Here is a 54,946-nt window from a genome sequence, read left to right as displayed (position 1 = left end):
CCCCGGCGGGTCGAAACCCGGCCGGGGCCCGGTGGCTCGGGGAGCCGTGTGTCAGAGGTTCACGCCGAAGTCGCGGGCGATGCCCTCCAGGCCGGAGGCGTAGCCCTGGCCGACGGCGCGGAACTTCCACTCGGCGCCGTTGCGGTACAGCTCGCCGAAGACCATGGCGGTCTCGGTGGCGGCGTCCTCGGAGAGGTCGTAGCGGGCGATCTCGGCGCCGCCGGCCTGGTTCACGATGCGGATGTACGCGTTGCGCACCTGGCCGAAGTTCTGCGAGCGGGAGACCGCGTCGTAGATGGAGACCGGGAAGACGATCTTGTCGACGGTCGCCGGGAGGCCCGCGAGGTTGACGTTGATCTGCTCGTCGTCGCCACCGCCCTCACCCGTGCGGTTGTCACCCGTGTGGACGATGGTCTGGTCCGGGGTGGACTTGTTGTTGAAGAAGACGAAGTGGGCGTCCGAGGCCACCTTGCCGGCGGGGTCGACGCCGATGGCGGAGGCGTCGAGGTCGAAGTCGGTGCCGGTCGTCGTGCGGACGTCCCAGCCGAGGCCCACGGTGACGGCGGTCAGACCCGGCGCCTCCTTGGTGAGGGAGACGTTGCCGCCCTTGGTGAGGCTGACTGCCATGGAAGTCCCTTTCATCGTGGTTCACACGCTGTCTTCGTCCGGAGAAACGCTGTGAGGCCTTCCACGGTTCCCGCCGGCGAAAACAGGATGACGGTCCGTGCCCGTCCCGGGGAACATGGGAGGCATGTCAGGTCCGTATCAGATCCGCGGCTCCGTCTCGCTGCCCGAGGCCGAGCTCCAGTGGCGTTTCTCGCGCTCCTCGGGTCCCGGCGGCCAGCACGTCAACACGTCCGACTCGCGCGTCGAGCTGCTCTTCGACCTCGCCGCGACGCAGGCTCTGCCCGAGGTGTGGAAGGCCCGCGCCCTGGAACGGCTCGCCACCCGGCTCGTGGACGGCGTGCTGACCGTACGGGCCTCGGAGCACCGCTCCCAGTGGCGCAACCGCGAGACGGCGGCCGTCCGGCTCGCCGCGCTCCTCGCCGAGGCGACCGCCCCGCCGCCGAAGCCGCGCCGCGCGACGAAGATCCCCCGGGGCATCAACGAGCGCCGGCTGCGGGAGAAGAAGCAGCGCGCCGAGACGAAGCGCGGCCGGCAGGGCCGCGGCTGGGGCTGACGGGCCCGGCCGGGCGCCGATGGCCCGGCCGTCCGCCCGGGCGCTCAGCCCAGGTGGCGGTAGCGGCCCCGGAAGTAGGTGAGGGGCTCGCCGTCCGGCGCGGGCAGGCCGACCGAGAGGACGCGGCCGACGACGAGGGTGTGGTCGCCCGCGACCACCCGGCTCTCCGTGCGGCACTCCAGGGTGGCGAGCGCCCCGTCGAGCAGCGGCGCCCCGCTCTCCGCGCCGCGTGTGGACGGCAGGTCGGCGAAGAGCAGCCGGTCCGAGACGCGGCCCTTCATCGAGAAGCGGCCGGCGACCTGCCGCTGGTCCTCGGCGAGGACCGACACCGCCCAGACCGGGACCTCCTCCAGGAGGTCGTCCATCCGGGAGCCGTTGCGCAGGCTCACCAGGACGAGCGGCGGGTCCAGCGAGACGGAGAGGAAGGCGGTGGCGGTCATGCCGACGTCCTCGCCGCGCGGGCCGTCGTCGGGGTCGTGCGCGGTCACCAGGACCACTCCGGCCGCGAGGCGGGACATGGCCGCCCGGAACTCGTCGTCGCTCACCCCCTCAGCATGAGGGATGGCGAGGTCGGTGACGGGCGGCGAGGGCGGGGTCTTCTGCAGCACACCGGCACGCTATGGCGGGGCGTGCGCCGACCGCATCGGGCCGGGGGACCAGAGCGGCGCCCGGCAAGGGTCCTAGGACCCCGGCAGGTGCCAGACCCCGGAGGCATCTGTGACTTGAGTCACAGAGGGCAGTATTTGCTGACCCTGTGTACCGGGTGCGCAGCTCGCTGTGATTCAGTGGCGGGGACAGTACAGCACGAAGCCGATGAGAACCCTGGAGTTGCTGTCGAGGTCTCGGGGAGAGCGAGCGATGGAGACCGAGTCGGAGCCTTACGTCCGTCTCTCGACCCTGCGGCAGCTGCATCAGGTCGTGGCGGACCTGAACACCGCCCGCAGCCTCGCGGACACCCTGCAGACCGTCGCCGACGGCGTCGTCGCCGGCCTCAACTACCAGCTGGCCTGCGTGAACCTGGTCCGGCCCGACGGTGACCTGGTCGTCGCCGCCTTCGCCGGAGACCCCGCCGCCGAGGCCCTCATCACCGGCCGCGTCGGCTCCCGCGAAGCCTGGGAGCGCCGGCTCGCCATGTCCGTCCCCTGGGGCGACCTGCGGTTCATCCCGCACACCGAGGGCTGGGTCCTGATGGACGACGACGTGCCGCAGTGGCACACCGACGGCCCCGCGCCCCGCTTCGAGGACGAGTGGCACCCCCACGACCGGCTGTACGCCCCCATGTACGCGCCCGGAGCCCGCTCCGCCCAGCCGGGGGGACCCGCGGGCGCCGGCCGGGAACTGCTCGGCGTCATATCCGTCGACCGCCCGCGCAACGGCCGGCACCCCGGACCCTGGGGGCAGGAAGCCCTCCAGATGTACGCCTCCCAGTCCGCCATCGCGATCAGCAACGCCCGGCTCCGCTCCAACATGCAGCGCGCCCTCATCCGGCTGGAGCGCGAGCAGCAGGCCCTGCGCGCCAGCGAGGAGTCCTTCCGGCAGGCCTTCGAGTACGCCCCCTCCGGCATGGCCATCGCCGAGCTCGGCGGCGACCAGCACGGCCGGCTGCTGCGCACCAACGACGCGCTCTGCCGGCTCCTCGGCCGCCCCGCCTCCGTGATGCGCCGCTACTCCTTCGCCGACCTCGTCCACCCCGAGGACATCGGCACCCTGCTCCGCACCTCCGCCGAGGGCGGCCGCGCCGAACTGCGGCTCGGCCGGCGCGACGGCACCTACGTCTGGGTCTCGCTGCGGAACTCGGTGGTCGCCGACACCGCCGACGGGCCCCGCTTCCTCCTCACCCACGTCGAGGACATCGAGGAGCGCAAGCGGCACGAGCTCCAGCTCGCCCACCGGGCCTCCCACGACGCCCTCACCGGCCTGCCCAACAGCGCCGAGCTGCGCTCCCGGCTCTCCGCCCGGCTCTGCGAGCGCCCCGCGCACGCCGACGCCTACCAGGGCCCCGGCCCCGACCCGCTGCCCGTCGCCTACGAGGGCGGCGGCCACGAGGCGTACGAGGGCGGGTACGAAGGGGGCTACGACGGCGGGTACGAGTACGGCCACGAGCACGAGCACGGCTTCGGCTTCGAACCGGCCGGCGGCGGGGCGTACGACCACCACGTGCACATGGTCGCGCCGACCGGCGGCGACGTCGACGACGGCACCAAGGGGCTCGCCGTCCTCTTCTGCGACCTCGACGGCTTCAAGTCGATCAACGACCGCTTCGGGCACCACACCGGCGACGCCGTCCTCATCGAGGTGGCGCGCCGGCTCACCACCGGCGTCAGGGACGGTGACACGGTCGCCCGTCTGGGCGGTGACGAGTTCGTCGTCCTCGCCGACGGACTCGGCTCGGTCGACGCCGCCGACCTCGCCGTCCGGCTGCGGAACGCGATCATCCCGCCCATCCGGGTGGACGGCCGGGCGGTGCGGGTCGGGGCCAGTTTCGGCATCGGCTGGGCCGAATGCGGGATGACCGTCGAAGAGGTCCTGAACTCCGCCGACCAGCGGATGTACGTGGAGAAACGGTCCCGTGCCAAGGTGCACCGCCGGGCCGGATGATCGTTCCCGGCACGGGGACTTCATTCGTTCGGGGTAGGCTCGCCGGGTCGGCGACGGCTGGCGAGCATGGAGAGGATGACCCGGATGGCTGCCGGTAACGACGGCGCGAACAAGCCCGAGGACGACGATCCGTTCGGCTATCTGTACGCCGACGGGCAGGCGGCGGGACGCGCCCCGCAGGGCGGCGGTTACGGCTACCCGGGTCCCGCACCCGCGCAGCCCGGTGTGCCGCGCACCTCGTACAACCAGGTCAGGACGGTCGGCGAGCGCCAGTACGGCCAGCCGCCGGCCCAGCCCTACGTGCCGCCGCAGCAGCAGGCGCCGTACGGCCAGCCGCATCCGCAGTACGCGGCGCCGGAGACGTATCCCGGCAACGAGCGGACCCGCCAGGCCCCGATGCCGCCCCAGCGGGGCCGCGGCCCCAACACCAAGGGCCTGCTGATCGGCGCGGTCGCGGTCGTCGCGGTCGTGATCGCCGGCATCAGCGCGGCGATCATCGGCAACCTGGGCGACGAGACGGACCCGACGGCCGGCGGCACCCCGACGGCCTCGGCCCCGGTCACGCCCAGCGAGGAGCCCAGCTCCTCCACCGAGCCGACCACCGAGCCGACGAAGGCCGCCCTGCCCAAGCAGGACGCGGCGACGCTCACGCTCGGCGGCAGCGCCATCCTCGCGAAGGACGTCAAGGGCGCCGAGGGCGCCGACGGCGCCTACGTGGCCGGCTTCAACGCCCCGGGGTCCTCGGTCACCTGGAAGGCGAACATGCCCGAGGGCGGCAACTACTCGCTCACGGTCCGGTACGCGATCCCCGCGGTCGACGCCAACGCCACGCTGACGATCAACGGCAAGCCGAACACGCAGCCCATCGGCCTGAAGAACTTCATCCACTCCACGGACCCGAACCTGGAGAAGAACTGGCAGACCACCTGGGCGCCGGTCGAGCTCCAGAAGGGCGACAACGAGATCAAGATCTCGTGCGAGGCCGGCAACCAGTGCGACGTGCTGCTCGACTGGCTGGAGGTCACCCCGCCGAAGCCGTCGTGACGCCGATCTTCGGCAGCAGGTCGGTGTAGACCTCCGGGTCGTACTCGCCGGCCACCGGGGCGGCGACCGTGGCCGCCGCGAGGGCGGTCGCGTGGGCCAGGCGGTCGGGCCAGGGGGCGTCGGTGACCAGGCCGGCCAGGAGGGCGGCGACCACCGAGTCGCCGGCTCCCGTCGGGTTGCCGTGGACCGGGGCCGGGGGCGTCGCCTGCCAGAGGCCGTCCGGGGTGGCGGCGAGGAGGCCGTCGGGGCCGAGCGAGGTGACGACGGCGTGGGCGCCCCTGCGGCGGGCGTCCTGGGTGGCGCGGCGCGGGTCGCGGGAGCCGGTGAGGCCGGCGAGCTCGTCGGCGTTGGGCTTCACCAGGTCGGGGCGGGCGGCGATGCCGCGGCGCAGCGGTTCCCCCGAGGTGTCCAGGAGGACCGGGACGCCGGCCGCGCGGGCCGTGCGGATCAGTTCGGCGTAGGCGCCGACGTGGACGCCGGGCGGGAGGCTGCCGCAGAGGGCGACGGCCGCGGCGCCGGGCAGCAGCTCCGCGTACCGGGCGCGGAAGGCGGTCCACTCCTCGGCGGTGACGGCGGCGCCGGCCTCGTTGAACTGGGTGGTGTCCCCGGCGGCGGCGTCGACGACGGCGAGGGTGCGGCGGGTCGTCGCCGCGACGGTCACCAGGGCGTCGGTGAGGCGGGGGACGGGCGCGAGCAGTGCGCGCAGCCGGTCCCCGGTGGGGCCGCCGGCGAAGCCGGTGACGACCGTCTCGTGGCCGAGCGCGGCCAGCACCCGGGCCACGTTGACGCCCTTGCCGCCGGGCCGTTCGGCGTGGTCCGTGACCCGGTGGCTGGTGTGCGGGACGAGGGCCGGGACGCGGTAGGTGACGTCCAGCGCCGTGTTGAGGGTGACCGTGAGGATCACCTGTCCACCCCCCGTACTTCCGGTAAGACCTGCGGAGACAGCCGCGATCATGCCAAAGGGACGGCGATCGGCCCAGCCCCTGGGCCGGTTACCGTCCCCTTTCGGCCTGATCAGGTGGTCTGTCGGGGGGCTTGCCGGGTGGTCTGTCAGGTGTCCGTCAGGCCCGCTGCGGCACGCGGGTGGGGATGCCCTGCGGCGCGACGATCCACTCGCCCTTGCGCATGACGCCCTTCACGTCGAACGCGGCGTCGAGGACGACCATGTCGGCGTCCTTGCCCGGCTCCAGGGAACCGACCCGGTCGTAGACGCCGAGGAGGCGGGCCGGGTTGGCGGAGATGGCCTGGACGACGGACTCGACGGGGAGCCGGTCGACGGTGGCGGCGCGCTTGAAGGCGCGGTCCAGGGTGAGGGTGGAGCCGGCGATGGAGCCGCCCTCGACGAGGCGGGCCACGCTGTCCTTCACCTCGACCTCCAGCGGGCCGAGCATGTAGCGGCCGTCGCCGAAGCCCGCCGCGTCCATGGCGTCGGTGATGAAGGCGACGCGCTCGGGGCCCGCGTGGTGGAAGGCGAGCTCCAGGGCGGCCGGGTGGAGGTGGGTGCCGTCGTTGATGAGCTCGACGGTGATCCGCTCGTCCTCCAGGAGCGCGGCGATCGGGCCGGGCGCGCGGTGACCGAGGCCGGGCATCGCGTTGTACAGGTGGGTGGCGACGGTGGCGCCGGCGTCGATGGCCTGGACGGTCTGCTCGTAGCTGGCGTCGGTGTGGCCGATGGCCGCGATGACGCCGTGCTCGGCGAGGAGGCGTACGGAGTCGAGGCCGCCGGGCAGCTCGGTGGCGAGGGTGACCATCTTGGCCTGGCCGCGGGCGGCGTCGATCAGCTTGAGGACCTCGGCCGGGTGCGGGTCGCGCAGCAGGGTCTCGTCGTGGGCGCCCTTGCGGCAGGGGGAGATGAACGGGCCCTCGAAGTGGAGGCCGGCGATCTCGCCCTGCTCGGCGAGCTCGGAGAGCAGTCCGGCCCGGGCGGTGAGGAAGTCCATGTCGCCGGTGACGAAGGAGGCGACGACGGTGGTGGTGCCGTGCAGCCGGTGGGTGTGGACGCCCTTGAGGACCTCGTCGACGGTGCCGGAGGTGAAGGAGGCGCCGCCGCCGCCGTGGTTGTGCATGTCGACGAAGCCGGGCACCAGCCAGTGGCCGCCGAGGTCGAGGACCTCGGCGTCCTCGGGTGCCGCGCCCGCGATGCGGCCGCCGTCGACGATCACGCGCCCGTTCTCGACGATCCCGGTGGGCAGCACGACGCGTGCGCCGGCGAGAACCTTGTGATCGGACTGATCGGACATCAGGCGGAAACCTCCGGGTCGGTGGTGCGCTGGTCGGCGAGCAGGTCCCAGGCGAGGAGCCCCGCGCCCAGGCATCCGGCGGTGTCCCCGAGGGCCGCCGGGACGATGACGGGCAGCTTCTGGAAGGTCACGCGCTCCTCCACGGCGGCCCGAAGGGGTGTGAACAAGGTTTCCCCGGCCTCGGCGAGACCGCCACCGATGATGAGCGTGCGGGGGTCCAGCAGGGTGAGGGCGGTCACCAGCCCGTCGGCGAGGGCGTCGACGGCCTCCTGCCAGACGCGTACGGCGACGGGGTCGCCGGACTCGACCGCCTTGGCGCAGTCGGCGGCGTCCGCCCGGGGGTCGCCGGAGGCCGCGGCCCAGGCGAGGGAGACGGCGGAGGCGGAGGCGTACCGCTCCAGGCAGCCGCGCTGGCCGCAGCCGCAGTCGGTGCCGCCGGGGCGGACGACGATGTGGCCGATCTCGCCGGCGTAGCCGTGGGCGCCGGCCTCGATGCGGTCGCCGATGCCGATGGCGCCGGCGATGCCGGTGCCGAGGGGCACGAAGAGGAAGCGGTCGGCGCCGTGGCCGGCGCCGATGCGGCCCTCGGCGAGGCCGCCGGTGCGCACGTCGTGGCCGAGGGCGACGGGGAGGCCGCCGAGGCGTTCGCTGAGGAGGGCGCGCAGGGGCACGTCGCGCCAGCCGAGGTTGGCGGCGTAGACGGCGATGCCGCGGTCGGCGTCGACGATGCCGGGGACGGCGACTCCGGCGGCCGCGGCGGGCTCCCCGTACCGCTCCTCGCCGAGGGCGCGGAGGTCCTCGGCGAAGGCGAGGATCGTCTCGACGACGGCTTCCGCGCCGCGGTCGCGCCCGGTGGCGCGGCGGGCCTCGTGGAGCAGGGTGCCGTCCGCCCCGACGAGGGCGGCCTTCATGCCGGTGCCGCCCACATCGAGGGCGATGACGTGTCTCACGGGGACAGTCTCGCGCGAGACCGCCCTAAAGGTCTAGTCCACTGCCGAGGATTGTTGCGCTCGGATACAAATTCGGGCCGGTGGTGTGGGGGGTTTGTGGCGAAGGTCCCTCCGGAGTTGCGGAAGTGATACCCGACTGGTGTAGACCTCTAGTTCGAGACTGGGGGAGACTTTCGCCCCCCAACCCTGTGAATGTGCAGCTCACTGCTGCTCAATGACGAGCAAAAGGTGGATGAAGCCGTGGAGCGGCGACGATTCCTTGGACTGACCGCGGCCGCCGCCGCCCTGGGCCTGACCGCCACGGTCGCCGGCTGCGGCACCCTCGGCGGGGACGGCGGCGATGTGACCCTGCGCCTGGTCGCCGCCGACTACGACCTCACCGGCGGCAACACCACCCGGAAGTACTGGGACGACCTCGTCGCCGCCTTCCAGGCGAGCCACCCCGGGATCAAGGTCCAGGTGCAGGTCGAGTCCTGGGACGACGTCGACCGCAAGGTCGCCGAGATGGTGAAGGCCGGGCAGGCCCCCGACGTCGCCCAGATCGGCGCCTACGCCGACTACGCGGCCGCCGGGCAGCTCTACTCGGCCGACGACCTCCTCACCATCCCCGTGCAGGCCAACTTCGTCCCGGCGCTCGCCGAGGCCGGCGAGAACGACCGCACCCAGTACGGCCTGCCGTTCGTCGCCTCCACCCGCCCGCTCTTCTACAACGCCGACCTCTTCGAGAAGGCCGGCGTCGAGCCCCCCACCACCTGGGCCGAGCTCGCCGCCGCCGCGAAGAAGCTCAAGAAGGAGGGCGTCCGCACCCCCTTCGCCCTCCCCCTCGGCCCGGAGGAGGCGCAGGCCGAGTCCCTGATGTGGCTGTTCGCCGGCGGGGGCGGCTGGACCGACGACTCCGACCGGTACGCCATCGCCTCCGAGGCGAACATCGCCACCTTCACCTGGCTCAAGGACGAGCTGGTCGGCCAGGGCCTCACCGGCCCCGTCGCCCCCGGCAAGCTCAACCGCAAGGCCGCCTTCGCCGCCTTCGCGCAGGGCGAGGTCGGCATGCTCAACGGCCACCCCTCCCTCCTCCAGGAGGCCGCCAAACAGGGCGTCAAGGTCGGCCAGATCCCGCTGCCTGGCGTCGACGGCCCCGCCAAGGTCTCCATGGGCGTCGCCGACTGGATCATGGGCTTCAAGCAGAACGGTCACCGCAAGGAGATCGGCGCCTTCCTCGACTTCGTCTTCAGCGACGAGAACGTCCTGAAGTTCGCCGGCGACAACGACCTGCTGCCCGTCACCGTCAGCGCCTCCACCCGCATGGAGTCCGGGACCGAGCACGCGGGCCTCCGCGAGTTCCTGAAGGCCCTGCCCACCGCCCAGCTGCCGCCCGTCGGCAAGACCTCCTGGGCCAAGGTCAGCGAGACCATCAAGCAGGACATCGGCCGGGCCGTCACCCCCGCCGGCCGCCCCGCCGACGTCCTCGGCGCCATCGCCCGCACGGCGACGACCGCGGAGGCGGCGGAGTGACCGGCCCGTCGTCGGTCGTCCGCCGTATATAGGTTGGTCCTATGACCGAAGAGCACGTGCCCGACACCGATCCCGCCGAGCTGGGGGAGCGGGAGCGGGCCGTGCTCGCCGTCGAGCGGCGGTCCTGGCCCGGGCCCGGCGCCAAGGAGCGGGCGGTGCGTGAGGGGCTCGGCCTCTCGCCGACCCGCTACTACCAGCTCCTCAACGCCCTCCTCGACGACCCGCGCGCCCTCGCCCACGACCCGGTCACGGTCAACCGGCTGCGCCGGGTCCGGGAGGAGAAGCAGCGGCGGCGCTGAGGCGTCGGCGGTGGGGCGTCGGCGCCGAGGCGGCGGGGGTGAACCTCCGGCGGTGGGGCGGCGGGGGTAAACCCGTCCGGGGAGGTGAGTCCGGCCACGCTGACGCCGGGCGGAGGCGTCGGTAGGGTCGGCCGTATGGTCAGCAGCCTTCCGCACCCGGCCACACCCTCCGGCCGCGACGGCCTGGACGCGCTCCTCGCGCGTCCCTCCGAGGCCGTCGTCGCCCTCGACTTCGACGGGACGCTCGCCGAGATCGTCCCCGACCCCGAGCGGGCCCGCGCCCACCCCGGCACCGTCCCCGCCCTCGCCGCCCTCGCCCCGCACCTGGCCGCCGTCGTCATCGTCACCGGCCGCCCGGCGGGCGTCGCCGTCCGCCACGGCGGCCTCGCCGGAGTGCCGGGCCTGGAGCACCTCACCGTCCTCGGCCACTACGGCGCCGAACGCTGGGACGCCGCCACCGGCACCGTCACGGCCGCCGCCCCGCACCCCGGCGTCGCCACCGTCCGCGCCGAGCTCCCCGGCTTCCTCGACCGGCACGGCGCCTGGCTGGGCGTCTGGATCGAGGAGAAGGGCCGCGCGGTCGCCGTCCACACCCGCCGCGCCCGGGACCCCGAAGGCGCCTTCGCGGCGCTGAAGGGCCCGCTCGGCGGGCTGGCCGCCGCGCACGGCCTGGTCCTGGAGCCGGGCCGGCTCGTCCTGGAGCTGCGGCCCCCCGGCATGGACAAGGGCGTGGCGCTCGCGGAGTTCGTACGCGAGAAGGGCGCGGGTTCCGTCCTGTACGCGGGCGACGACCTGGGCGACCTGCCGGCCTTCGCCGCCGTGGAGAAGCTCCGCGGCGACGGCCTGCCGGGCCTTCTCGTCTGCTCCGGTTCCACCGAGGTCCCGGAGCTCGCCGACCGCGCGGACCTGTCCGTCGACGGCCCGTCGGGCGTCGTCGCGTTCCTCGGGGAACTGGCGAGGGCGGTGCGGCGGGACTGAGCGTCCCGCCGCACCGCCCCCGGGGGACGTGCGGGTCGGTCAGTGCGCGGCCGGGTTGGCCACGGTGATCGTCAGGTCGTCGCCGGCGTCGCCGGTGACGGTGACCTTCACACCGTGTCCGGCGACCTTGACGCTGGCCTGCGGCGCCGAGGTGTCGTAGTAGGCGTTCGGGTCGGTGTCGTCGAAGACCGGGATGCCCGGGACCGACGGCGCGCAGGCGGCGAGGGTCTCGACGGTCTGCTGCTTGCCCTTGCCGGCCAGGACCTCGGTGTGGAGGCAGGTGGCGTCGGTGGCCTCCAGGCCGAAGGTGGCGTCGAAGGGCTGGCGGCGGTTGCTGGGCGCGGCGCCGTTGGCGTACCTGAACGGCGTCGGGCGGGCGTCGACGGCCATGGCGGAGCCGCCGCCGGGGTGGTTGCTGACGTTGTTGTCGTCGAAGGACCGGTCGACGTACCAGACGAGCATGCCGTTCTGGTAGCGGAAGTACTCGACCCAGTCGGGGGCGGTCAGCGGCTTGCTGAACTGGTACGGGCCCTCGGCGAGGAGCGCGTCGGCGCCGACGTACTCGCGGTTCTCCACCAGGTAGTACTGCGCGTAGGTGGCGGACTCGGTGCCGGTGGAGACCTTCCAGCGGCCCTGTGCGGTCCAGCCGTTCGCGCCCTGCTCGACGTCGTCCGTCACCAGGGCCGTACCGCCGCTGGACAGGCTGATGTCGTCCAGGAAGGCGCCGGCGAGGTGCACGCCGCCGTCGGTCTGGTAGCGGAAGCGGAAGAGCGAGGGCTGCCCGGCGGCGTCGTAGGAGAACCGCAGGGTCGTCCACTTGCCGGCCGAGGAGCCGTCGACGGCCTCGCCGGCGCGGGCCCAGGTGGCGCCGCCGTCGAGGGAGTACTCGGCGAAGAGGTAGTCGAAGTCCGCCTCGATCTCGTACCAGGCGCTCGCCTTCACGGTGACGCGCGGGGCGGCCGGGACGGAGCGGGTGAGGGCCTGGTTGAGGCCGTCCGCCGAGCCGGTCCACCAGGCGTGCGCGCCGGAGGACGGGGTGGCGTAGGTGGTGGAGGCGGCCTTGTCGGGAAGCGCGACGCGGACGGCCTGCGCCTTGCCCGCCTCCTGGAGGGCGGCCGGGCTCAGCGTGTAGGCGCCGTCGGAGCCGAGCGGCGCGTCGACGTGGTCGAGCCAGCCGAGGAAGAGCTTCTCCTCGGCGCCCATCAGACCCGGGTGGGTGCCGATGCCGGCGTTCGCGGCGTCGCCGTGGCCGAGCCAGGAGCCGGAGCTCATCAGGGTCCAGAAGGCGGTGGAGTTCTCGCCGCCGTCGGTGTCGTAGTAGTCCGGCAGTCCGAGGTCGTGGCCGAACTCGTGGCAGAAGACGCCGAGTCCGCCGTTCTCGCCCTCGGTGGTGTAGTCGCCGAGCCAGTACTTGGACTGCCCGATGCGGGCGCCGCCGGCCTTGTTCTGCGTACCGGCGACGTCGGGCCCGGTGAGCCCGTAGTCGTCGCCGTTGACGTACCACCGGTGGGACCAGATGGCGTCCTCGCCCTGGGCGCCGCCGCCGGCGTCCTCGCCCATGCCGGCGTGGACGGCCTGGAAGTGGTCGATGTAGCCGTCGGCCTCGTCGAAGTTCCCGTCGTGGTCCCAGTCGTTGCGGTCCCAGACGTCGAACTGGGCGAGGTACGCGTCGATCTCGGCGGGCGTCTTGCCGGCCGCGAGCTGCGCGTCCCACCAGGCGTTGCCGGTGTCCTGGATGAACGCCCACGAACCGCCTTTGTCCTCCACGGAGTTGTCTCCGTAGGTGGAGGCGTTGCCGGGGACCCTGACCCAGTCCTCGACGACGTTGGAGACGGAGTAAGCGCCGTTCGACAGCTTCTCGTAGTACGTCTTCATCGACTCGCCCGGGCCGTTGAAGAGGTTCTCGTAGTAGGCCTTGTCGAAGTCGGCCGTCCAGGCGTTGGAGTTGTCCGTCGCCCGGTCCGGCCGGGCTATCTGGTTGTGCAGCGGCCCGGGGGTGGTGCCGAGCTTCCCGGACCCCTGGTCGCCGAACTCGGAGAGGATCGTGAGGATCTTCTCCTGCCGTACGGCGGTGGTGGTCTCGGTCTCGGCGAACTTCCCCGGCGCGACCTCGACGACGCCCCGGGCGTTCGCCTTGGCCTTGCCCTTGGCGACCAGGTCGATCGCCTTCTCGCGCAGCTCGGTGCGCTGCTTGGTGAGCGGTCCGGGCCGGTTGTCGGCCCGCTGGGCCTTCGCGCCGGCCTGCACCGTGTCCCGGGCCTCCTGCGCGGCGGCGGGGGTGAGCCCCGCGGCGAGGAGTGCGGTGAGCGCCGACCCGAGGGTCATGCCCACGACAATCTTCTTCACGTTTCTTGCGATCCTTCCGCTTGCCTCTGGGGGAAAACGGATCGCCTGGGGGAACGATCGCCGCGAGTGTGCCACGGGACACCCCTCCCCGAGGAGGGGTCGTCACCGATTAACGGAACCGAAATACCGGAGGGACGTCGCGTCACGGCCTCTTGCCGCCGTCGCCCCGGGCCGCTTCGACCTCAGCCCAAGACAAGCGACCACGGAGGCGGGAGAGCCGACCGGTCGTCCGACACGTGGCCCCCGGCAACCCCCCGGACTCCTGCCGACGGCGGTATCCGCACACGGACGACTGCCGCGCGTACGTGGCCTCCGGCCGTCGCGTGCGATGTGTCGGGATCCGACTGGCGCCCGGTGAGGGCTGCATCGCTCCCACCGAGTACCTCCCCCACGGCGGCTCGACCGAGGGGCGGCGTGGGCCGTCCGCCATGGCCTTCCGGCTCGGGGACTGGGAACGCAGCGTGCTGCCGTCGCTCGTCCGACCCCGGGGATCCGGGTCACCGCAGGAGCAGGTCCACCGTGCCCGTCAGGTCCTCCTCGCCGGTGCTGGTGGCGAGGAGGCGGCGCATCAGGGCGAACTGCGGCTGGATCAGTTCCGCGCTGACGCCCTGCTCCTCGGCGGTGGCGAGCAGGGTCTTCGTGCCGGCCACCTGCATCGCCAGGTTGGAGACCACGTCCGTGGTGAGGTCGCCGCTCACCAGCTGGCGGGCGGTCTGCTCGACCGACGGGTCGACCATCGCCTGGATCCAGTTCACGAGCAGCGGGGCGAACGCGACCGGGTCGATGTTCTCCCGCCGGATCAGGGCGAAGGCGTGCGTGACCCCGGCGAACATCCCGTACATGGCGCTGAGCAGGGCCACGTCGTGCAGGGCCGCGAAGCCCGCGTCCTCGCCGACGTAGGTGGTGCCGACCGGCACGGCCAGGGACTCGCGGTGGAGCTCGAACAGCTCCCGCGAGCCGCTGTAGAAGACGTAGCCGCCGGCCTCCGGGATCCCGATCATCGGCGGGACGGCCATGATGCCGCCGTCCAGGTAGCGCGCGCCGCGCTCCTCGGCCCACGCGGCGCGGGCCCGGGCCTCGGCGGGAGTCGTGGTGGTGAGGTTGACCAGGTCCTTGCCGGTCAGGTCGATGCCGTCGAGGGCGGCCGCCACCGAGGCGTCGTCGAGGAGGCAGACGATGACGAGGGTGCTCGCCGCCACCGCCTCGGCCGCGCCGTCCGCGACCTTCGCGCCCTCGGCCACCAGGGGTTCGGCCCGGGCGGCGGTGCGGTTCCAGACGGTGAGCGGGTGGCCGGCGGCGAGCCAGGTGCGGGCGAGGGCGGTGCCCATGGCGCCGAGGCCGAGGAGGGTGACGGGGGTTTCGGCGGATGCGTTCGCTGTCATGCCCTCAAGGCTGCGGCAGGGCTCTGACCTGCTCAAGTACCCACTTCGGAGTGGGTGGTTACCCTGAGGTGAGCGAGCAGGTCAGGAGGATGCGGCATGACGACGGTGAATCGGCCTGTGGACGACGACGGGCATGTGTGCGGGATCGACACCACCATGGAGGTGATCGGCGGGAAGTGGAAGGTGCTGATCCTCTGGGCGCTCCGCGAGGGGCCCGAGCGGCGGTTCGGGGAGCTGCGGCGGATGGTGCCGGGGATCACCGAGAAGGTGCTCTCCTCCCACCTGCGGGAGATGGAGGCGGACGGGATCGTGCGCCGCGTCTCGTACGACGAGGTGCCGCCGCGGGTCGAGTACGGGCTCACCAAGGACGGTCTCCGGCTGAACGACGCGCTGGAGCCGCTCGCCGCGTGGGGGCGGGAGCGGCGGGAGGGCACCTCCGCACGCTGAGCGTCAGCCGCCCAGTTCCACGGCCAGGGCGTCCGCCTCGCTCCTGGTGAAGCCGCCGGAGATCTGGATCTCGTTGCCGGGGATGGGCGCGGAGACCGAGGGGGCGCTGATCAGGCGGTCGCCCAGGAGGATCGCGATCTGGTTCCTCGGGGCCTCGCGCTTCGAGGCCAGTTCGGTGAGGGCCGTGAAGCGTGTGCCGTCGGCGTCCTGGAAGGTCACGTCGACCATGGGGCTGCCCGTCGACGGGTCCAGGACGGACTCCGCCTTGCGGAGTTGTTTCACGCTCATGCGTTCCGCGTCCCGGGTCGAGACGCGGAAGCACGTCTTCGTCTTCTCGTCGTAGAACGTCGGCGGCGCCATCGCGTCCGTGCACTCCCCGGCCGCCGTCTCCTCCACCAGGGCCAGCCGCAGGTCCTGGCGTACGGGGGAGAGTCCGGGGTCGTCGGGAAGCAGGGCGTAGACGGTGGCGGCGGCGCCGGCGGCCAGCGCGACGGCGAGCGTGGTCGTGACCGGGGTGAGGCGGCGGGCGCGGGCGGGCGCGGGGCGGGGGAGGCGGCGGGTGCGGTTCGGGGCGGGCCGGGGGGCCCGCGCGGTGCCGGCGTCGGTGGCGTACCGGCGGCCCGCCGCGCCGGCCTCCTGGGTGCGGCGGACCCGGTGGCGTTCGATGGCGCGGGACCAGTCGTCGGGCAGCCAGTCGGCGGCGCCGTGCGCCTGCGGCCGGGCGGCGAGGACCGGTTCGACGAGGTCGAGCAGGGCGCCGGGGGCCGGACGGTCGGCGGGGGCGACGGCGAGGCAGGGGAGGACGAGCCCGGCCGCGTCGGCCGGCAGTCCGCGCAGGTCGAGGTCGGCCTCGGCGGCCCGGACCAGCTGTTCCATCGCCGTGCCGTGGCCCATGCCCCGGTAGGGGCTGCGCCCGGTGAGCAGGAAGAAGAAGGTGGCGCCGAGCGAGAAGACGTCGGACGCGGGGGTGGTCGGCTCGCCGCGCGCCTGCTCGGGGGCGGCGAAGGGGATGGTGCCCAGGGCGTTGCCGGTACGGGTGAGGTCGGCGGCCTGCGAGATGCCGAAGTCGATCACCCGGGGGCCCTCCTCGGGCAGCAGGATGTTCGACGGCTTCACGTCCCGGTGGACGAGCCCGGCGGCGTGGATGTCGGTGAGCGCCTCGGCCGTGCCGGCGGCGATCCACGCCAGTGACTCCGGCGGCAACGGGCCCTGGCCCGCGACGAGTTCGTGCAGCGACGGGGCCGGGATGTACTCGGTGGCCATCCAGGGGACCTCGGCGTCGGCGTCCGCGCCGACGATCCCGGCGGTGAAGGGGCCGTGCACCCGCTGGGCGAGCGCCGCCTCGCGGGCGAAGCGGCGCCGGTCCTCGGGGGCGATGGTCCCGCCGTCGGCGGCGCCGAGCAGGGTCTTCACGGCCACCGTCCGCCCGCCGGGCGACCGGGCCACGTACACCCGGCCCATCCCGCCGCCGGCCAGTTCGGTGAGGACGGTGTACGGGCCGATCCGGTCGCCCGGCCGCACCCCGCCCGCTCGCTGCTCCGCCACCGCGCCTCCCCCTTCGTGCGGATCCGCCTCGTGGTGATCCCGCCTCGCCCCGGGAGCAGGCTAGGGGGAGGGGGTGCGCCGGGTCCACAACGGCCGGGAGGCGGAAGGGAGTTGGAAGGGAGTTGGAAGGGAGAGGGAAGGGGGTTGGGAGGGAGCGGGAAGGGGGTCGGATTCAGTCCGAGGTGGTCCGCAGGGCCTCCAGCTGGTCGAGGAACCAGCGCTGCGGGGGGAGGGCGGTGGCGGCCTCGGCGAGGCGCCCGGTGCGCGCGGCGCGCTCCTCGGCCGGCATGGTGAGGGCCGCGTGGAGCGCGTCGGCGGTGGCGGAGACGTCGAAGGGGTCGACGGTGAGGGCGTCGTTCCCCAGCTCGCGGTGGGCGCCGGCGCCGGTCGACAGGACCAGGGCGCAGCCCGCGTCCGAGACCACGGGTATCTCCTTCGCCACCAGGTTCATGCCGTCCCGGACCGGGTTGACCAGGGCCACGTCGGCGAGCCGGTACGCGGCGAGGGAGCGGGTGAAGTCGTCCTCGACGGAGACCAGGACCGGCTGCCAGCCGTCCGTGCCGAACTCGGCGTTGATCTCCTCGGCGAGGGCGACGACGGACGCCGTGTAGGCGCGGTACGACTCCAGGTCCTGCCGGGAGGGGTAGGCGGAGGCCAGGTGGACGACCCTGTCGTGCCACTCGGGGTGCTCGGTCAGCAGCTCCCGGTAGGCCATCAGGCCGCGCAGGATGTTCTTCGACAGTTCGGTGCGGTCGACGCGGACGATGGTCTTCCGGTCCCCGATCTCCTCGCGGAGCCTGGCCAGGCGTTCGTCGACCTGGGGGCGGTGGGCGAGGGCCCGCAGCTCGTCGCCGTCGACGCCGAGCGCGTACACCCGGACGCGGGTCCGGCCCTTCCCGGTGCCGTACCGGCGCCACTCCACGCCGTACCAGGGGTCGCCGCTCGGCCACACGCCCTGGGCGTAGCCGGTCCCGTCCTCGCGCTGCTGGAAGCAGCCGATGAAGGAGGACGCCCATCCCCAGGTGTGGAAACCGAGCTCGTCCGCGCCGAGCATGCCCCACAGCAGCTCCTCGACGATGTCGTCCGGCACCATCCGCAGGTACTCCGGCGACACCCACGGCGTGTGCGTGAAGTGACCGATCCTGAGGTCGGGGCGGAGCTCGCGCAGCATCCCGGGGACGAGCGCCAGGTGGTAGTCCTGCACCAGGACCGCCGCGCCCTCGGCCGCCTCGGCGGCCAGCGCCTCGGCGAAGGCGCGGTTGTAGGCGCGGTAGGAGTCCCAGCGGCGGCGGAAGGCGGCGTCGAAGACGGGCTCGCGGGGGATGTCGTACAGGTGGTGGTGGAGGAACCACAGCACCGAGTTCGCGATGCCGTTGTAGGCGTCGGCGTACACCTCCGGGTCGATGTCCAGCATCCGCACCCCGGGCTCGGCGACGCCGCGCCGGACGGCCTCGCGGTCGCCGTCGCCGAGCGCCGCGCACACCCACAGGCCGTCCTGGGAGTCCACGGCGCTCAGGCCGGAGACGAGGCCGCCGCCGCCCCTGCGGGAGGAGAGCGTGCCGTCGTCACCGAGCGTGTACGAGACGGGGCCTCGGTTGGATGCCACGAGTACGGAAGCCATGTGGCGAACCTAGCCCGTCCCGTAAACGCTCAAACGTACGTATACAAGACGGGCTGATCCGGCCACGCTGCGTCGCCGCAGGTCAGCCGCGTCGGCCGCGTCAGCCGCGCCGGCCTCGCAAGGCCGCCTTCGCCACCAGGCCCGTGCCGGCGAGCACCACGGCCAGTGCGCCGAGCAGCCACAGCCGCTCGCCGTGGGCACCGGTCTCGGCCATGGAGCCGCCGCCGTGCGGGGGGCCGGGAGCCGGGGGCGGGGCGAGCGCGGTGGGGGTGGTCACGGAGGGCGAGGGGGACGGGGCGGTCGGGCCGGTGGTGGGCTCCGTCGGCCCGTCCGTCGGGCCGGTGGGCCCGGACGCCGACGGTTCCGGTGTCGACGGGGACGGGCTCGGGTCCGGCTTCTCCAGCTCCGCGGTCACCGCGCACGCCGGGTCCTCGCCGCCCTCGCCGCCCTCGCCGCAGTGGGAGCGCGGGGAGCTCACCACGACCGCGTTGCGGAGCTTTCCGTCGCCCGTCGCCGGGTCCTTCACCTTCACCGAGTACGTGACGGTGGCCGTCTTCCCGGCCGGGAGGTCGCCGGTCCAGCCGATCCTCGGCTTCCCGTACGCGACCTCGCCCAGGTCCGCCCTCGCGTCGCCCGCGTAGTCGGCGTCGTCGAGGGTCCCGGTGAGGTCGTCGGCGAAGGAGGCGTCCGGGTGGTCGAGCCCGCTGACGTTCTTCGCGGTGATCGTGTACGTGAGGGTGTCCCCGGGCTTCACCGTGCGCGGGTGCGCGGTCCTGGTGACCTCCAGGTCCGGCACGGGCACGGAGAAGGCGAGGCCGGAGGGCACGTAGGTGTCGCCGTCGGTGGAGAAGGCCAGCTCGGCGGAGGTCGCGCCGACCGGGACCGCGCCGTCGGGGACGTCGAACTCCTTCGCGTCGACGGACAGGTTGTCGACGAGGTCCGGGGAGACCGCGCCGTCGCCGTCTCCGACGAAGAAGTCGCCGGTGTCGCCGGTGTCGCCGGTGTGCGCCTCGGTGACGTTCTTCCCGTCGACGAGGAACCTGTCGCCGGGGGTGTTCCCGTCGCCCTCGTACGCCGTCACGCTCGCCCGCGCCCTCCCCGGGGAGCGGTGGAAGCCGTCCACCGTGATCGTCGTCGCCGGGGAGGTCGAGCGCTGGAGGACGTGCCCGCCGTAGACGTGGACGGAGCGCCGCTCCGGCGCCTTCGCCGGGTCGGGGCCGGGGAAGCGGTACACGACGGTGAGGGACCAGCCGGCGACGCAGCCCTTGCCGTCCGGCGCCCAGACGCCGCTCACGCCGACCGCCACCGGCGCGTCCGTCCCCGAGACGCCCGCGAAGGCGGCGGTCACGTCGGACTCGCCCGTGTAGTAGTGCGGACCGCCGGTGCCGGCCGGGTCGACGACCATGCTGTCGATCGAGACGGGCGCCGCCGCCTTCGCCCCGACCGAGAGCAGCGGGGCCGTGGTCGCCGGGTCCCCGGGGGAGGGCGCCACATCGGCGCCGGAGAGGTCGCAGCGCTTCAGCCGCGCCCCGCTCGGGCCCCGGTGCGTGCCGTCGTTGCCGCCCCAGAAGAGGCGGGCGTACGCCACCTCGGCGCCCTCGGGGAGCCGGACCCGGCCGGTGCTGGAGCCGTACGCGTCACCGGTGCCGGCGGTGTCGAGGCGCCGCATCACGAAGGCGTCGTCGTCGTCCGCGCCCTCGCCCCTCGTGGCGGTCGCGCAGCGGGCCGCCAGGTCGGCGGGGGTCTGCGGACAGCCCATGACGGTGTTGCCGATGGTGGTGAAGTCCCCGTACAGGGACTCCTGGTACCGCTCGCCGAAGGGCTCGACGACGTCGGCGGCGGCGGGCCCGGCCGTCGTCAGCGAGAGCGCGCCCGCGGCGAGGGAGCCCGCCGCGAGCACGCGGAGGAGCGGGCGCGATGATCTGAAGTACATAAAAGGGCAATGTAGGCAAAACACATCATCTGCGGATGTTACGCCACGCGGCGCTGCGCGTACTCCGCGATCTCGACCATCGGCGGGCGCTCCTCCGTGTCCACCGCGTACGTGCGCGGCTCGAAGCCGTGCTCGCCCCGCTCGAACTGGGTGAGCACGGGGCGTACGAGATGGCCCCGGGAGAGCCGCAGCTGCGCCGTGCGGTAGATCGCCGCCGCCATCCGGCCCAGCGCCTGCCCGTCCTGGTGCCGGTGCTTGCGGACCCCGACGTCCACCTGCGCGAGGGCGTCCAGGCCCACCGTGTGCAGCGCGTCGACGAGGAGGCCCAGCTCCACTCCGTAACCGACGGGGAAGGGGAGCCGTTCGAGCAGCGAGCGCCGGGCCGCGTACTCGCCGCCCAGCGGCTGCACGAAGCCGGCGAGGCGCGGCCAGTGCAGGTTGAGCAGCGGGCGCGCCACCAGTTCCGTCACGCGGCCGCCCTGACCAGGGGTGTCACCGAACGGGCGGTCGTACATGGCCTTGACGAGATCGACGTCCTGGTCGGTGAGGAGCGGGCCCACGATCCCCGTGACGAAGTCCGCCGAGAAGTCCCGCAGGTCCGCGTCGACGAAGCACACGACGTCCCCGCCGGTCACCATGAGTGAGCGCCACAGGACCTCGCCCTTGCCCGGGACCGCCGGTATGCGGGGCAGGATGTCGTCGCGGGCGACGACCCGCGCGCCGGCCGCCGCCGCGACCTCGGCGGTGCGGTCGGTGGAGCCCGAGTCGATCACCACCAGCTCGTCGACGAGCGGCACCGCCTCGGTCATCAGCTCGCGCCGGATCACGCTGACGATGTCCCCGACCGTCGCCTCCTCGTTCAGCGCGGGCAGCACCACGCTGACCGTCGTCCCCCGCTTGGCGGCGAGCACCCGCTCCAGGGGGCGGTCGGACACGGACCAGGACCGCCGGGTCAGCCAGCGCTCCACTTCTTCCAGCAACGTGATCTCCATCTCGCGGATCGGACGACCGTCTCCACCTTCGAAGCCTTCGGTTACAGTCTTGAACAACGCGGAGGCCCGATGCATGTCGGGGTCCCGCCCGCGTCTCACAATCGAATACCGCTCATCCAGAGGGGCAGAGGGATACGGCCCGTTGAAGCCCCGGCAACCCTCCAGTCGGTTTGTCTTGCACCAGCGAGGCCCCCGGCTAGGGAAGGTGCCAAATCCGTCTCATGGCGAAATGCGTCATGAGGAAGATGAGGAGAAAGGGCCTCCCCTCCATGGCTGTACAGACCTCCGCACCCGCTGCCGCCGCCGCTGACACCACCGGCACCACCGTCGATCTCGGTCCCGCGTCCGGGCTTTCCTGTCGCGAATGCGGCGAGATCTTCGCCCTCGGCCCGATCTTCGCCTGCGAGCTCTGCTTCGGCCCCCTCGAAGTCGCCTACGAACTGCCCCTCGGCGACCCGGAGGAGCTGCGGAAGCGGATCGAGGCCGGCCCCGCGAACATCTGGCGGTACGCGCCCCTGCTGCCCGTCCCGGCCGACGTCGCCGAGAAGCCGAACCTGAACCCCGGCTGGACCCCGCTCGTCAAGGCCGACAACCTCGCCCGCGAGCTCGGCGTCGCCCCCGGCAAGCTCTTCGTCAAGGACGACTCCGGCAACCCGACCCACTCCTTCAAGGACCGGGTCGTCGCCCAAGCCATCGAGGCCGCCCGCGCCTTCGGCTTCACCACCCTCTCCTGCTCCTCCACCGGCAACCTCGCCGGCGCCGTCGGTGCCGCCGCCGCCCGCGCCGGCTTCCGCTCCTGCGTCTTCATCCCGCACGACCTGGAGCAGGGCAAGGTCGTCATGGCCGGCGTGTACGGCGGTGACCTCGTCGCCATCGAGGGCAACTACGACGACGTCAACCGCTTCTGCTCGGAACTCATCGGCGACCCGCTCGGCGAGGGCTGGGGCTTCGTGAACGTCAACCTCCGCCCGTACTACGGCGAGGGCTCGAAGACGCTGGCGTACGAGATCTGCGAGCAGCTCGGCTGGGTCATCCCCGACCAGCTGGTCATCCCGATCGCCTCCGGCTCCCAGCTCACCAAGATCGACAAGGGGCTCCAGGAGCTCATCAAGCTGGGCCTCGTCGAGGACAAGCCGTACAAGATCTTCGGCGCCCAGGCCGAGGGCTGCTCCCCGGTGTCGGCGGCCTTCAAGGCCGGCCACGACGTCGTGCGGCCCCAGAAGCCCAACACCATCGCCAAGTCCCTGGCGATCGGCAACCCGGCCGACGGCCCGTACGTCCTCGACATCGCCCGCCGCACCGGCGGCGCGGTGGAGGACGTGAACGACGAGCAGGTCGTGGACGCGATCAAGCTGCTCGCCCGGACCGAGGGCATCTTCGCCGAGACGGCCGGCGGCGTGACCGTCGGCGTGGCGCGCAAGCTCGTCGGGGCCGGCGTCATCGACCCGAACCTCACCACCGTCGTCCTCAACACCGGTGACGGGCTCAAGACCCTGGACGCCGTTGCCGACAGTTCTCAGGCGACCGCCACCATCCGCCCGAGCCTGGACGCGTTCCGCGACGCGGGCCTGGCCCACTGACACCCGCCGACACCCGTACGGAGAGCATCGACATGGCCGTGAACGTCCGCATCCCCACCATCCTCCGCACCTACACCGGCGGCCAGGCCGAGGTCCCCGCCGAGGGGGGCACCCTCGCCGAGGTCATCGCCGACCTGGAGAAGAACCACACGGGCATCGCCGCCCGCGTCCTGGACGACCAGGGCAAGCTGCGCCGCTTCGTGAACGTCTACGTGAACGACGACGACGTCCGCTTCGAGCAGGGCCTGGAGACCGCCACGCCGGACGGCGCGGGCGTCTCGATCATCCCGGCCGTCGCCGGCGGCTGCTGATCCTTACCTGTTGGTAGCTTTCGCTACAGAATTGCCCCTTCCGCGCGAGAAAGCGGAGGGGGCAATTCTGCATGGTTGAGCGCGATAGAGTTGGGGAAGCCCCCTCCGCCGCTCATGCCAGGCGCATATGAGAGCGGCCGCGGACCTGACGAGAACGGGCCAAGAAGCGGCCGAAAAGCATAGGCACTCTGCCCCTTATGCCGCTTTCGCCCGGCCCGAGTTGCCCGGCAATTCATGGATTTCTCCCCGATTCCCCTTTCCGCGCCTTCCAGAATTCCCAGTGGATTGCCCTGTTGCAGAGGGCAGTTGGACAGATACATTCAGCCGCGGTCGACGCGTTCCGGCGCAGGTTCTGACCCGGGTCCGTGAAGTGCGGATCCGCGCAAGGGCCAGTAAGTAATAGGGGAGTTAGGCATGGCTCAGGGCACCGTCAAGTGGTTCAACGCGGAGAAGGGCTACGGCTTCATCGCGGTCGACGGTGGTGCGGATGTTTTCGTCCACTACAGCGCCATCCAGATGGATGGGTACCGCGCCCTCGAAGAGGGTCAGCGAGTCGAGTTCGAGATCTCGCAGGGTCAGAAGGGTCCGCAGGCGGACATGGTCAAGGTGACCGCCTGAGGCACGGAGCGATCGGCCACCGACGTCTCGTCGTCGAGGGGCCCACAGCCTGAGGGCTGTGGGCCCCTCGCGCGTTCCCGGACGCCTCGCGCGCGCGGATGGCGTGGAGGTGCCCGATCCACGAGAGTCGCTTGCACTCGCATGGGTCGAGTGCTAATCATTGGCGTTAGCACTCGGAAGGTGAGAGTGCTACGAGGACTGGGCACGACGAGGCCGCCGACCCGGGTGGGGCAAGGAACCACACGGTGCGCGGAGGCCGTCCGTCGCGGGCGTCGGCGCGGTCCTGGAGCGTTATCCACCCCATGTCCGGGAGGACCACTTCACATGGCCAAGATCATCGCGTTCGACGAGGAGGCCCGGCGCGGTCTCGAGCGCGGCATGAACCAGCTCGCTGACGCCGTCAAGGTCACCCTCGGCCCCAAGGGCCGCAACGTCGTCCTCGAGAAGAAGTGGGGCGCCCCCACGATCACCAACGATGGTGTCTCCATCGCCAAGGAGATCGAGCTCGAGGACCCGTACGAGAAGATCGGCGCCGAGCTGGTCAAGGAAGTCGCCAAGAAGACGGACGACGTCGCCGGCGACGGTACGACCACCGCCACCGTCCTCGCCCAGGCGCTCGTCCGCGAGGGCCTCCGCAACGTCGCCGCCGGTGCCAACCCGATGGCCCTCAAGCGCGGCATCGAGAAGGCCGTCGAGGCCGTCTCCGGCGCCCTGCTCGACCAGGCGAAGGAGGTCGAGACGAAGGAGCAGATCGCCTCCACCGCCTCCATCTCCGCCGCCGACACCCAGATCGGCGAGCTCATCGCCGAGGCGATGGACAAGGTCGGCAAGGAAGGCGTCATCACGGTCGAGGAGTCCCAGACCTTCGGTCTGGAGCTGGAGCTCACCGAGGGCATGCGCTTCGACAAGGGCTACATCTCGGCGTACTTCGCGACCGACATGGAGCGCATGGAGGCTTCCCTGGAGGACCCCTACCTCCTCATCGTCAACTCCAAGATCTCCTCGGTGAAGGACCTCCTCCCGCTCCTGGAGAAGGTCATGCAGTCGGGCAAGCCGCTGCTGATCATCGCCGAGGACGTCGAGGGCGAGGCCCTGTCGACCCTGGTCGTCAACAAGATCCGCGGCACCTTCCGCTCCGTCGCGGTCAAGGCCCCGGGCTTCGGCGACCGCCGCAAGGCCATGCTCCAGGACATCGCCATCCTCACCGGCGGCACGGTCATCTCCGAGGAGGTCGGCCTCAAGCTGGAGTCGGCCGGTCTCGACCTCCTGGGCCGCGCCCGCAAGGTCGTCATCACCAAGGACGAGACCACCATCGTCGACGGTGCCGGTGACAGCGAGCAGGTCGCGGGCCGCGTGAACCAGATCCGCGCCGAGATCGAGAACAGCGACTCCGACTACGACCGCGAGAAGCTCCAGGAGCGCCTCGCGAAGCTCGCCGGCGGCGTGGCGGTCATCAAGGCCGGTGCCGCGACCGAGGTCGAGCTCAAGGAGCGCAAGCACCGCATCGAGGACGCCGTGCGCAACGCCAAGGCGGCCGTCGAGGAGGGCATCGTCGCCGGCGGCGGCGTGGCCCTGCTCCAGGCCTCCAGCGTCTTCGAGAAGCTGGAGCTGGACGGCGACGAGGCCACCGGTGCCGCGATCGTCAAGCTCGCCCTGGAGGCCCCGATCAAGCAGATCGCGGTCAACGCGGGTCTTGAGGGCGGCGTCGTGGTCGAGAAGGTGCGCAACCTGACCCCGGGCCACGGCCTCAACGCCGCGACCGGCGAGTACGTCGACCTGGTCGCCGAGGGCATCATCGACCCGGCGAAGGTGACGCGCTCCGCGCTGCAGAACGCCGCGTCGATCGCCGCGCTCTTCCTCACCACCGAGGCCGTCATCGCCGACAAGCCGGAGAAGGCCGCGGCCCCGGCCGGCGGCGGCATGCCGGGCGGTGACATGGACTTCTGATCCTGACGGATCGGCAGTTCATCGCTGAACGCGAACCGAGGGCGGCACTCCCCGAGAGGGGGGTGCCGCCCTCGGCGCGTTCCGCGCGCGTCTCAGACCACCGGCCGGACGAGCGCCTCGGCGAGCGGCTCCCCGGTCCGGCGCGCGTACGCCACCCGCGCCTTCACCTCGGAGAGCGTCCGGGGCCGGTAGCCGGGCCCGCACCCCTGACAGCAGCTGGTCCGGAACCGCACGCCCGCGTGCAGCAGCACGGACAGCACCCGCCACCCCTCGGCGTCCCGCCGCCGCGGCGGCCGGAACGCGGTCCCGACCCCGGTCATCGGCTCCCCGCACCGCGGACAGCGGTGCGCGGGCCCGTGCTCGTGCCCCTGCTTGTACGAGGCGCGGCACGGCAGGCAGACGTACGAACTCCTCCGGATCCCCATGGAGGCAGGGTAGGGGTGGGGGGAAGTCCCTGGCATGTCGGTTTCGACCGGTTGTACGATCACCTCAGCCGGCAGGTGGGGGGCATCGGGCCGGCGCCCGCGCGTACCGCCGTGGCCGTCCGTCCGTCTGCCATGCCGCCGTTCCCGCGCGCCCCTCAGCGACCTGTCGTCATCGACGCTTTCGTACGAGGGGGACCCCTTTTGTCCGTTCGAAGAACGGTCGCGCTCGCGCTGAGCGCGGCCCTGGCCGTCACCGGCCTCAGCGTCGCGGCCCCGGCCGCGGTGGCGGCCGACACCGCGCCGTACGAGGTGATCCTCCCCCCGTCGACCAAGCCGGACAGCCTGCCGCCCTACACGGTCGAGGCCGTCGGCGACGGCGCACTCGTGGCCAGGGGTTCGGAGAAGCGCTGGATGAGCATGGAAGCCGGGCCCGTGAGGTTGGTGCCGGAGTGCTCGTCCGCGGACGAGTCCTACGCGTACGGCAACCGGTACGTCTGCCCCGACCCGGAGAGCGGCCGTGCCACCGTCCACGACTTCTTGGCCGCGAAACGGGTCGACGTGGTGAACGCGGCCGCCGGACGGACGTGGCTGCCGCTCGTCGCCGGCAAGCAGCTGGTCCGCGTCCAGCCCGACAGCGACGGAGTCACCCTCTCCTTCCACGGGTTCGGGACGGGGGCGCCCGCCGACCGGCAGGTGCGCCTGCCGGGCGCCACCGAGGAGCCGTCCGTCCTCACCCAGGACGACACGGGCGCGGTCCTCGGCTACGCCACCGGGGACACCCGCACCGTCGTCCTGCTCGACTTCGCCTCCGGCGCCGTCACCCCGCTGACCCAGGCGCCCTTCGCGGTCGCCTCCGCCTCGCTCGACAAGGACCGGATCGCCCTCGGCGGCGGCGCGGGAACCGCGAAGGTCCTCGTCCTTTCGCGCACCGCACCGACGGCCCCGGGGCGCGAGGTCACGCTGCCGCAGCAGATCGCCGACGGCACCACGGCGCCCGCCCTCCTCGGCGACTGGATCGTCGGCAGGAGCCTCCTGGCCGACACGGAGGCCCTGCCCTCCGCCGCCGAGCTGTGGATCGTGCCGATCTCCGGCGGGGAGGCCCGCAGGCTCGGGGTGACCGTGCGTCAGGCCGACCCCCTCTTCCCCTGGTGGGGCAGGGTGTACGCCATCGGCAGGGAGGCGGACTCCGGCGGGTGGAACCTTCTGGAGATCGGCGCGTTCACCACGGGACCCCCGTGGGTGAACGCGAAGCTCGCACTCGGCGAGTCCCTTCCGGTGGAGAACCTGGCCCTGTCGTACGGGGAGCTCGTGTCGACGGTCAGCCGGACCGGCTCGGACCGCACCCTGCGGGCACACGACGTCGACTACCTGGCCAACTACGGCGGGGGCGCCGAGTGGGCCTGCGACGCCCTGGCCGTGAGCACCCACTGCCCGCAGGTCCGGTCGAGCGCGACCTCCCCGCGCTGGTGGGCGGACAACGGCGACAGGAACCTGGTCACCCTGCAGCAGGCCGACAAGCCGGGCTGTGTCGCCTGCGCCGTCGCGGTGAAGGTCTGGCCGTACCCGGTGCGGAACGAGTTCCGCGAGCCCCGCACCGTCGTGCTCCCGTACGCCACCGCGCTCAAGGCCAAGACGCTCGTCCGGGCCGAGGGCCGGTTCGTGCACTTCCACGCCACCTCCGGCACCACCCTGCGCTCCATCGTCGTGGACAGTGAGACCGGCGCCGTCCTGCGGGACTCCACCAACCTGAACCAGTCGCTCTGGGGCCGTCAGCTGTGGACCGGCTCCGCCACGAACGGCACGGTCTCGGCGGTCGACGTGGTGACCGGGGCGACCGTCGCCACCGCCGACCTCGGCACGAGCTGTGCCTTCACCGGCCTTGAGGTCGTCGGCAAGTGGATCATGCGGAGGTGCGCCTCCGCGCCGGGCTCCGTCGTCGTCCACGACCGTGAGACGAGGAAGTCGGTGTGGACCCGCATCCCGGCCGGCGCCAAGCCGCAGCTCGGCGACGGCTTCATCGCCTACACCGCCACCGGCGCCACCACGGGCCTGTACGTGGAGGACGTCCGGTCCGGTACGGCCGTGGAGCGTCACCTCGGCGACCTCGCGGCCGACCGCGACCGGTACGAGGGCCAGGGCTGGACGGTCGACCGTTACGGCAGCTCCCTCGCGTACGTCGACTCCTGGGAGTCGATCCGGGTCGTCGGCGTCGGCGGTACCGCCAGCCCCCTCACGGCCATCGACGCCGACGTCCCCGCCGCGGTCGACATCAGGAAGGGCGTCTGGAAGGTCCGCTGGTGGCTGTCGAAGGAGAAGGACGGTGCGACGCTGGTCCTGAGGGACAAGCCGACCGGGAAGCACGTGCGGACGCTGGGCGGCTACGGCTCGCCGGGCACGGTCCAGCTCGGCTGGGACGGGAAGGACTTCTCCGGCGCCTACGTGCCCAACGGCACGTACACCTGGACCCTCACCGTGAACCCGAAGGACGAGCAGGGCGGCGCTCTCGTCCGGACCGGCACCCTGAGGGTGACCGGCGCCAAGGCCGTCTGGCGTGACCTCGCCGGGGACGACGCCGCCGGTGACCTGCTGGCCGTCGACTCCCTCGGCGCCGTCTCGATGTACCGGGGCAACGGCACCGGCGGCCTGTCGGGGCGGATCGCCGGGACGGGGGCGAAGTTCCCCTCCGGGACGATCCTCATGCCCTTCGGGGACATGAACGGCGACCGCTGCAACGACGTGCTCGCGCGCGTCGGGAACGAGCTCCGGGCCTACCGCCCCGGCTGCGGCAAGATCGTCTCGGCCTCGTCGCCGTACACCCTGATCGGCGCCGGCTGGGCGCAGTTCGACCGGCTCACCGCGCCCGGTGACGTCAACGGCGACGGGCACCCCGACGTGATCGCCCGTCAGGCCTCCACCGGCAACATGTTCTTCTACGCCGGCACCTCCGCGGCCTACCTGAAGCCCCGCGTGGGCATCGGCACGGACTGGAGGCTGTACACGAACATCGTGGGCGTCGGGGACATGAACAACGACGGCCGGGCCGACCTGGTCGCGGTCGACCGCGCCGGCACCCTGTGGCGGTACGACGGCACGACGAGCGGCCGTCTGACGGCCCGTGTCCCGCTCGGCGGCGGCTGGGGCGTGTACTCCGCCATGGCGGGCATCGGCGACGTGAACGGGGACCGGCGGGGCGACCTGGTCGCCCGGAGCACCGACGGCAAGCTGTGGCGGTACTCCTCCGACGGCCGGGGCAAGTGGGGCGGTCGGGTGCTGATCGGCACCGGCGGCTGGAACACCTTCAAGAGCCTGTTCTAGGAGCCGGCGGGAAAGCGGGGGAGGCCCGGGGCGTCACGCCCCGGGCCTCCCCCCTTTTCCCTCGTCACGGCTCGCGGCGGAAGAGGGCCGTCCAGAGGAAGCTCTCGCCGAAGTGCGGGGAGTCCGCGGGTTCGGCGCGCATGCGGCGGACCTCCAGCGGGGTCAGGTCCGCGAAGACGGCGCCGAGGTCGGTGTCGGTGTAGGCGAGGCCGCCTTCCAGGGCGCCCGCGCCGTAGAAGCCGGCGTCGGGGCGCTCGGAGCCCATGCCGCCCTCGCCGGCCGCGAAGGCGGTCAGCGCGAACAGGCCGCCGGGGGCGAGGACGCGGTCCAGGAGGGCGAGGTAGCTGACGCGGCGGTGCGGCGGGAGGTGGTGGAAGCAGCCCGAGTCGTACACGAGGTCGTAGGGGCCCTCGACGGTGCCGGGGGCGAAGGCGTCGCCGCGGTGGAAGCGGGCTCCGGTCGTGCCCGTCTCCCGGGCGCGCTCCTTCGCCCAGCGGATGGCGGTGGCGGAGAGGTCGACGCCGTCCGCCTCGTAGCCGAGCGAGGCCAGGTGGAGGGTGTTCCGGCCGGGGCCGCACCCCAGGTCGAGCGCCCGTCCGCCGCCCTTGAGCAGGCCTCGGCCGGCGTACGACACCAGGTTCTCGTCCGGCTTCGGGACGAAGAACGGCACCGGCCGGTCGCGGTCCGCGTAGAAGCCGTCCCACCAGTCCGCCCCGCCCTCCGTCCACCGGTCGGCGCCGGGCGCGAACAGCCCGTCCAGCAGCACCAGTACGTCCTCGACCGTGCGGATTCCGCGGTCCGTCCCTGCCATGTGGCTCTCCCCTCGACGTGACTTCCAGGGTAGGGGCGGGGAGGCTGAATGCCCAGGTCAGGCGGGGTGTCGGGGGTGTGGGGGAAGGGCTTGTGAGGGGGGTGGGCGGGGCTGGTGGGGGGCGGTCGGGGCCCGGCCCCGTGCGACGTGCGAGGGGGGCTTCCCGGGGGCGCCGGGGGGCGGGAAGGGGGCTCGGGGCGGTGGGCCCGGGTGGGTTTTCGCGCGGGACCGGGGTGGCGGGTTCCCGGTTTCGCCGTCGGCGCACTCGGTGCGCCGACGGCGAACCGGCCTCTGCGGGGCGGGTGTTCGGTGGTCGACTGGGCGCATGGACATTCTGGTGCTGGGCGGGACCGCCTGGGTGGGCCGCGAGCTGTCGCGGCGGGCGTTGGAGCGGGGGCACGCGGTGACGTGTCTCGCGCGGGGGGAGAGCGGGGAGGTGGCCGAGGGGGCCGAGCTGGTCGTCGCGGACCGGCGGGAGCCGGGGGCGTACGACGCGCTGGCCGGGCGGGACTGGGACGCCGTGGTCGAGGTGTCGTGGCAGCCGGGGTTCGTGAAGGCGGCGCTGGCGGCGCTCGGGGAGCGGTCCCGGCACTGGACGTACGTGTCGTCGGGGAACGTGTACGCCTCGCAGGCCGAGGTCGGGGCCGACGAGTCCGCCCCGCTCATGACTCCGACCGAACTCGACGAGGTCGACCGTGAGTTGTACGGGGAGGCGAAGGCCGCCTGCGAGCGGGCGTCGGTCGCCGCTGTCGGGGACCGGCTGCTCGTCGCCCGGGCCGGGCTCATCGGCGGGCCCGGCGACGTCAGCTGCCGCACCGGCTACTGGGCCGCCAGGGCCGCCCGCGACCCGGAGGCGCCGCTCCTCGTGCCGGACGAGCCCGGGCTGCCCACCCGCGTCGTCGACGTGCGGGACCTCGTCGAATGGATCCTGGACTCGGCCGAGAAGGGGCTGACCGGCGCGTACGACACGGTGGGGCCGAACGTGGCGCTCGGCGAGTGGATCGAGCTGTCGCGCCGGGCCGCCGGGCACCGCGGGCCCGTGGTGCCGGCCGGGTCCGCGTGGCTTCTGGAGCAGGGCGTGACGGAGTTCATGGGGCCCGAGTCGCTGCCGCTGTGGATCGTGGCGGAGGACTGGAGCGGCTTCCAGGCGCGTTCGGGTGCCGCGGCGGCCGCCGCCGGGCTCCGGCAGCGGCCGCGTCACGAAGTGATCGCCGACACCCTCGCCTGGGAGCGGGAGCAGGGTCTCGACCGGGAGCGGCGCGCGGGACTGAGCGTGGAGCGCGAGGCCGAACTGCTGCGGTTGCTGGGGGAGTAGGCGGGGTCCCTACGGGGCCACCAGGGCCGGGTCCTGGTGGGAGCGGTGCAGGGCCTCGGTGACGAAGCCGTTCTTCTTCAGCTCCTCGACGAGGGCGGTGAGGTAGGCGATCGTCTCCGGGGCCCTGGCCGTCGTGGTGCCGACGGCCTGGCGGATCTCCATGAAGCGGCCGTCGATCAGGCGGACTTCGGGGTGGGCGGCGACGTACGCGGCGGTCGGCTGGCGGATGCCCGCGCCGGCCTCCAGGTCCAGGGTGCGGAAGACGTCGACGCCCTCCGCGCCGCGGACGACGGTCGCGTGGGCGAGGGCGCGGGTGAGGTGGAGGTCGTAGGCCGAGCCCTGCTTGACGCCGATGCGGACGCCGGGCGCGTCCACGTCCTCGACGGTGACGAGCGGCGAGTCGCGGGGGACCGCGTACACGCCCTCGATGACGACGTACGGGGAGGTGAAGGCGACCTCCTTCTCGCGTGCGGGGTCGATCGCGAGGAAGCAGAGGTCGGCGCGGCCGTCCGCCATGGCCTCGAACGACTTGCGCGCCGCGTCGAAGCAGAGCGTCTCGACGGGGAGCGCGAGACGCCGGCCGATCTCCGCGGCGAGGTCGACCGTGATGCCGGCGGGTGCTTCCGGCGTGCCCTGGGCGAGCACCGGGTTCCCGAGGTTGACGGAGGCCCGCAGGGTGCCGGTGGGGGCGAGGTCGGCGGCGATCGCGGCGAGGTCGTGGTGCGTGGTCGTCATGGTTGCGGAGTCTAGGGCGGTGTCCGCGCTCGGCGGGGCATCTGGTTCCGGCCATGCGCACGTGCTTTCGGAATCTTGAATTCCATGTGGGGGTGGCCGTTCCGGATGGCTGGTTCTTTTCCTTTACCTCTCTGACCTCGCGATTCGCGTCCGTGGTTCACGTCCGCGATCGAAGATCGCGGCTGGTCTAGACATTTATTCCGACGGCCGGGTAGGTTTCTGAACGCGAGTTCTCGTGAACGTTTGCACGACCCGAATATCCATCTCCACCATGTGAGGGATCCTATGGTCAAGGCAATTGTCGGCATGGCGGACCGCCTTCTCGGACGCGTTCTCCGCGAGGAGAGCGCCGAGGCGTACTGCGCCTGCCCCGCGGGCGGCAGCAGCTGGTGCTCCGGTTCCACGCTCTACGTCAAGGTCTGCTGTTCCTGGAACTGCGCGGCGGCGCCCACCTGCGTCACCAAGTCGTACCCGGGCGACTGCTGACCGCCTCCCGCGCTCCGCGGTGAACCCCTCCCTCCCCGGTGCCGCCCCGCGCGGCCCCGGGGAGGGCCCCGGCCGGACCGGACGACGGAGGAACGACCGTGACCGACGTGACCGACTCCCTGAACCTCGCCCTCCGCTGCGTCGTCGCCGTCGTCTTCGCGGCCTCCGCGCTGGGCAAGGCGCGCGCCCCCGGCGCGTTCCGCACCACCGTCCGCGAGATGCGGATCGTGCCGCTGCGGGCGCTCGGCCCGGTCGCCGCCGCGGTGCCCGTCCTGGAGGCGGTGCTCGCCGTCGCCGTCTGGGTGCCGGCCCTCACCACCTGGGCGTTCGTCCTCTCCTTCGGCCTGATCGCGGTCTTCACCGCGGCGCTGGCCTCGGTCCTCCGCCGGGGGATCGACACCTCCTGCTCCTGCTTCGGCGCCTCCCGGACCCGGGTCGGGCCCGCCCACCTCGTCCGCAACGCCGTCCTCCTGGCGGCGACCGGCACCGGCTTCGCCGCCTCGCTCGCCGCGGGCGGTCCGGGGTCCGTCCCGGTGGCCGGCTCCCTCGACCCCGCCGGGGTCTTCGTCAGCCTGTTCGGCGCGGTCTGCCTGAGCGCGCTCGTCCTCTCCACCGACCTGCTCGCCGACGTCTTCTCGGGAACCGGCGGAGCCGGCCGGCGGACCTCCTGACCCACCCGACCGCCCCCTGCGCATCCGCCGCGAACCCAAGCGAGGCCCTTCCCATGCTCGTCGCCGCCGTCGTGCTGATCGGCTGTCTCTCCGTCTTCAACCTCTTCCTGCTGCTCGCCCTCGCGCGCCGCACCTCGGGCTCCGCCGGGAATTCCGGCGAATACGTCTCCGACGCCCCGGAGAACACGCTTCCCGACGGTTCTCCCGTCCCCGAATTCCACGCCCACGCGCATTCCGGCGAGGAGATCGACCGGAATTCCGTCGCCGGTGGATCCGTCATCGGATTCCTCTCCACCACCTGCACGCCCTGTGTCGAGCAGGCGCCGGAATTCGCCGCCATGGCGAAGGAATTCCCGGGTGGCCGGGACCATGTGCTCGTCTTCCTCAAGGGCGGCGGCCCCGAGCGGCAGCGGATGATCGAACTGCTCGACCCGGTCGCCCGTGTCGTCCCCGAGGCCGCCGGCACCGGGGGCGCCTCCGCCTCCTTCGGGATCGTCCGCTGGCCCAGCTACCTCGACGTCGACGCCGAGGGCCGGATCAGCGACCGCGGCCAGGTCGCCCCCGCCGCCCCGAAGACCCCCGCCGCCCCGACGGCCTCCGCCACCCGGTGAAGCGGCAGCCGAGGGCGGACGTGCTCCGGGCCGGGCGGACCGCCGCGAGGCTCGCCTGGCGGGCGGGGCCCGGCGCGCTCCTGCTCTACCTGGCGGGGAGCGTCGTCGCGGGACTGCTGCCCGCCGCCGCCGCGCTCCTCGTCCGCGAGCTGTTCGACGCGATCACCCAGGACCGGCCCGCGGACGTCCTCGTCCGCGTCGCCGTCCTCATGGTCGGCGTCGCCCTCGGCATCGCGCTCGTCCCCGCCGTCACCGACTTCCTCCGCGAACAGCACGCCCGGCGGGTCCAGCTCCGCGTCCAGGACGAGCTGTTCGAGGGCGTCAACCGGCTGCCCGGACTGCGGCACTTCGAGGACCCGGCCTTCCAGGACGAGCTGCGGCTCGCCCAGGAGGCCGGCTCCTCCGCGCCCGGCATGCTGATCGGCTCGGTCGTGGGCGGCGTGCAGGCCCTGGTGACCTTCCTCGGCTTCCTGATCACGGTCTGCGTCCTCAACCCGCTGCTCGGCGCGCTGACCGTGGTCATGGCGCTGCCGACCTTCCGGACCCAGCTCACCGCGGGCCGCCGCCGGGCCGCCGTCATCCGGGACATCGTGGCGCGCAGCCGCCGCCAGCTGTTCTACGCGAGCCTGCTGACCGACACCGACGCGGTGAAGGAGATCCGGCTCTTCGGACTCCAGGACCACTTCAAGGACCGGGCGCGGGCCGAACTGGCCGCGGCCTCCGAGGCCGAGCGGCGCACCGAACTCCGCAACCTCGTCAGGGGCGTCGGGCCGTCCGTGCTCGGCGTCGCCGTCTACGGCGCGGGGCTCGTCTGGGTGGTCGGGGCCGTCGGCTCCGGCGCGCTCTCGGTCGGCGACGTCTCCGTCTTCCTCGCCGCCACCGCCGCCATCCAGACCGGCGTCGGCCAGCTCGCGAGCACCGGCAGCAACGCCTACCAGGCCCTCCTCACCTTCGTCTCCTACCGGGCCCTGCGGGACCTCGCCCCCGACCTGCGGCAGCTGGAGGGGCCGGCCGAGGAGCCGCGCCCGCTGCGGTCCTCGATCACCTTCGAGAACGTCTGGTTCCGCTACGACGACTCCTCGCCGTGGGTGCTGCGCGGGGTGGACCTGACGCTCACCGCGGGCGCGGCGACCGCCCTGGTCGGACTCAACGGCGCCGGCAAGAGCACCCTGGTGAAGCTGCTGTGCCGGCTGTACGACCCGACCGAGGGCCGGATCCTGTGGGACGGCACCGACATCCGCCGCTTCACCCCGGACGAGTACCGCCGCCGGATCGGCGTCGTCTTCCAGGACTACGGCCGCTACGACCTCACCGCCGCCGAGAACGTCGGCCTCGGCCGGCTCGACCGGGCCGGCGACACCGGCGCCGTCACCGCGGCGGCGCGGGCGGCCGGCGTCCACGACCGGCTCACCCGCCTGCCCGCCGGATACGACACCCTCCTCAGCCGGATCTTCGTCCCGGACGCGGAGCAGGGCGGCCCCGGCGCGTCCTTCGCCGGCCAGTCGCTCTCCGGCGGCGAATGGCAACGGGTCGCCGTGGCACGGGCGTTCATGCGCGCCGACGCCGACCTGCTGATCCTCGACGAGCCCAGCGCGGGCCTGGACGCGGAGGCCGAGAAGGAGATCCACGACAGCCTGCGGACCCTGCGGGGCGGCGCGACCGGCGTGGTGATCTCGCACCGGCTCGGCGCCGTCCGCGACGCCGACCGCATCGTCGTCCTCGGCGACGGCCGGGTGGTCGAGGAGGGGACGCACCGGACGCTGGTCGAGCGCGGCGGCCGGTACGCGGAGCTGTTCACGCTCCAGGCCGACGGCTACCGTACGGACGCGGCGGACCCGGTCCCGGACCCGGTGCCCTGAGGAGAGGCGAGACGCGGATGTACCCGTACGTGATCCTCGGCGCGACCGCGGGGCCGGTCCTGCTCCTGGTGCTGCTGCGCCGCTTCCTCTCCCGGCTCCGGATCAACGGGCCGAGCATGATGCCGGCCCTGCGGGACGGCCAGCGGGTCCTCGTGGTCCGCGGCGGCGCGGCCCGGCTGCGTACCGGCCGGATCGTCGTCGTCGCCCCGCCCGAGGGGCTCGTGCGCCCCCGGCCGGGCGCCGGCCCGGCGGTCGGGCCGCCGCTGGTGGTGAAGCGGGTCGCCGCCCTGGCCGGGGAGCCCGTGCCGCCCGAGGTGTGCGCCGCCGCCGGCGTCCCCGAGGGCGCGCTCGTCCCGCCCGGCCGGATCGCCCTCCTCGGCGACAACCCCGCCTTCAGCACCGACTCCCGCTTCTGGGGCCTGCTGCCGGTCTCCAGCGTCGTCGGCGTCGTCGTCGACCGGGGCCCCGCGCCCGCGTGACGTGCGCGGAGGCGGGGCCTCGTCCTCCGGAGCCGTACGGAGGGAATCCCGGTGCGGGGCGGGCGGGGGTCAGACCTTCACGGGCTCGGGCTCGTGGCCCGGGGCGGCGGCGGGCGGGCCCGCGGCGACCGGGGCGGGGGCCGCGGCCTCCGTGTCCACGTCGAACTCCTCGATCAGCTCGCGGCTGAAGCCCCAGAAGTAGGTGGCGACGAAGCCGACGAGGTAGCCGACGATCAGGCCGCCCGCGTAGATCGCGATGGTCGTGCCGAGGCCCTTGTTGCCGTCGAGGAGCGGGAAGAGCGCCCAGCCGGACGGGCCGATCGCAGTGGAGCCGACCTTGTCGCCCAGCATCGAGAAGAGGCCGACGAAGCCGCCGCCGAACGCGCCGCCCACGCAGGCCGTGACGAAGGGGCGGCCCAGGGGGAGGGAGACGCCGTAGATGAGGGGCTCGCCGACGCCGAGGAAGCCGGCCGGGAGGGCGGACTTGATGGTGCGGCGGATGGAGCCGTTGCGCGGCAGCCTCAGGTAGGCGGCCATGGCCGCGCCGACCTGGCCCGCGCCCGCCATCGCCAGGATGGGCAGGAGCGCGGTGTAGCCCTGCTGCTCGATGAGCGTGGTGTGGATCGGGATGAGGGCCTGATGGAGGCCGAGCATCACCAGCGGCAGGAAGAGGCCGCCGAGGAGGAAGCCGGCGCCGGCGCCCGCGTTCTCCAGGAGCCAGTTGGCGAAGTCGCCGATGCCCTGGGAGACCTCGCCCGCGACGAACATCAGGCCGTAGATCGTGACGAGCCCGGAGACGAGCACGGTGAGCGTCGGGGTGACCAGGACGTCCAGGGACTCCGGCACCCAGCGGCGGCACCACTTCTCCACGTACACGGCGAGGACGGCCGCGCCGAGCGCGCCCAGGACACCGCCCTGGCCGGGGGAGAGGGTCTGGCCGAAGACCTCGATCTTGGCGACGCCCGCGAAGACGATGATGGCGGCGACCGCGCCGCCGAGGATCGGCGTGCCGCCGAACTCCTTCGCCGTGTTGAAGCCGACGAAGACCGCGATGAGGGCCATGAAGCCGCTGGCGATGGCGGCGAGCGCCGGGGTGACGCCGGGCAGCCAGCCGAGGTTGATCAGCAGGCCGTTGAGGCCGGCGATGATGCCGCAGCCGATGAGGGCGGGGATCAGCGGGACGAAGATGTTCGCGATCTTGCGGAGGAAGAGCTTGAAGGGGGTCGCGTTCTTCGCCTTCCGGGCCGCCTTGAGGGCGGCGCCCTTGTCGGCCAGCTCCTCGGCGGAGTGCGTGGGGGCCTGCGCGGCGCCCTCGGCCACCAGGGCCTCGAACGCGGGGGTGACGCGGGCGACCGTGCCCGGGCCGAGGACGATCTGGTACGTGTCGTCCTCCACCACGCCCATCACGGACGGCAGGGCCTTGAGGGCCTCGTCCTGGACGAGCGAGCGGTCGCGCAGACCCAGCCGGAGGCGGGTCATGCAGTGGGCCACGGAGGAGATGTTCCCGGCGCCGCCGACGAGGGGGAGGATCGCGGCGGCGATGGCGCGGTTCTTGTCGTCTGTGCTCATGGTGCGGTGGTGCCTTCGGTACGGGGGAGGGGGCGGGGCGGGGCGGCTCAGGGGGTGGTCGCGTGCAGCGCCGCACGCAGATGGCCGTGGGACTCCTCCAGGCGGCGGGCCGCGGTGGCGGCGTCGACGTCGGCGAGGATGATCAGGATGGCGTTCTTCACCTCGCCGTCGGCGGCGGCGAGCGCGGCCTCGATCTGTTCGTCGGGGGCGCCGGTCGCGAGCGCGACGATGCGGCGCGAGCGGGCCTGGAGCTTCTCGTTGGAGGCGCGGACGTCGACCATGAGGTTCCCGTAGGTCTTGCCCAGGCGGATCATGGTGATCGTCGAGATCATGTTGAGGACGAGCTTCTGGGCCGTGCCGGCCTTCAAGCGGGTGGAGCCGGTGAGGAGTTCGGGTCCGGGGACGACCTCGATGCCGTGCTCGGCGGCCGCGGCGAGCGCGCTGTCCGTGTTGCAGGACAGTCCGATGGTGAGCGCGCCGAGGCTCCGGGCGTGCTCGACGGCGCCGATGGCGTACGGGGTGCGGCCGGAGGCGGAGATGCCGACGACGGTGTCGTCGGGGCCGACGCCGAGCGCGTCGAGGTCGGCGGCGGCCAGCTCCTTGGAGTCCTCGGCGCCCTCGACGGCCTGGACCATGGCGGAGGGGCCGCCCGCGATCAGGCCGACGACCTGGGAGGGGTCGGTGTTGAAGGTGGGCGGGCACTCGCTGGCGTCGAGGACGCCGAGGCGTCCGGCGGTGCCGGCGCCCAGGTAGAGGAGGCGGCCGCCGCGGGCCATCCGCTCGGCGGTGGCGTCGATGGCGGCGGCGATGGCGGGGAGCGCGCGGGCGACGGCGGCGGGGACGGACTGGTCCTCGCCGTTCATCGTGCGGGCGATCTCCAGGGTGGACAGCCGGTCGATCTCGGCCAGTTCGGGGCGGAACGCCTCGGTGGTGAGGGTGGCCAGCTGGGCGCGGAGCTCGGAGTACGTGGTGGACACGGGCGGCTGCTCTTTCATGGTCGTGGTGTCAGCGGGTGGTTCGGGGCGCGTGCCGGTGGGCCAGGGCTTCGTACGAGGCCGCGAGGGCAGGGGCCGCGGTCTCGTACGTACGCTGCGTGATGACGGTGAACAGGCAGTCCACGACCAGGAGTTGACTGGTGCGGGACGACATGGCGGCCGGCCGGAGCTCGCTCTCTCGGGCGGTGGAGGTGGTCAGCACGTGGTCGGCGTACTGGCTGACGGGGCCGTCGGGGCGGCCGGTGATCGCGACCGTGGTGGCGCCGTGCTCGAAGGCCACCCGGAGCGGTTCTATGACGTCGCCGGTGGAGCCTGAGTGGGTGATGGCCAGGGCGACGTCGCCGGGGCGGAGCTGCACGGCGTTGGTGACGGCGAGGTGCGGGTCGCCGTGGGCGTGGGCGATGAGGCCGATGCGCAGCAGCTTCTGCACGAGGTCCTGGGCGACGAGGCCGGAGGCGCCGACGCCGTACACGTCGATGCGGCGGGCGCCGGCGCAGGCGGCGGCGACGGCGCCGAGCTGCGCGGTGTCGAGCCCGGCGGCGGTGTCGGCGAGGGTCTGTCGCTCGTCGTGGGCGAGCTTGGCGACGACGTCGGCCACGGGGTCGTCGACCGCGATGTCGGCGGTGACGGAAGGGGCCCGCCCCGACTGCTGCTGGGCGGCGAGCCCGGCGAGCGCGAGCCGCAGGTCGCGGTAGCCCGGGTAGCCGAGGATCCGCGCGGTGCGGACCACGGTGGCCTCGCTGGTGCCGGTCAGCTCGGCGAGACCGGTGACCGTGAGGGCGGCGCACCCGGCGGGGTCCCCCGCGACGGCCTCGGCGACCCGCTGCATGGAACGGGTCATGGAAGGGGCGAGGGTCCGCACCTTGGCGGCGAGGGCGGCGGGGGCGGGGGGCGCCTCCCCGCTGAAAGTTTCCTTCACGTCATTGGTCACGCTTGAAAGATACTTTCAGGGCCGGGTGGGGACAAGACCCCGTACGTCCCGGATGAGGAGGGGACCTTCGTCCTTCCGGGACGGCCGGGGGACAATGACCCCATGGACGACATCGACCCCGTGGAGCAGGCGCTGCACGCCGCTCGCGCACTGGTGCTGGCCGACCTCGCGGCCCGTGACGTGGCCGCCGCGCAGGTCGTGTCGATGGTGGAGGACGCGGTGACGCACCGCCGCTGGTGGGTCGAGCAGTGGCCCGAGGGCGTCGAGTACGTCGCCGGCCTCGTCGCCCAGGACGTCCAGGACGCCCTCCTGGAGGCCTACGGCCGCTGGCCCCTCTGCCCCGTCTGCTCCTCCGGCGACCCCCACGCCCTCGACGTCGAACCCGAACTGGGCCCGGACCCCCACTGGGTCTGCGGCAAGCAGGGCGTCGTGGTGGCCCGGGTGGGCGGGCTGACGTGAGGCACGGGGCGGCCTCCGGGGAGTCGGCCGGGACCGCGGGGCCCGCGGGCGCGGCCGGCGGTACGGGGCTCCGCCGATGACCCTCTACATCGACCCCCCGATCTGGCCGGGCCACGGCCGCATGTGGTCCCACCTCGTCAGCGACGCCTCCTTCGAGGAACTCCACGCCTTCGCCGCCGCCCTCGGCGCCCCCGCCCGCGGCTTCGACCGCGACCACTACGACATCCCGGCCGACTGGTACGACAGGACCGTCGCGGCCGGCGCGCTCCCGGTCGGCTCCAAGGAACTCCTCCGCCGCCTGACGGAGGCGGGGCTGCGCCGGCCCAAGGGACGGCCGGCGCAGGCGTAGTCCCGGTCGCGCGGGAGCAGCGGGTCGGCCTAGCCCTGGTGGTCGTAAGCCTGCTGCTTCGACGGTGCGCCCTGGGCGCCCATCACCACCCTGGACCTGCTCGTGCGGGTGAGGCGGAGGGCGACGGCGGCGGTGGCGAGGGCCAGGAGGGTCATGGCGGCGCCGGCCCAGGCGGGGGAGGCGTAGCCGAGGTCGGCGTCGATGACGGTGCCGCCGAGCCAGGGGCCGGCGGTGTTGCCGAGGTTGAAGGCGGCGGTGGTGGTGGCGCCGGCCAGGGTGGGGGCGGCGCCCGCGACGTTGAACATGCGGGCGTTGAGGGCGGGGGCCGTGTAGAAGGCCGAGACGCCGAGGAGGAAGGCGAGGGTGACGGTCGCCGCGGGGACGGCGGCGAAGAGGGCCAGGGCCACCAGGAAGACGGTGGAGGCCGTGATGCCGGTGAGGAGGACGCCGAAGAGGTGGGCGTCGGCCACGCGGCCGCCGATCACCGTGCCGACCAGCGCGCCGATGCCGAAGAGGGCCAGGACGCCGGAGACCCAGGCCTCGCCCAGGCCCGAGACGTCGGTGAGGAGCGGGGCCAGGTAGGAGAAGGCGCAGAAGACGCCGCCCGCGGCGAGGGCGGTGACCGTGATCGAGAGGAGGACCTGGCGGTCCCGGTAGATCGTGAGCTCCTGCCTGAGGCGGGGCTTCGTCTCCGGGAGCGGGAGGTGGGGGATGCGGGTGACGACGCCGGCGAGGGCGATCGCGGAGGCGGCGCCGACGGCCCAGAAGGCGGAGCGCCAGCCGAGGTGTTCGCCCAGGAAGGAGCCGGCCGGGACGCCGAGGACGTTGGCGATGGAGAGGCCGCCGATCATGACCGCCAGGGCGCGGGCCCGGGTGTCGACCGGGACCATCGCGATGGCGACGGCCGCGCCCACGGCCCAGAAGCCGGCGCAGGCGAGGGCGCTGATCACGCGGGACGCGAAGAGGATGCCGTAACTCGGGGCGAGCGCGCCGGCGATCTGGGAGAGGCCGAAGACGGTGATCAGGGCGATCAGGGTCGTCTTGCGGGGGAGGCGGAGGGTCGCCACCGCGAGCAGCGGGGCGCCGACGACCATGCCGATGGCGAAGGCGGAGATGAGCAGTCCGGCCTGCGGGATGGAGACGTCCATGTCGTCCGCGATGGCCTGCAGCAGGCCGGAGAGCATGAACTCGCTCGTGCCGAGTGCGAAGACGGAGAGGCCGAGGATGTAGACGGCCAGGGGCATCCGGGTGGCGGTGGGGGTGGGTGCGGGAGGAGCGGGGGAGGGCTCGGCGGAGAGAGACGGCATGACATGTGCCAACCGGTGGTTCGTTCCTGTCATTCCGGGGTGCCGGTTCTTCTCGCGATGCGAGACGGCGCCGGGGGTGACCCGCGGGTGCGAGACGGCGGGTGCGAGACGCCCGGCCGGGGATCCTCCCGGCCGGGCGTCTCCGTTCTCACCGGCCGGTCAGTTCCGCGAGTTCCTTCTCCAGGTTCTCGCGGGCCTGCTCCTCCCAGACCGCCGCGCCGTACGGGGTGCGGAAGAGGCGGGGGAGGGCGAGGAGGTGGCGGAGGACGGCGGCGCGGCCTTCGCGGAAGGCGTCGTCGGGGACGAAGGCGTACTCCTCGCGGACGGCCGCCGCATACCCCCCGTAGGTGTCGGGGCCGGTGGCGAGGATGGCGAGGTCGGCGTCGCAGAGGGTCTCGCCGTTGAGGTCGCCGGGGGCCGGGTCGTGGGTGACGGTGAGGCGGACCAGGCGGGCCACCTCCGCGACCTCGTGGGCGGTCAGCCCGGCTTCGGCCAGGGCGCGTTCGGCGAGGTGGGCGGAGCGCTCCTCGTTCTCGGAGCGGTCGGGGCGGTAGACGGCGTCGTGGAACCAGGCGGCCAGGCGGACGAGTTCGAGCTCCCCGCCCTCGCCGCCCATGTCGGTGAGCTCGTCGATCCGGTCGAGGACCGCCCGCAGGTGGGCGGTGGTGTGGTAGCGGCGTTGCGGTTCGGCCCAGCGGGCGAGCAGGTCGCGGCCGTACGGGGCGGGGTCGGGGCCCCCGCGGCCGGCGCGGGCGGCGAGCAGGGTGGCGTTCCAGCGCCGGAGGAGGTCGCCGGCGGCGGTCGCGCTGTCCTCGGTTGCGGTCATGGGCGCATTGTGCCCGTTCCGCCGGCCCGTGAAGGCGTGCACGCCTCGGCCTTACATACCCCCCATGGGTATGTTACGGTGCTCCGCGAAGGTACCCCCTAGGGGTATGTAGTCGCGAGTGAGGGGCAGTGCGATGTCGAACGTCAACCCCCGGCGCTGGTGGGCACTCCTCGTGCTCGCCACCGCCCAGTTCATGGTCATCATGGACACCTCGATCATCGGGGTCGCGCTCCCCGAGATGCAGAAGGACCTGGGCTTCTCCCAGGGCGAGCTCCAGTGGGTCTTCAACGCCTACGTGATCGTCTTCGGCGGCCTGCTGCTCCTCGGCGGACGCCTCTCCGACCTCGTCGGAGCCCGCAGGATCTTCGTCGCCGGCTGGTCCGTGATGATCGCCGGCTCGGTCCTCGCCGCCGCCGCGCAGACCGCCTGGGTCGAGATCGCGGGCCGCGCCGTGCAGGGCGTCGGCGGTGCGCTCATCGCGCCCTCCGCCATGACCCTCCTGATGATGCTCTTCATGCACGACCCGAAGGAGCTCGGCAAGGCGATGGCGCTCTACGGCGCCGCCGCCCCGGCCGGCGGCACCGCGGGCGTCTTCCTCGGCGGCGTCTTCACCGAATGGGCCGCCTGGCAGTGGGTCTTCATCATCTACATCCCGATCGGCCTGGCCACCCTCGCCGCCACCAGGCTCCTCCCGGAGGTCGGCTCCCGCCGCGGCGCCGTCGACGTCCTCGGCGCCGCCGCCGTCACCGCCGGCCTCGCCCTCGCCGTCCTCGCCGTCGTCCGCGCCCCCGAGACCGGCTGGGGCTCCACCTCGACCGTCCTCCAGCTGATCGGCGCCGCCGTCCTCCTGGCCCTGTTCCTCGTGATCCAGAAGTCCGTCCGCGAGCCCCTCATGCCGCTCGGCGTCTGGCGGGTCCCGCGCCTCGGCTCCGCCAACCTGGCGATGACGCTGCTCGGCGCCGCGTGGATCCCGATGTGGTACTTCCTCAACCTGTACCTCCAGCAGGTCCTCGGCTACGGGGCCTTCGCCTCCGGCGCCGCGCTGCTCCCGATGACCGTGCTCCTCATGATCTTCATGACGGCCGTCACCGCCCGCCTGATGGCGAAGGTCGGCGCCAAGCCGCTCATCGGCGGAGGTCTGCTGGTCCTCGCCGCCGGCCTGGTCTGGCTCGCCGCCGTCGAGCCCACCGGCACCTTCCTCGTCGACGTCCTGCCCGCCTCGCTCGTCGCCGCGCTCGGCATGTCCCTCGCCTACATCCCGGCGATGATCGCCGCGATGTCCGGCGCCCCGCAGGAACAGGCCGGACTCGCCTCCGGCATCGTCAACACCACCTACAACGTCGGCTCCGCGCTCGGCCTCGCCGCCCTCACCGCGGTCGCCATGTCGCAGGGCGCCGACCGGCTCGGCGACCTGCCCAGGCTCACCGAGGGCTTCTCGGCCGCCTTCATCGGCGCGGCCGTCATCGCCGCCGTCGGCGGCGTCGTCACCCTCCTGGTGATGAAGGGCGACAGGGCCGCGGCCGCCGGGGCCGCCCCGGCGCCCGCCCCGCAGGGCGAGAAGGCCGCCGCCTGACCTGCGCCCGACCGAAAGGGCCGCCCGACGTCCGCCGCGGACGCCGGGCGGCCCTTCGCCGCGGGCGCTCGCCCGTTCGGTCCCCGTCGCGGTGCGGGGGCACCGGGGCGGGGGTGAGCTGGTCGGGACCCCCACCCCCGCACGTACGGGAGCAGCAGCATGGCCGTCATCGTCACCGTCGAGATCCCCGGCGGCACCCAGGAGCAGTACGAGTCCACGACCCGCCGCCTCAAGGAGGCCGAGTGGTGGCCCCCGCAGGGCTTCCTCGCCCACGCGGCGGGCCCCGACGGCTCCGGCGGCTGGCGGGTCGTGGACTTCTGGGACTCGGAGGAGGACTTCCTCGCCTTCGCGGCGAAGGCCCGCCCGATCTTCCAGGAGGTCGGCCTCCCGCCGATCCTGCCCACCTTCCAGGACGCGGTGAACGTCATGCTCCGCTGAGGCGGCCGGAGCCGCCGGGCGCCCGAAAACCCTTTGCGGGGAAGAGGGACGCTCGACACCCTTACCCCCCATGACCCCTCCTTCCCCGCGCCCCGTCGCGGACCTCTTCGCCGCCGACGGGCGGCTCGTCGCGATCCCGCGGCGTCCGGCCCGCCGCGAGGCGCTCCTCGCGCACCTCGCCGAGAGCCTCTTCGAGTCCGGCCGCGTCTACCGCGAGTCCGAGGTCAACGAGGCCCTGAAGACCGTCCACGAGGACTACCCGGCCCTGCGCCGCTACCTCGTCGTCGGCGGCTTCCTCGCCCGGACGAAGGACGGCGCGGCCTACCACCGACAGCAGACGTCCCCGGTCACCGGAGGTGCGACCCCCGCCGTCGCGTGACCGGCGCGGCGGTGGCCGGCCTGCTGGCCGGCTACGGCATCGCGGTCCCGGTGGGCGCCGTCGGCGCGCACCTGGTGGCGGTCGCGGCCCGCAGCCCGTGGCGTACGGGGGCGGGCGCGGCGCTCGGCATCGCGGCGGCGGACGGGGCGTACGCCCTGCTCGCGGTCGCCGGCGGGGCCGCGCTCGTGCCGCTCCTCGCGCCGGTGGCGACGCCCCTGCGCTGGGCGTCCGTCCTCGTCCTCCTGGCCCTCGCGGCGGCCTCGGCCCGTAGCGCGCTCCGCGCCCACCGGGCCGGGACCCCGGCGGAGGACCGGCCGGTGACGGCACCGCACCGGGCCTTCTGGACCTTCCTCGGCATCACGGCCCTGAACCCGATGACGGTCCTGTACTTCACGGCCCTCGTCCTCGGCGGCCACGCGACGACGGGCCCGGCCGAGGCGGCCGTCTTCGTCGCCGCGGCCTTCGCCGCCTCGGCGAGCTGGCAGCTGCTGCTCGCCGCCACCGGCACGCTCCTCGGCCACGCCCTGACGGGCGCCCGCGCCCGGCTCCTCACGGGCCTGGCGTCGAGCGCCCTGATCGCCGTCCTGGCGGTGGGCCTGGTGGTCCGGTGAGCCGGGGGGCGGAGGAGCCGGCGACCCGGTGGCCCCGTGGACGTCGCGAGCCGCTCCGCCCGCTGCTCGTCAGGCTCCGGCGGCCGCGTACCGGGCCAGGAACAGGTCCACTCCCGAGGCGATCGTCCGCTCCAGTTCGGCGTCGTCGATCTCCGCCTCCGGCGAGAAGGTCCGCACGAGCTGCGGCACCCCGACCGTCGCCGCGACGAGCTGCTGCACCGCCAGCTTCGGGTCCGGCACGTCGAGGACCCCGCGGGCGCCGAGCTCGGTGAAGGCCTCGACGAGCGGGCCGTTGTTCATGTCGTAGCTGACGCGGTACCAGAGCTGCCCCAGCTGCGGGAAGCGGTCGATCTCGCCGATCACGAGCCGCCGCAGCGACATGATGTCCGGCCGCAGCAGGATCCGCGCCCAGTCCGTCGTCAGCCGCACCAGGGCGGCGCGCAGGTCGGGGGCGGCGGCGACGGTGGAGTTCGTCGGCTCCAGGTCCGCGTACGTCTTCGGGAGTATCCCGCCGACGACGGCGAGGAACAGCCGCTCCTTGCTGCCGAAGTGCTTGTAGATCGTCGCCTTCGACACCCCGGACCGGGCGGTGATCGCGTCCATCGACGCGGCCGAGTACCCCTCCGCGAGGAACTCCGTCAGCGCCGCGTCGATGATCGCCTGCCGCTTGCGGGAGGCCGCGTCGGCGGGGTCGGGGATGACGGGGATCCCGTACGCGGCGAGGACGTCCTCGCTGACGGCCATGGGGTACGTCCTAGCGGTAGGGGAGGGGCGCACCAGTATAGGAACCGAACGGATCGGTCCGTCGGGCGCGTTCAGTCGCTGCGGGCCGCGGCGAGGGCCGTCAGCGCGGCGGCCGCGAGGCCCGCGCCGGCGGCGAGCACGGCGCCCCGGGAGCGCCAGGACAGGGCCGACCACCGGGACTCCGCCGAGAGCAGCGAGCCGAGGCTCGCCCAGGAGCCGACCGAGAGGACGGAGGCCGCGGAGCCGACCGAGCCGATGGACAGGAAGGAGCCCACCGAGCCGATCGACAGCGTCGAGCCGACCGACCCGATGGACAGGAACGAGTTCCGCGAACCGATGGACCAGCGAGAACAGTCAGCGCTCATGGCCCGATCGTAGACACGGCCGCGGTCAGCGGCGCGGCGTGACCGAGCCCGCGTACACGTTCTCCGGCGTGACGATCTCCGTGACGGCCCTCGCCACCAGCGTGGACGGCTCCTGGCCGCCGCTGAGCGCGTCGGTGTTGAGCATCAGGACGAGCGTGGCCTTCTGCGACGGGAGGTAGACGGTCACGGTCTCGTAGCCGGGGAGGGAGCCGTTGTGGCCGATCCAGCCGTTGGTGTTCAGGATGCCGAGGCCGTACGAGGTGCCGGGGAAGCCCGTCGGGAGGGTCCTGAGGCGCTGCGCCTGGGTGGCGGGGCTGAGGAGTTCGCCGGTGGCGAGGACCTTCGCCCAGCGGTGCAGGTCGTCGAAGTCCGAGATCATCCCGCCGGCCGCCCAGGCCCAGCTCGGGTTCCAGTCGGTGGCGTCGGCGACGGAGCCGTCGAGCGTCTGGTCGGTGTAGCCGCGCGGGTGCGGCTCCGGGAACTCGGCGCCCTTCGGCAGGAACGAGTGCCGCAGCCCGGCCGGCCGGATCACCCGGTCGTGCAGGACCTTCGCGAGGGGCCGGCCGGTGACCTTCTCGACGACCAGGCCGAGGAGGACGAGGTTGGAGTTGGAGTACTGGAAGGTGGCGCCCGGCTGGAAGGTGTTCGCGTGCCGGTAGCCGTACGACACCGCCTCCCACGGGTTGTACGGCCGCTCCGGCTCGCTCAGCAGGTCGTGGACGAAGTCCGGGTCGGCGGTGTACGGGAACAGGCCGCTGCGCATTTCGGCGAGCTGCCGCAGCGTGATCCGGTGGCCGTTCGGCACGCCCCGGACGTAGTCGTCGATCGGGTCGTCGAGTCCGACCTTCCCCTCGTCGACGAGCTGGAGGAGCGCGGTGACGGTGAAGGTCTTCGTCTCGCTGCCGATCCGGATGTACCCGTCGGCGGTCATGGGCCGGCCGGTCTTCTTGTCCGCGACCCCGGTGGCGCGGACGTAGCACCCCTTGCCCGGCATCCGGACGCCGACGACCAGGCCGGGGATCCCCGCCTGCCGCCGCACCTTCTCGACGGTCGTGTCGAGCCGGGCGACGGTGGCGGGCGGCAGCCCGTCCTCGCCCCGGCAGTCGTCGCCGTCGCCGTGCCGGAGCGGTACGGGGACGGGCGCGGCGGTCGCCGGGAGCGCGGCGGGCGCGAGGGCGGCCGCCGCGAGGAGCAGGGCGGTGGCGAGGAGCCGGCGGGGGGTGGGTCGTCGCATGGGGGACGCCTTCCGGGGGCGGGAGGAGAAGGAGCGGATACGCGCGCTGCCAGATCAGCACCGGCGGCCGTACTGTCGCGGCGCCCGCCGACGGGAGCGGGGCGAGTCCACTCGTTCGGCGCCGCCCGGTCCGCGCCGCCCACCCCGGTCGGCGCAGCGTGCCGCGCAACCGGCGGGTGCCGGAAGCGCGTCCGGGGGGGAAACCGAAAGATCGTTTCTCCGGTACGGAAGGTACGCATCCATGAGCAGCCCCCGCACGGCCGACCGCTTCCTCTACGTCACCCGGCACGGCGAGGCCACGCCCGACGAGTCCGGGCTGACGGAGGCGGGGCGGCGGCAGGCCGCACTGCTCGGGGAGCGGCTGCGGGGCGTGCCGCTGGCGGCCGTCCACCACGGGCCGCTGGCCCGCGCCGCGGAGACGGCCCGGCTGATCGGCGAGCGGCTGGACGGCGTACCGGTACGCGGGGCGGAGGAGGCCGGCGACTACGTCCCGTACCAGCCGTCACGGGAGGAGCTGCCGGGCGGGTCGGCCGACGCGATGCTCGGCTTCCTGGAGCAGTTCCCGGCGGAGGAGCGGGCGCGCGGCGCGGAGCTGGCGGCGCAGGCGGTCGCGCGCTTCACGGGGCCGGTGGAGGGGGACGAGCCGCGTCACGAGCTGCTCGTCACCCACAACTTCCTCGTCGGCTGGCTGGTGCGGGCGGCGCTGGACGCGCCCGCCTGGCGGTGGATGGGCGTCAACCAGGCGAACGCGGCGCTGACGGTGATCCGTTACGCCCCCGGACGCCCGCCGACCGTCCTCGTCCTCAACGACACCCGGCACCTGCCCGAGGACCTCCGCTGGACGGGCTTCCCGCCGGCGCTCCACGTCTGACCGTCCCCGTCTGACCATCCCCGTCCGATCACCCCGGGTCGGCTTCGGCGCGGAACGACGACCGCCCCCGTGACGGGGGCGGTCGTGGACTTCGCTGTCGTCAGGTCCGGATCAGCCGGGCGATCGCCTTCGACGCCTCGCCGACCTTCTCCTTGGCCTCGTCCCCGCCGGCGGCGATCGCCTCCGTGACGCAGCAGGCGAGGTGCTCGTCCAGGAGGGCGACGGCGCAGGACTGGAGGGCGGCGTTGATGGCCGAGACCTGGGTCAGGACGTCGATGCAGTACGTGTCCTCGTCGACCATCCGCTGCACTCCCCGGACCTGTCCCTCGATCCGCCGGAGCCTTCTGATGACGTCTTCCTTGTGCTGTGAGTAACCGGCCACAACAGGGCTCCCGTCGGGTCGAGGGGTCCGGAGGTCACGTGGTGGCGGCCTGGAAGCCGCGCAGCCGCAGGCTGTTGCCGACCACGAAGACCGAGGAGAAGGCCATCGCGGCACCGGCGATCATCGGGTTGAGCAGTCCGGCCGCGGCGAGCGGCAGGGCGGCCACGTTGTAGGCGAAGGCCCAGAAGAGGTTGGACCGGATGGTGCCGAGGGTCCTGCGGGAGAGCCGGATGGCGTCCGCCGCGGCCCGCAGGTCGCCTCGTACGAGGGTGAGGTCGCCGGCCTCGATGGCGGCGTCCGTGCCCGTGCCCATGGCCAGGCCCAGGTCGGCCTGGGCGAGCGCGGCGGCGTCGTTGACGCCGTCGCCGACCATGGCGACCGAACGGCCCTCGGCCTGGAGGCGCTTGACCACGTCGACCTTGTCCTGCGGCATGACCTCGGCGATGACCTCGCCGATGCCGACCTCGGCGGCGACGGACTCGGCGACCGCCTGGTTGTCGCCGGTCAGCAGGATCGGGGTGAGCCCGAGGGCCTTGAGCCGCCGGATCGCCTCCGCGCTGGTCTCCTTGATCGCGTCGGCGACCTCCAGGACCGCGCGGGCCTCCCCGTCCCAGGCGACCGCGATGGCCGTCTTCCCGGCCTTCTCCGCCGCGTCCTTCGCGGACTTGAGGTCCGCGGGCAGCTCCATCGCCCACTCTTCGAGCAGCTTCTCGCGGCCGACGAGGACGGCGTGGCCGTCGACGACGCCCTGGACGCCGAGGCCGGGGACGTTGGCGAAGTCCTCGGGGGTGGGCAGGGTGCCGACCTTCGCGGCGGCGCCGGTGGCGACGGCCTGGGCGATCGGGTGCTCGGAGGAGTGCTCCAGGGCGCCGGCGAGGCGCAGGACGTCGGTCTCGTCCGTACCGGCGGCGGTGTGGACCTTGAGGAGGGTCATCCGGCCGGTGGTGACGGTGCCGGTCTTGTCGAGGACGATGGTGTCGACCTTGCGGGTGGTCTCCAGGACCTCGGGCCCCTTGATCAGGATGCCGAGCTGGGCGCCGCGCCCGGTGCCGACCATGAGGGCGGTCGGGGTGGCCAGGCCCAGGGCGCAGGGGCAGGCGATGATCAGGACGGCGACGGCGGCGGTGAAGGCGGCGGTCAGACCCTGGCCGGTGCCGAGCCAGAAGCCGAGCGTGCCGAGCGAGAGCGCGATGACGATCGGGACGAAGACGGCCGAGATCCTGTCGGCGAGCCGCTGGGCGGCGGCCTTGCCGTTCTGCGCGTCCTCGACGAGCTTCGCCATCCGGGCGAGCTGGGTGTCGGCGCCGACGCGGGTGGCCTCGACGACGAGCCGGCCGCCGGCGTTCAGGGTGGCGCCGGTGACGGAGTCCCCGACGGAGACCTCGACCGGCACGGACTCGCCGGTCAGCATGGAGGCGTCCACGGCGGACGACCCCTCGACGACGGTGCCGTCGGTGGCGATCTTCTCGCCGGGGCGGACCAGGAAGCGGTCGCCGACCTGGAGTTCGGCGGTGGGCACGGTGATCTCGCGCCTGTTCCTGAGGACGGTGACCTCCTTGGCGCCCAGCTGCATCAGCGCCTTGAGCGCGGCGCCGGCCTTCCGCTTCGAGCGGGCCTCGAAGTAGCGGCCCGCCAGGATGAAGGCGGTGACGCCGGCGGCGGCCTCCAGGTAGATGTTCCCGGCGCCGTCGGTGCGGGCGATGGTGAACTCGAAGGGGTGCGTCATCCCCGGCGTACCGGCCGTGCCGAAGAACAGCGCCCACAGGGACCACAGGAACGCGGCGGTCGTGCCGACCGAGATCAGCGTGTCCATGGTGGCCGCGCCGTGCCTGGCGTTGGTCCAGGCGGCCTTGTGGAAGGGCCAGGCGGCGTAGACGACGACCGGCGCGGCGAGGGTGAGGCTCAGCCACTGCCAGTACTCGATCTGGAGCGCCGGGACCATCGCCATCGCGATGACGGGCACGGCGAGGGCGACGGCGGTGACCAGCCGCTGCTTCAGGGGCCGCAGCTCGGCGTCGGCCTTCTCCTCGTCGGAGGGGCCGCCCTCGGCGCCGTCGGACGCGGGGCGCTCCGGCTCGGGCTCGGCGGCGGTGTAGCCGGTGGCCTCGACGGTGGCGATCAGGTCGGCGACCGGGATGTCGGCGGAGAAGGTGACCTTGGCCTTCTCGGTCGCGTAGTTGACGGTGGCCTCGACCCCGTCCATGCGGTTGAGCTTCTTCTCGATGCGGGCCGCGCACGAGGCGCAGGTCATGCCGCCGATGGCGAGCTCGACCTGGGCGGTGCCCGGAGTGGTCGTGGTCATTCCTGCTCCTCGGTGCAGATGGGGGGAGTGTGCCGGGTGCCGGGGCCCGGGCGGCGGTCCGGGTCGGGCCCCGGCGGCTCGTGGGGCCGGTGGTCAGGCGCGGCCGGTCAGCTCGTAGCCCGCGTCGTCGATCGCGGCGCCGATGACGGCGTCGTCGGGCGCGCCGTCGGTGGTGACGGTCACCAGGCCGGAGGCGACGTCGACGTCCACGGAGAGGACGCCCTCCACCGCGCCGACGGACGTGGTGACCGAGGTCTTGCAGTGGCCGCAGGTCATGCCCGAGACGGCGTAGACGGTGCTGGTGGCGTCGGCGACGGCGACCGCGGTGGCGGTGCCGCCGGTGGAGCAGCTGTGGTCGGGGGTGCAGCAGGAACCCATGTCGTCCTCCATCGTGTGTCCAGTGGACCGGATACCCTCGGGGGGTATCGGCGGTGTGAGTCCATGTATACCCCCCCATGGTATTCGGTGCAAGGGTCGAGTCGGCTTGACTTGATACCCCCTAGGGGTATGGTGAAGTGCAGGGAACAGAGAACAGAAGGTCACCGGTCACTGAGGAGAGCAGCCATGAACACCGGAATGAAGATCACGGCCTTCGCGGCCGCGCTCGCCGCGACGTTCGGCACCGCGTACGGGGTCGGGAAGGGCGTCGGCCCGGTGGACGGGCCCGGGAAGGCGGAGAGCGGCGACCACGCGGGCCACGGGGCGACCGCCCCCGACCGGGCGCCCGGCGAGGCCCCCGACCGGGCCGCCGCCGAACTCCCCGGCGGCCTCCAGGTCTCCGAAGGCGGCTACACCCTCGCCCTGGAGACCCCGGCCCCGCCCGTCGGCCGCAGCACCCTGAAGTTCTCCATCCAGGACGCCACCGGGAAGAAGGTCACCGCCTTCACCACCGAGCACGACAAGGAGCTGCACTTCATCGTCGCCTCGCGCGACCTGACGGTCTTCCGCCACCTCCACCCCGAGAAGGCCCCCGACGGCACCTGGAGCGTCGACGCCGACCTCCCGGCCGCCGGTGCCTACAAGGCCTTCGCCGACTTCACGCCCGCCGCGAAGGGCGCCGAGGCCCTCACCCTCGGCGTCGACCTCGGCGTCCCCGGCGCCTACACCCCCCGGCCGCTCCCCGCCGCCGAGCCCACCGCCGCCGTCGACGGCTACCAGGTCCGCCTCGGCGGCACCCTCGACCCCGGCAAGCCCGGTGAGCTGCGGCTCACGGTCTCCAAGGACGGCGAGCCGGTCACCGACCTGCAGCCCTACCTCGGTGCGTACGGCCACCTGGTCGCGCTCCGCCAGGGCGACCTCGCCTACCTCCACGTCCACCCGAACGAGGGCGGCCCCGGCCCCGACGTCTCCTTCACCGCCACCGCGCCGACCCCCGGCACGTACCGCCTCTTCCTCGACTTCAAGCACGAGGGCGAGGTCCGCACGGCCGCCTTCACGGTGAAGGCCGGCGCCCCGGGCTCCGCCCCCGCCCCCGCGGAGACGGCCGAGCACGATGCGGGAGGTCACCGGCACGGCTAGTCTGGTCATTGGACTAGACCTGTAGCCGTCATTCATGGAGGAATGGGCGCAATGAGCAACCGTGCTGTCCTGGAGGTGATCGCCCTCGACGAGCAGGACGCGGTCGCCGCCCAGACCGGGGGCGCCGACCGCCTCGAACTCGTCACCGACATGGCGGCGGACGGCCTCACCCCGTCGACGGCCACCTTCACGGCCATCCGCCGCGCCGTCGACATCCCGCTGCGCGTCATGCTGCGCCTGGCGGACGGCTTCGCGGCCGGCGACGTCGACGCGCTGGCCGGCCGGGCCGCCGAGCTCCGCGCCGCCGGCGCCGACGAGTTCGTCCTCGGCTTCCTCACCGCCGACGGCGCGCCGGACCTCGTCGCCGTCGAACGGCTCATCGCCGTCCTCGACGGCGCCCACTGGACCTTCCACCGGGCCATCGACCGCGCCGCCGACCGCGACGGCCTGCGCAAGCGCCTCGCCGACCTCCCCGGCCTCGACACCTACCTCACGGCCGGTGCCGCCGGCGGCGTCGACGACGGCCTGCCCGTCCTGGAGGCCGAGGCCGCCCGCGCCGGCGAACCCGGCTACGAACCGCAGATCCTCGTCGGCGGCGGCCTCCGCCTCGACCACCTGCCCCGCCTGCGCGCCGCCGGCCTCACCGCCTTCCACATCGGCGGCGCCGCCCGCCCGCAGGGCTGGACCGCCCCGGTCTCCGCCGAAGCGGTCCGCACCTGGCGCGAGGCGATCGACACCCCGTAGCGGGCGGTCGCCGCACACCGCCGAAAAGCCGGTGCGCCGCCACGACGCACCTGGCTAGCCTCCCGCCCATGACGGACGGAATGGACGAGGCACTCGTACGACGACTGATCGCGGCCCGGTTCCCGCACTGGGCGGGCCTGGAGGTACGGGCCGTCGCCTCGGCCGGGACGGACAACACGCTGTTCCGGCTGGGCGACGACCTCGTCGTACGGCTGCCGAAGGCGGAATGGGCCACCGGCCAGATCGAGAAGGAACACCGCTGGCTGCCGCGCCTTGCCCCCTCCCTCCCCCTGCCGATCCCGGTCCCGGTGGGCATCGGCGCCCCGGGAGAGGACTTCGGCCGGCCGTGGGGCGTGTACAGGTGGCTGGACGGCGCCGACGCCTGGACGGCGCCGGTACGGGACCTGGCCCACGCGGCGGAGGAACTGGGCCGCTTCGGCGTCGCGCTGCGCTCCGTCGACGCGACCGGCGGCCCCCGCTCCTTCCGCGGCGGCGCCGTCACCGAATGGGAGGGCGGCGCCCTGCCGTCCGCCGTGAAGGCCCTCGCCGCGGCGGGCCTCCTGGACGAAGGCACCGCCCTCGCGGCCTGGGACCGGGTCCTGTCCCTCCCCGCCTGGGACCGCCCCCCGGTCTGGCTCCACGGCGACCTGCTCCCCGGCAACCTCCTCACCCACGACGGCCGCCTGACCGCCGTCATCGACTTCGGCGGCCTCGGCACCGGAGACCCGGCCGCCGACCTCCTCCCCGCCTGGACCCTCCTCACCCCCGCCACCCGCCCCCTCTTCCGCGAGGCCTCCCGCCTCGACCCCGCCACCTGGGCCCGCGGCCGCGGCTGGGCCCTCTGCTGGGGCCTCGTCACCGACCACTACTACGGCGACCACCCCGGCCCCGGCACCGCCCCCACCCCGAACCCCGTCCTGGCCGCGGTCGCCCGCCGAGCCTGGACCGAGTCCCTCCCCGAGTTCGGGTGACGGTCCGGCACCACCGTCGCGCCGAGGGCTGTCGGAGCGGCGTGGTACCCATGTCCCCATGACCCGGTTCCACGACTTCAACCTCAAGCTGCTCGTCATCGAGGAGCTCATGTACCAGGCGGGGACGCTCCTCCCGGTCTACGACCTG

General features: G+C 73.3%; 54 protein-coding genes and 1 riboswitch (1 of these 55 running past the window's edge). Of the genes, 29 read left to right on the top strand and 25 right to left on the bottom strand.

Translation table 11 applies throughout. The features are described 5' to 3' along the window. Positions 1-51: 51 nt before the first annotated feature. Positions 52-627, bottom strand: a complete 576-nt coding sequence (locus AB0E19_RS21040; protein ID WP_362182180.1) for a TerD family protein — start codon at positions 625-627, stop codon at positions 52-54. A 115-nt stretch (positions 628-742) separates the two neighbouring features. On the opposite strand from AB0E19_RS21040, the gene arfB reads away from it, so the two are divergent. Next, entirely contained in the window at positions 743-1,180 is a 438-nt protein-coding gene (gene arfB / locus AB0E19_RS21035) for an alternative ribosome rescue aminoacyl-tRNA hydrolase ArfB (protein ID WP_362182452.1), read from the top strand. Between the two features lie 44 nt (positions 1,181-1,224). On the opposite strand, the gene AB0E19_RS21030 is transcribed toward arfB, so the two are convergent. After that, positions 1,225-1,788 (bottom strand): flavin reductase family protein, encoded by a 564-nt coding sequence (locus AB0E19_RS21030; protein WP_362182177.1) that lies wholly within the window; start codon positions 1,786-1,788, stop codon positions 1,225-1,227. A 250-nt stretch (positions 1,789-2,038) separates the two neighbouring features. Here AB0E19_RS21030 and cdgB point away from each other — a divergent pair, with 250 nt between their 5' ends. Together cdgB and AB0E19_RS21020 are read left to right on the top strand one after the other, a co-directional pair. Continuing rightward, positions 2,039-3,778, top strand: coding sequence for a diguanylate cyclase CdgB (gene cdgB, locus AB0E19_RS21025; protein ID WP_362182174.1), 1,740 nt, complete (start codon positions 2,039-2,041; stop codon positions 3,776-3,778). Positions 3,779-3,862: 84 nt separating this feature from the next. Next, the gene (locus AB0E19_RS21020) at positions 3,863-4,822 is read left to right on the top strand and encodes a CBM35 domain-containing protein (RefSeq protein ID WP_362182171.1); all 960 of its coding nucleotides are present in this window, start codon (positions 3,863-3,865) and stop codon (positions 4,820-4,822) included. Here AB0E19_RS21020 and AB0E19_RS21015 read toward each other — a convergent pair. The 3 genes from AB0E19_RS21015 to AB0E19_RS21005 all read right to left on the bottom strand — a co-directional run bounded on the left by AB0E19_RS21015 (position 4,800) and on the right by AB0E19_RS21005 (position 8,012). Beyond that, positions 4,800-5,726: a 1-phosphofructokinase family hexose kinase gene (locus tag AB0E19_RS21015; RefSeq protein WP_362182168.1), complete on the bottom strand. Its 927-nt coding sequence runs from the start codon at positions 5,724-5,726 to the stop codon at positions 4,800-4,802. The genes AB0E19_RS21020 and AB0E19_RS21015 overlap by 23 nt on opposite strands. Before the next feature lie 157 nt (positions 5,727-5,883). Then, positions 5,884-7,062, bottom strand: a complete 1,179-nt coding sequence (nagA, locus tag AB0E19_RS21010) for an N-acetylglucosamine-6-phosphate deacetylase (protein ID WP_362182165.1) — start codon at positions 7,060-7,062, stop codon at positions 5,884-5,886. Continuing rightward, the gene (locus AB0E19_RS21005; protein WP_362182162.1) at positions 7,062-8,012 is read right to left on the bottom strand and encodes an ROK family protein; all 951 of its coding nucleotides are present in this window, start codon (positions 8,010-8,012) and stop codon (positions 7,062-7,064) included. Before AB0E19_RS21005 ends, nagA begins: the two co-directional genes overlap by 1 nt. 228 nt (positions 8,013-8,240) lie before the next feature. On the opposite strand from AB0E19_RS21005, the gene AB0E19_RS21000 reads away from it, so the two are divergent. From AB0E19_RS21000 to otsB, 3 genes are all read left to right on the top strand, one after another. Beyond that, a complete protein-coding gene (locus tag AB0E19_RS21000; protein ID WP_362182159.1) occupies positions 8,241-9,524 on the top strand; it encodes an extracellular solute-binding protein in 1,284 nt (427 codons plus the stop codon). A gap of 41 nt (positions 9,525-9,565) precedes the next feature. Continuing rightward, entirely contained in the window at positions 9,566-9,823 is a 258-nt protein-coding gene (locus tag AB0E19_RS20995; RefSeq protein ID WP_169087864.1) for a DUF3263 domain-containing protein, read from the top strand. Positions 9,824-9,958: 135 nt separating this feature from the next. Next, entirely contained in the window at positions 9,959-10,801 is an 843-nt protein-coding gene (gene otsB, locus AB0E19_RS20990; RefSeq protein ID WP_362182155.1) for a trehalose-phosphatase, read from the top strand. 39 nt (positions 10,802-10,840) lie between these two features. Here the strand turns inward: otsB and AB0E19_RS20985 are convergent, their stop codons facing one another. Both AB0E19_RS20985 and AB0E19_RS20980 read right to left on the bottom strand, forming a co-directional pair. Next, positions 10,841-13,147: an immune inhibitor A domain-containing protein gene (locus AB0E19_RS20985; protein WP_362182152.1), complete on the bottom strand. Its 2,307-nt coding sequence runs from the start codon at positions 13,145-13,147 to the stop codon at positions 10,841-10,843. A 497-nt stretch (positions 13,148-13,644) separates the two neighbouring features. Next, the gene (locus AB0E19_RS20980; protein ID WP_362182149.1) at positions 13,645-14,529 is read right to left on the bottom strand and encodes an NAD(P)-binding domain-containing protein; all 885 of its coding nucleotides are present in this window, start codon (positions 14,527-14,529) and stop codon (positions 13,645-13,647) included. 96 nt (positions 14,530-14,625) lie between these two features. On the opposite strand from AB0E19_RS20980, the gene AB0E19_RS20975 reads away from it, so the two are divergent. Beyond that, positions 14,626-14,976 carry a helix-turn-helix domain-containing protein gene (locus AB0E19_RS20975; RefSeq protein WP_362182146.1) on the top strand — a complete coding sequence of 117 codons (351 nt, stop codon included), beginning with the start codon at positions 14,626-14,628 and terminating at the stop codon, positions 14,974-14,976. A gap of 3 nt (positions 14,977-14,979) precedes the next feature. Here the strand turns inward: AB0E19_RS20975 and AB0E19_RS20970 are convergent, their stop codons facing one another. The 4 genes from AB0E19_RS20970 to AB0E19_RS20955 all read right to left on the bottom strand — a co-directional run bounded on the left by AB0E19_RS20970 (position 14,980) and on the right by AB0E19_RS20955 (position 21,055). Next, positions 14,980-16,521: a protein kinase gene (locus AB0E19_RS20970; protein WP_362182143.1), complete on the bottom strand. Its 1,542-nt coding sequence runs from the start codon at positions 16,519-16,521 to the stop codon at positions 14,980-14,982. Positions 16,522-16,693: 172 nt separating this feature from the next. Next, positions 16,694-18,142 carry a trehalose-6-phosphate synthase gene (locus AB0E19_RS20965; RefSeq protein WP_362182139.1) on the bottom strand — a complete coding sequence of 483 codons (1,449 nt, stop codon included), beginning with the start codon at positions 18,140-18,142 and terminating at the stop codon, positions 16,694-16,696. 100 nt (positions 18,143-18,242) lie between these two features. Then, a complete protein-coding gene (locus AB0E19_RS20960) occupies positions 18,243-20,075 on the bottom strand; it encodes a hypothetical protein (RefSeq protein ID WP_362182136.1) in 1,833 nt (610 codons plus the stop codon). A gap of 38 nt (positions 20,076-20,113) precedes the next feature. Further along, entirely contained in the window at positions 20,114-21,055 is a 942-nt protein-coding gene (locus tag AB0E19_RS20955) for a glucosyl-3-phosphoglycerate synthase (protein ID WP_362182449.1), read from the bottom strand. 121 nt (positions 21,056-21,176) lie between these two features. Then, a riboswitch (SAM riboswitch) is annotated at positions 21,177-21,319 on the top strand. A gap of 17 nt (positions 21,320-21,336) precedes the next feature. On the opposite strand from AB0E19_RS20955, the gene thrC reads away from it, so the two are divergent. The 4 genes from thrC (at position 21,337) to groL (ending at position 25,523) form a co-directional block, all read left to right on the top strand. Then, the gene (gene thrC, locus AB0E19_RS20950; RefSeq protein ID WP_362182133.1) at positions 21,337-22,647 is read left to right on the top strand and encodes a threonine synthase; all 1,311 of its coding nucleotides are present in this window, start codon (positions 21,337-21,339) and stop codon (positions 22,645-22,647) included. Positions 22,648-22,679: 32 nt separating this feature from the next. Continuing rightward, on the top strand, positions 22,680-22,958 hold the full coding sequence (locus AB0E19_RS20945) for a MoaD/ThiS family protein (protein ID WP_043226131.1): 279 nt from the start codon (positions 22,680-22,682) through the stop codon (positions 22,956-22,958). Between the two features lie 414 nt (positions 22,959-23,372). Continuing rightward, on the top strand, positions 23,373-23,576 hold the full coding sequence (locus AB0E19_RS20940; protein ID WP_362182128.1) for a cold-shock protein: 204 nt from the start codon (positions 23,373-23,375) through the stop codon (positions 23,574-23,576). A 324-nt stretch (positions 23,577-23,900) separates the two neighbouring features. After that, positions 23,901-25,523, top strand: a complete 1,623-nt coding sequence (gene groL, locus AB0E19_RS20935) for a chaperonin GroEL (RefSeq protein ID WP_043226129.1) — start codon at positions 23,901-23,903, stop codon at positions 25,521-25,523. A gap of 92 nt (positions 25,524-25,615) precedes the next feature. On the opposite strand, the gene AB0E19_RS20930 is transcribed toward groL, so the two are convergent. Beyond that, positions 25,616-25,948 (bottom strand): deoxyxylulose-5-phosphate synthase, encoded by a 333-nt coding sequence (locus tag AB0E19_RS20930; protein ID WP_362182123.1) that lies wholly within the window; start codon positions 25,946-25,948, stop codon positions 25,616-25,618. Positions 25,949-26,149: 201 nt separating this feature from the next. On the opposite strand from AB0E19_RS20930, the gene AB0E19_RS20925 reads away from it, so the two are divergent. Then, positions 26,150-29,263, top strand: a complete 3,114-nt coding sequence (locus tag AB0E19_RS20925; RefSeq protein WP_362182120.1) for an FG-GAP-like repeat-containing protein — start codon at positions 26,150-26,152, stop codon at positions 29,261-29,263. 64 nt (positions 29,264-29,327) lie between these two features. Here the strand turns inward: AB0E19_RS20925 and AB0E19_RS20920 are convergent, their stop codons facing one another. Beyond that, entirely contained in the window at positions 29,328-30,074 is a 747-nt protein-coding gene (locus AB0E19_RS20920) for a class I SAM-dependent methyltransferase (RefSeq protein WP_362182117.1), read from the bottom strand. A gap of 325 nt (positions 30,075-30,399) precedes the next feature. On the opposite strand from AB0E19_RS20920, the gene AB0E19_RS20915 reads away from it, so the two are divergent. Beyond that, positions 30,400-31,389 (top strand): NAD-dependent epimerase/dehydratase family protein, encoded by a 990-nt coding sequence (locus AB0E19_RS20915; protein ID WP_362182114.1) that lies wholly within the window; start codon positions 30,400-30,402, stop codon positions 31,387-31,389. A 9-nt stretch (positions 31,390-31,398) separates the two neighbouring features. On the opposite strand, the gene AB0E19_RS20910 is transcribed toward AB0E19_RS20915, so the two are convergent. Then, positions 31,399-32,124, bottom strand: a complete 726-nt coding sequence (locus AB0E19_RS20910; protein ID WP_362182111.1) for a transporter substrate-binding domain-containing protein — start codon at positions 32,122-32,124, stop codon at positions 31,399-31,401. Between the two features lie 306 nt (positions 32,125-32,430). Between AB0E19_RS20910 and AB0E19_RS20905 the strand changes: the two genes are divergently transcribed. From AB0E19_RS20905 to AB0E19_RS20885, 5 genes are all read left to right on the top strand, one after another. Then, positions 32,431-32,610: a hypothetical protein gene (locus AB0E19_RS20905; protein ID WP_189951076.1), complete on the top strand. Its 180-nt coding sequence runs from the start codon at positions 32,431-32,433 to the stop codon at positions 32,608-32,610. 98 nt (positions 32,611-32,708) lie between these two features. Continuing rightward, a complete protein-coding gene (locus AB0E19_RS20900) occupies positions 32,709-33,281 on the top strand; it encodes a MauE/DoxX family redox-associated membrane protein (protein ID WP_362182107.1) in 573 nt (190 codons plus the stop codon). A 53-nt stretch (positions 33,282-33,334) separates the two neighbouring features. Then, positions 33,335-33,892 (top strand): hypothetical protein, encoded by a 558-nt coding sequence (locus AB0E19_RS20895; protein ID WP_362182104.1) that lies wholly within the window; start codon positions 33,335-33,337, stop codon positions 33,890-33,892. Further along, positions 33,889-35,751 carry an ABC transporter ATP-binding protein gene (locus AB0E19_RS20890; RefSeq protein WP_362182101.1) on the top strand — a complete coding sequence of 621 codons (1,863 nt, stop codon included), beginning with the start codon at positions 33,889-33,891 and terminating at the stop codon, positions 35,749-35,751. The genes AB0E19_RS20895 and AB0E19_RS20890 overlap by 4 nt, the downstream gene beginning before the upstream one ends. Before the next feature lie 17 nt (positions 35,752-35,768). Continuing rightward, positions 35,769-36,230, top strand: coding sequence for a S26 family signal peptidase (locus AB0E19_RS20885; RefSeq protein WP_362182098.1), 462 nt, complete (start codon positions 35,769-35,771; stop codon positions 36,228-36,230). Between the two features lie 69 nt (positions 36,231-36,299). On the opposite strand, the gene AB0E19_RS20880 is transcribed toward AB0E19_RS20885, so the two are convergent. From AB0E19_RS20880 to AB0E19_RS20870, 3 genes are read right to left on the bottom strand one after another with little or no spacing between them, the layout of a single operon-like run. Further along, complete coding sequence (locus AB0E19_RS20880) at positions 36,300-37,799, bottom strand: PTS transporter subunit EIIC (RefSeq protein ID WP_362182095.1); 1,500 nt, start codon at positions 37,797-37,799, stop codon at positions 36,300-36,302. 47 nt (positions 37,800-37,846) lie between these two features. Next, positions 37,847-38,776 (bottom strand): N-acetylmuramic acid 6-phosphate etherase, encoded by a 930-nt coding sequence (gene murQ, locus AB0E19_RS20875; RefSeq protein ID WP_362182092.1) that lies wholly within the window; start codon positions 38,774-38,776, stop codon positions 37,847-37,849. 28 nt (positions 38,777-38,804) lie between these two features. Next, positions 38,805-39,725 (bottom strand): MurR/RpiR family transcriptional regulator, encoded by a 921-nt coding sequence (locus tag AB0E19_RS20870; RefSeq protein ID WP_362182087.1) that lies wholly within the window; start codon positions 39,723-39,725, stop codon positions 38,805-38,807. A gap of 102 nt (positions 39,726-39,827) precedes the next feature. On the opposite strand from AB0E19_RS20870, the gene AB0E19_RS20865 reads away from it, so the two are divergent. After that, positions 39,828-40,184, top strand: a complete 357-nt coding sequence (locus AB0E19_RS20865; protein ID WP_031015735.1) for a hypothetical protein — start codon at positions 39,828-39,830, stop codon at positions 40,182-40,184. A 76-nt stretch (positions 40,185-40,260) separates the two neighbouring features. Beyond that, positions 40,261-40,533 (top strand): DUF4031 domain-containing protein, encoded by a 273-nt coding sequence (locus tag AB0E19_RS20860; protein ID WP_362182083.1) that lies wholly within the window; start codon positions 40,261-40,263, stop codon positions 40,531-40,533. A 29-nt stretch (positions 40,534-40,562) separates the two neighbouring features. Here the strand turns inward: AB0E19_RS20860 and AB0E19_RS20855 are convergent, their stop codons facing one another. Both AB0E19_RS20855 and AB0E19_RS20850 read right to left on the bottom strand, forming a co-directional pair. After that, positions 40,563-41,777 (bottom strand): Cmx/CmrA family chloramphenicol efflux MFS transporter, encoded by a 1,215-nt coding sequence (locus tag AB0E19_RS20855; RefSeq protein WP_362182446.1) that lies wholly within the window; start codon positions 41,775-41,777, stop codon positions 40,563-40,565. A gap of 211 nt (positions 41,778-41,988) precedes the next feature. Further along, on the bottom strand, positions 41,989-42,666 hold the full coding sequence (locus tag AB0E19_RS20850) for a hypothetical protein (RefSeq protein WP_362182080.1): 678 nt from the start codon (positions 42,664-42,666) through the stop codon (positions 41,989-41,991). Between the two features lie 133 nt (positions 42,667-42,799). On the opposite strand from AB0E19_RS20850, the gene AB0E19_RS20845 reads away from it, so the two are divergent. From AB0E19_RS20845 to AB0E19_RS20830, 4 genes are all read left to right on the top strand, one after another. Next, complete coding sequence (locus tag AB0E19_RS20845; protein WP_362182077.1) at positions 42,800-44,239, top strand: MFS transporter; 1,440 nt, start codon at positions 42,800-42,802, stop codon at positions 44,237-44,239. A 159-nt stretch (positions 44,240-44,398) separates the two neighbouring features. Further along, complete coding sequence (locus tag AB0E19_RS20840; protein WP_362182074.1) at positions 44,399-44,677, top strand: hypothetical protein; 279 nt, start codon at positions 44,399-44,401, stop codon at positions 44,675-44,677. A 70-nt stretch (positions 44,678-44,747) separates the two neighbouring features. Continuing rightward, positions 44,748-45,056: a DUF2087 domain-containing protein gene (locus AB0E19_RS20835; RefSeq protein WP_362182071.1), complete on the top strand. Its 309-nt coding sequence runs from the start codon at positions 44,748-44,750 to the stop codon at positions 45,054-45,056. Further along, on the top strand, positions 45,053-45,667 hold the full coding sequence (locus tag AB0E19_RS20830) for a LysE family transporter (RefSeq protein ID WP_362182068.1): 615 nt from the start codon (positions 45,053-45,055) through the stop codon (positions 45,665-45,667). The genes AB0E19_RS20835 and AB0E19_RS20830 overlap by 4 nt, the downstream gene beginning before the upstream one ends. Positions 45,668-45,736: 69 nt before the next feature. On the opposite strand, the gene AB0E19_RS20825 is transcribed toward AB0E19_RS20830, so the two are convergent. The 3 genes from AB0E19_RS20825 to AB0E19_RS20815 form a co-directional block, all read right to left on the bottom strand. Next, on the bottom strand, positions 45,737-46,411 hold the full coding sequence (locus tag AB0E19_RS20825) for a TetR/AcrR family transcriptional regulator (RefSeq protein WP_362182065.1): 675 nt from the start codon (positions 46,409-46,411) through the stop codon (positions 45,737-45,739). Positions 46,412-46,482: 71 nt separating this feature from the next. After that, positions 46,483-46,776, bottom strand: a complete 294-nt coding sequence (locus AB0E19_RS20820; protein ID WP_362182062.1) for a hypothetical protein — start codon at positions 46,774-46,776, stop codon at positions 46,483-46,485. A 25-nt stretch (positions 46,777-46,801) separates the two neighbouring features. Then, positions 46,802-48,010 carry a serine hydrolase domain-containing protein gene (locus tag AB0E19_RS20815; RefSeq protein WP_362182059.1) on the bottom strand — a complete coding sequence of 403 codons (1,209 nt, stop codon included), beginning with the start codon at positions 48,008-48,010 and terminating at the stop codon, positions 46,802-46,804. 241 nt (positions 48,011-48,251) lie between these two features. On the opposite strand from AB0E19_RS20815, the gene AB0E19_RS20810 reads away from it, so the two are divergent. Further along, on the top strand, positions 48,252-48,881 hold the full coding sequence (locus tag AB0E19_RS20810; RefSeq protein WP_362182056.1) for a histidine phosphatase family protein: 630 nt from the start codon (positions 48,252-48,254) through the stop codon (positions 48,879-48,881). Positions 48,882-48,981: 100 nt separating this feature from the next. Here AB0E19_RS20810 and AB0E19_RS20805 read toward each other — a convergent pair whose 3' ends face one another. From AB0E19_RS20805 to AB0E19_RS20795, 3 genes are all read right to left on the bottom strand, one after another. Continuing rightward, a complete protein-coding gene (locus tag AB0E19_RS20805; protein ID WP_362182053.1) occupies positions 48,982-49,263 on the bottom strand; it encodes a metal-sensitive transcriptional regulator in 282 nt (93 codons plus the stop codon). A 34-nt stretch (positions 49,264-49,297) separates the two neighbouring features. Continuing rightward, positions 49,298-51,565: a heavy metal translocating P-type ATPase gene (locus AB0E19_RS20800; protein WP_362182050.1), complete on the bottom strand. Its 2,268-nt coding sequence runs from the start codon at positions 51,563-51,565 to the stop codon at positions 49,298-49,300. Between the two features lie 93 nt (positions 51,566-51,658). Then, positions 51,659-51,943: a heavy-metal-associated domain-containing protein gene (locus AB0E19_RS20795; RefSeq protein ID WP_362182047.1), complete on the bottom strand. Its 285-nt coding sequence runs from the start codon at positions 51,941-51,943 to the stop codon at positions 51,659-51,661. 186 nt (positions 51,944-52,129) lie between these two features. Between AB0E19_RS20795 and AB0E19_RS20790 the strand changes: the two genes are divergently transcribed. The 4 genes from AB0E19_RS20790 to AB0E19_RS20775 all read left to right on the top strand — a co-directional run. After that, positions 52,130-53,083 carry a hypothetical protein gene (locus AB0E19_RS20790; RefSeq protein WP_362182044.1) on the top strand — a complete coding sequence of 318 codons (954 nt, stop codon included), beginning with the start codon at positions 52,130-52,132 and terminating at the stop codon, positions 53,081-53,083. Between the two features lie 51 nt (positions 53,084-53,134). After that, the gene (locus AB0E19_RS20785; RefSeq protein WP_362182041.1) at positions 53,135-53,827 is read left to right on the top strand and encodes a copper homeostasis protein CutC; all 693 of its coding nucleotides are present in this window, start codon (positions 53,135-53,137) and stop codon (positions 53,825-53,827) included. A gap of 68 nt (positions 53,828-53,895) precedes the next feature. Continuing rightward, positions 53,896-54,798 carry an aminoglycoside phosphotransferase family protein gene (locus tag AB0E19_RS20780; protein ID WP_362182038.1) on the top strand — a complete coding sequence of 301 codons (903 nt, stop codon included), beginning with the start codon at positions 53,896-53,898 and terminating at the stop codon, positions 54,796-54,798. A gap of 58 nt (positions 54,799-54,856) precedes the next feature. Continuing rightward, positions 54,857-54,946, top strand: partial view of a hypothetical protein gene (locus AB0E19_RS20775; protein WP_362182035.1) — the 5' portion only. Its footprint extends 345 nt past the window's final position; the window shows 90 of its 435 coding nt (coding positions 1-90); the start codon lies at positions 54,857-54,859; its stop codon lies beyond the right edge, outside the window.

Origin of the sequence: Streptomyces sp. NPDC047974, from assembly GCF_040653375.1 — a bacterium.
In the GTDB taxonomy this organism is placed as follows: domain Bacteria; phylum Actinomycetota; class Actinomycetes; order Streptomycetales; family Streptomycetaceae; genus Streptomyces.
The sequence above is the reverse complement of the archived record's forward strand: the minus strand, read 5'-3'. Positions and strand labels throughout refer to the sequence as shown.

Bases quoted from the DNA above. Each gene is read 5' to 3' on its own strand.
- AB0E19_RS21040 (WP_362182180.1), bottom strand. From the start codon at position 627: ATGGCAGTCAGCCTCACCAAGGGCGGCAACGTCTCCCTCACCAAGGAG.
- arfB (WP_362182452.1), top strand. From the start codon at position 743: ATGGGAGGCATGTCAGGTCCGTATCAGATCCGCGGCTCCGTCTCGCTG.
- cdgB (WP_362182174.1), top strand. From the start codon at position 2,039: ATGGAGACCGAGTCGGAGCCTTACGTCCGTCTCTCGACCCTGCGGCAG.
- AB0E19_RS21020 (WP_362182171.1), top strand. From the start codon at position 3,863: ATGGCTGCCGGTAACGACGGCGCGAACAAGCCCGAGGACGACGATCCG.
- nagA (WP_362182165.1), bottom strand. From the start codon at position 7,062: ATGTCCGATCAGTCCGATCACAAGGTTCTCGCCGGCGCACGCGTCGTG.
- AB0E19_RS20995 (WP_169087864.1), top strand. From the start codon at position 9,566: ATGACCGAAGAGCACGTGCCCGACACCGATCCCGCCGAGCTGGGGGAG.
- otsB (WP_362182155.1), top strand. From the start codon at position 9,959: ATGGTCAGCAGCCTTCCGCACCCGGCCACACCCTCCGGCCGCGACGGC.
- AB0E19_RS20980 (WP_362182149.1), bottom strand. From the start codon at position 14,529: ATGACAGCGAACGCATCCGCCGAAACCCCCGTCACCCTCCTCGGCCTC.
- AB0E19_RS20975 (WP_362182146.1), top strand. From the start codon at position 14,626: ATGACGACGGTGAATCGGCCTGTGGACGACGACGGGCATGTGTGCGGG.
- AB0E19_RS20965 (WP_362182139.1), bottom strand. From the start codon at position 18,142: ATGGCTTCCGTACTCGTGGCATCCAACCGAGGCCCCGTCTCGTACACG.
- AB0E19_RS20960 (WP_362182136.1), bottom strand. From the start codon at position 20,075: ATGTACTTCAGATCATCGCGCCCGCTCCTCCGCGTGCTCGCGGCGGGC.
- thrC (WP_362182133.1), top strand. From the start codon at position 21,337: ATGGCTGTACAGACCTCCGCACCCGCTGCCGCCGCCGCTGACACCACC.
- AB0E19_RS20945 (WP_043226131.1), top strand. From the start codon at position 22,680: ATGGCCGTGAACGTCCGCATCCCCACCATCCTCCGCACCTACACCGGC.
- AB0E19_RS20940 (WP_362182128.1), top strand. From the start codon at position 23,373: ATGGCTCAGGGCACCGTCAAGTGGTTCAACGCGGAGAAGGGCTACGGC.
- groL (WP_043226129.1), top strand. From the start codon at position 23,901: ATGGCCAAGATCATCGCGTTCGACGAGGAGGCCCGGCGCGGTCTCGAG.
- AB0E19_RS20930 (WP_362182123.1), bottom strand. From the start codon at position 25,948: ATGGGGATCCGGAGGAGTTCGTACGTCTGCCTGCCGTGCCGCGCCTCG.
- AB0E19_RS20920 (WP_362182117.1), bottom strand. From the start codon at position 30,074: ATGGCAGGGACGGACCGCGGAATCCGCACGGTCGAGGACGTACTGGTG.
- AB0E19_RS20915 (WP_362182114.1), top strand. From the start codon at position 30,400: ATGGACATTCTGGTGCTGGGCGGGACCGCCTGGGTGGGCCGCGAGCTG.
- AB0E19_RS20910 (WP_362182111.1), bottom strand. From the start codon at position 32,124: ATGACGACCACGCACCACGACCTCGCCGCGATCGCCGCCGACCTCGCC.
- AB0E19_RS20905 (WP_189951076.1), top strand. From the start codon at position 32,431: ATGGCGGACCGCCTTCTCGGACGCGTTCTCCGCGAGGAGAGCGCCGAG.
- AB0E19_RS20895 (WP_362182104.1), top strand. From the start codon at position 33,335: ATGCTCGTCGCCGCCGTCGTGCTGATCGGCTGTCTCTCCGTCTTCAAC.
- AB0E19_RS20885 (WP_362182098.1), top strand. From the start codon at position 35,769: ATGTACCCGTACGTGATCCTCGGCGCGACCGCGGGGCCGGTCCTGCTC.
- AB0E19_RS20880 (WP_362182095.1), bottom strand. From the start codon at position 37,799: ATGAGCACAGACGACAAGAACCGCGCCATCGCCGCCGCGATCCTCCCC.
- AB0E19_RS20865 (WP_031015735.1), top strand. From the start codon at position 39,828: ATGGACGACATCGACCCCGTGGAGCAGGCGCTGCACGCCGCTCGCGCA.
- AB0E19_RS20860 (WP_362182083.1), top strand. From the start codon at position 40,261: ATGACCCTCTACATCGACCCCCCGATCTGGCCGGGCCACGGCCGCATG.
- AB0E19_RS20855 (WP_362182446.1), bottom strand. From the start codon at position 41,777: ATGCCCCTGGCCGTCTACATCCTCGGCCTCTCCGTCTTCGCACTCGGC.
- AB0E19_RS20850 (WP_362182080.1), bottom strand. From the start codon at position 42,666: ATGACCGCAACCGAGGACAGCGCGACCGCCGCCGGCGACCTCCTCCGG.
- AB0E19_RS20845 (WP_362182077.1), top strand. From the start codon at position 42,800: ATGTCGAACGTCAACCCCCGGCGCTGGTGGGCACTCCTCGTGCTCGCC.
- AB0E19_RS20840 (WP_362182074.1), top strand. From the start codon at position 44,399: ATGGCCGTCATCGTCACCGTCGAGATCCCCGGCGGCACCCAGGAGCAG.
- AB0E19_RS20835 (WP_362182071.1), top strand. From the start codon at position 44,748: ATGACCCCTCCTTCCCCGCGCCCCGTCGCGGACCTCTTCGCCGCCGAC.
- AB0E19_RS20825 (WP_362182065.1), bottom strand. From the start codon at position 46,411: ATGGCCGTCAGCGAGGACGTCCTCGCCGCGTACGGGATCCCCGTCATC.
- AB0E19_RS20820 (WP_362182062.1), bottom strand. From the start codon at position 46,776: ATGAGCGCTGACTGTTCTCGCTGGTCCATCGGTTCGCGGAACTCGTTC.
- AB0E19_RS20815 (WP_362182059.1), bottom strand. From the start codon at position 48,010: ATGCGACGACCCACCCCCCGCCGGCTCCTCGCCACCGCCCTGCTCCTC.
- AB0E19_RS20810 (WP_362182056.1), top strand. From the start codon at position 48,252: ATGAGCAGCCCCCGCACGGCCGACCGCTTCCTCTACGTCACCCGGCAC.
- AB0E19_RS20800 (WP_362182050.1), bottom strand. From the start codon at position 51,565: ATGACCACGACCACTCCGGGCACCGCCCAGGTCGAGCTCGCCATCGGC.
- AB0E19_RS20795 (WP_362182047.1), bottom strand. From the start codon at position 51,943: ATGGGTTCCTGCTGCACCCCCGACCACAGCTGCTCCACCGGCGGCACC.
- AB0E19_RS20790 (WP_362182044.1), top strand. From the start codon at position 52,130: ATGAACACCGGAATGAAGATCACGGCCTTCGCGGCCGCGCTCGCCGCG.
- AB0E19_RS20785 (WP_362182041.1), top strand. From the start codon at position 53,135: ATGAGCAACCGTGCTGTCCTGGAGGTGATCGCCCTCGACGAGCAGGAC.
- AB0E19_RS20780 (WP_362182038.1), top strand. From the start codon at position 53,896: ATGACGGACGGAATGGACGAGGCACTCGTACGACGACTGATCGCGGCC.